Origin of the sequence: Caulobacter sp. BE254, from assembly GCF_031457295.1 — a bacterium.
Lineage (GTDB): Bacteria > Pseudomonadota > Alphaproteobacteria > Caulobacterales > Caulobacteraceae > Caulobacter.
Map to the genome: position 1 here is coordinate 1 of NZ_JAVDWJ010000020.1, position 57671 is coordinate 57671.

At 69.3% G+C, this 57671-nt stretch carries 43 protein-coding genes and 2 tRNA genes (1 of these 45 running past the window's edge); 21 read left to right on the forward strand and 24 right to left on the reverse strand.

From position 1 onward, the window contains the following. From J2X41_RS23475 to J2X41_RS23485, 3 genes are all read right to left on the reverse strand, one after another. The coding region (locus J2X41_RS23475) for a GTP-binding protein (RefSeq protein ID WP_209282537.1) at window positions 1–95 on the reverse strand (95 nt) is incomplete at its 3' end. Window positions 96–150: 55 nt separating this feature from the next. Further along, window positions 151–224: transfer RNA gene (locus tag J2X41_RS23480), tRNA-Gly, on the reverse strand. Window positions 225–297: 73 nt separating this feature from the next. Next, window positions 298–383: transfer RNA gene (locus J2X41_RS23485), tRNA-Tyr, on the reverse strand. A 171-nt stretch (window positions 384–554) separates the two neighbouring features. Here J2X41_RS23485 and rlmB point away from each other — a divergent pair. From rlmB to J2X41_RS23505, 4 genes are all read left to right on the forward strand, one after another. Beyond that, on the forward strand, window positions 555–1391 hold the full coding sequence (rlmB, locus tag J2X41_RS23490) for a 23S rRNA (guanosine(2251)-2'-O)-methyltransferase RlmB (RefSeq protein ID WP_310086637.1): 837 nt from the start codon (window positions 555–557) through the stop codon (window positions 1389–1391). A 103-nt stretch (window positions 1392–1494) separates the two neighbouring features. After that, the gene (locus J2X41_RS23495; protein WP_310086639.1) at window positions 1495–2964 is read left to right on the forward strand and encodes a hypothetical protein; all 1470 of its coding nucleotides are present in this window, start codon (window positions 1495–1497) and stop codon (window positions 2962–2964) included. A gap of 42 nt (window positions 2965–3006) precedes the next feature. Continuing rightward, window positions 3007–3750: a TerC family protein gene (locus J2X41_RS23500; RefSeq protein ID WP_310086642.1), complete on the forward strand. Its 744-nt coding sequence runs from the start codon at window positions 3007–3009 to the stop codon at window positions 3748–3750. Then, window positions 3750–4127, forward strand: coding sequence for a DUF423 domain-containing protein (locus J2X41_RS23505; protein WP_310086645.1), 378 nt, complete (start codon window positions 3750–3752; stop codon window positions 4125–4127). Before J2X41_RS23500 ends, J2X41_RS23505 begins: the two co-directional genes overlap by 1 nt. A gap of 195 nt (window positions 4128–4322) precedes the next feature. Here the strand turns inward: J2X41_RS23505 and J2X41_RS23510 are convergent, their stop codons facing one another. Beyond that, entirely contained in the window at window positions 4323–5549 is a 1227-nt protein-coding gene (locus J2X41_RS23510) for a multidrug effflux MFS transporter (protein ID WP_310086649.1), read from the reverse strand. A 118-nt stretch (window positions 5550–5667) separates the two neighbouring features. Between J2X41_RS23510 and J2X41_RS23515 the strand changes: the two genes are divergently transcribed. Then, entirely contained in the window at window positions 5668–6651 is a 984-nt protein-coding gene (locus J2X41_RS23515) for an alpha/beta hydrolase (protein ID WP_310086652.1), read from the forward strand. Window positions 6652–6661: 10 nt separating this feature from the next. Here the strand turns inward: J2X41_RS23515 and J2X41_RS23520 are convergent, their stop codons facing one another. Next, window positions 6662–6916, reverse strand: a complete 255-nt coding sequence (locus J2X41_RS23520) for a low temperature requirement protein A (protein WP_310086654.1) — start codon at window positions 6914–6916, stop codon at window positions 6662–6664. A gap of 147 nt (window positions 6917–7063) precedes the next feature. Here J2X41_RS23520 and pip point away from each other — a divergent pair, with 147 nt between their 5' ends. Then, window positions 7064–8053, forward strand: a complete 990-nt coding sequence (gene pip / locus J2X41_RS23525; protein WP_310086657.1) for a prolyl aminopeptidase — start codon at window positions 7064–7066, stop codon at window positions 8051–8053. Here the strand turns inward: pip and J2X41_RS23530 are convergent. After that, on the reverse strand, window positions 8050–9216 hold the full coding sequence (locus tag J2X41_RS23530; protein WP_310086660.1) for a low temperature requirement protein A: 1167 nt from the start codon (window positions 9214–9216) through the stop codon (window positions 8050–8052). The genes pip and J2X41_RS23530 overlap by 4 nt on opposite strands. Window positions 9217–9352: 136 nt before the next feature. Here J2X41_RS23530 and J2X41_RS23535 point away from each other — a divergent pair, with 136 nt between their 5' ends. From J2X41_RS23535 to J2X41_RS23555, 5 genes are all read left to right on the forward strand, one after another. Beyond that, window positions 9353–9850: a hypothetical protein gene (locus J2X41_RS23535; protein ID WP_310086663.1), complete on the forward strand. Its 498-nt coding sequence runs from the start codon at window positions 9353–9355 to the stop codon at window positions 9848–9850. Window positions 9851–9961: 111 nt separating this feature from the next. After that, window positions 9962–11371 carry an O-antigen ligase gene (locus tag J2X41_RS23540; RefSeq protein ID WP_310086667.1) on the forward strand — a complete coding sequence of 470 codons (1410 nt, stop codon included), beginning with the start codon at window positions 9962–9964 and terminating at the stop codon, window positions 11369–11371. A 17-nt stretch (window positions 11372–11388) separates the two neighbouring features. Then, window positions 11389–12255, forward strand: coding sequence for a 50S ribosomal protein L11 methyltransferase (locus J2X41_RS23545; protein ID WP_310086672.1), 867 nt, complete (start codon window positions 11389–11391; stop codon window positions 12253–12255). A gap of 102 nt (window positions 12256–12357) precedes the next feature. Further along, entirely contained in the window at window positions 12358–12810 is a 453-nt protein-coding gene (locus J2X41_RS23550; protein ID WP_310086677.1) for a hypothetical protein, read from the forward strand. Between the two features lie 52 nt (window positions 12811–12862). Beyond that, window positions 12863–14674: an aminopeptidase P family protein gene (locus tag J2X41_RS23555; RefSeq protein WP_310086680.1), complete on the forward strand. Its 1812-nt coding sequence runs from the start codon at window positions 12863–12865 to the stop codon at window positions 14672–14674. 737 nt (window positions 14675–15411) lie between these two features. Here J2X41_RS23555 and hrpB read toward each other — a convergent pair. Beyond that, complete coding sequence (gene hrpB / locus J2X41_RS23560) at window positions 15412–17880, reverse strand: ATP-dependent helicase HrpB (protein ID WP_310086683.1); 2469 nt, start codon at window positions 17878–17880, stop codon at window positions 15412–15414. A gap of 273 nt (window positions 17881–18153) precedes the next feature. Here hrpB and J2X41_RS23565 point away from each other — a divergent pair, with 273 nt between their 5' ends. Together J2X41_RS23565 and J2X41_RS23570 are read left to right on the forward strand one after the other, a co-directional pair. Then, window positions 18154–19737, forward strand: a complete 1584-nt coding sequence (locus J2X41_RS23565) for an amino acid permease (RefSeq protein WP_310086688.1) — start codon at window positions 18154–18156, stop codon at window positions 19735–19737. Window positions 19738–19839: 102 nt separating this feature from the next. Beyond that, a complete protein-coding gene (locus tag J2X41_RS23570; RefSeq protein WP_310086691.1) occupies window positions 19840–20553 on the forward strand; it encodes an MBL fold metallo-hydrolase in 714 nt (237 codons plus the stop codon). Window positions 20554–20557: 4 nt separating this feature from the next. Here the strand turns inward: J2X41_RS23570 and J2X41_RS23575 are convergent, their stop codons facing one another. Then, a complete protein-coding gene (locus J2X41_RS23575) occupies window positions 20558–20980 on the reverse strand; it encodes a dockerin type I domain-containing protein (RefSeq protein WP_310086693.1) in 423 nt (140 codons plus the stop codon). Between the two features lie 106 nt (window positions 20981–21086). Between J2X41_RS23575 and J2X41_RS23580 the strand changes: the two genes are divergently transcribed. The 3 genes from J2X41_RS23580 (at window position 21087) to J2X41_RS23590 (ending at window position 24231) form a co-directional block, all read left to right on the forward strand. Beyond that, window positions 21087–21884: a response regulator gene (locus tag J2X41_RS23580; RefSeq protein WP_310086697.1), complete on the forward strand. Its 798-nt coding sequence runs from the start codon at window positions 21087–21089 to the stop codon at window positions 21882–21884. Further along, the gene (locus tag J2X41_RS23585) at window positions 21881–23356 is read left to right on the forward strand and encodes an ATP-binding protein (RefSeq protein WP_310086700.1); all 1476 of its coding nucleotides are present in this window, start codon (window positions 21881–21883) and stop codon (window positions 23354–23356) included. Before J2X41_RS23580 ends, J2X41_RS23585 begins: the two co-directional genes overlap by 4 nt. A gap of 107 nt (window positions 23357–23463) precedes the next feature. Then, window positions 23464–24231 (forward strand): hypothetical protein, encoded by a 768-nt coding sequence (locus tag J2X41_RS23590; RefSeq protein ID WP_310086704.1) that lies wholly within the window; start codon window positions 23464–23466, stop codon window positions 24229–24231. Here the strand turns inward: J2X41_RS23590 and J2X41_RS23595 are convergent. Beyond that, window positions 24228–24842, reverse strand: a complete 615-nt coding sequence (locus J2X41_RS23595; protein WP_310086707.1) for a DUF1345 domain-containing protein — start codon at window positions 24840–24842, stop codon at window positions 24228–24230. The two genes, J2X41_RS23590 and J2X41_RS23595, sit on opposite strands and share 4 nt — an antisense overlap. Window positions 24843–25016: 174 nt before the next feature. On the opposite strand from J2X41_RS23595, the gene J2X41_RS23600 reads away from it, so the two are divergent. Together J2X41_RS23600 and J2X41_RS23605 are read left to right on the forward strand one after the other, a co-directional pair. Then, window positions 25017–25184, forward strand: coding sequence for a hypothetical protein (locus J2X41_RS23600; protein WP_018062558.1), 168 nt, complete (start codon window positions 25017–25019; stop codon window positions 25182–25184). A gap of 9 nt (window positions 25185–25193) precedes the next feature. Further along, the gene (locus J2X41_RS23605; RefSeq protein WP_018062559.1) at window positions 25194–25403 is read left to right on the forward strand and encodes a KGG domain-containing protein; all 210 of its coding nucleotides are present in this window, start codon (window positions 25194–25196) and stop codon (window positions 25401–25403) included. Window positions 25404–25468: 65 nt separating this feature from the next. On the opposite strand, the gene egtB is transcribed toward J2X41_RS23605, so the two are convergent. The 15 genes from egtB to J2X41_RS23680 all read right to left on the reverse strand — a co-directional run bounded on the left by egtB (window position 25469) and on the right by J2X41_RS23680 (window position 51025). Next, entirely contained in the window at window positions 25469–27640 is a 2172-nt protein-coding gene (egtB, locus tag J2X41_RS23610; protein WP_310086715.1) for an ergothioneine biosynthesis protein EgtB, read from the reverse strand. A 147-nt stretch (window positions 27641–27787) separates the two neighbouring features. After that, window positions 27788–28246, reverse strand: a complete 459-nt coding sequence (locus tag J2X41_RS23615; RefSeq protein WP_310086718.1) for a response regulator — start codon at window positions 28244–28246, stop codon at window positions 27788–27790. A gap of 1 nt (window position 28247) precedes the next feature. Beyond that, window positions 28248–32597: a PAS domain S-box protein gene (locus J2X41_RS23620; RefSeq protein WP_310086721.1), complete on the reverse strand. Its 4350-nt coding sequence runs from the start codon at window positions 32595–32597 to the stop codon at window positions 28248–28250. A gap of 141 nt (window positions 32598–32738) precedes the next feature. Continuing rightward, complete coding sequence (locus J2X41_RS23625) at window positions 32739–33443, reverse strand: glutathione S-transferase N-terminal domain-containing protein (RefSeq protein WP_310086724.1); 705 nt, start codon at window positions 33441–33443, stop codon at window positions 32739–32741. A 108-nt stretch (window positions 33444–33551) separates the two neighbouring features. Then, window positions 33552–35591, reverse strand: coding sequence for a response regulator (locus J2X41_RS23630; protein ID WP_310086727.1), 2040 nt, complete (start codon window positions 35589–35591; stop codon window positions 33552–33554). Then, complete coding sequence (locus tag J2X41_RS23635; protein ID WP_310086731.1) at window positions 35588–41422, reverse strand: HAMP domain-containing protein; 5835 nt, start codon at window positions 41420–41422, stop codon at window positions 35588–35590. The genes J2X41_RS23630 and J2X41_RS23635 overlap by 4 nt, the downstream gene beginning before the upstream one ends. A 199-nt stretch (window positions 41423–41621) precedes the next feature. Further along, a complete protein-coding gene (locus J2X41_RS23640) occupies window positions 41622–42080 on the reverse strand; it encodes a hypothetical protein (RefSeq protein ID WP_310086734.1) in 459 nt (152 codons plus the stop codon). A gap of 3 nt (window positions 42081–42083) precedes the next feature. Then, entirely contained in the window at window positions 42084–42860 is a 777-nt protein-coding gene (locus J2X41_RS23645) for an ATP-binding cassette domain-containing protein (RefSeq protein ID WP_310086737.1), read from the reverse strand. Beyond that, on the reverse strand, window positions 42857–43663 hold the full coding sequence (locus tag J2X41_RS23650) for an ABC transporter permease (RefSeq protein ID WP_310086740.1): 807 nt from the start codon (window positions 43661–43663) through the stop codon (window positions 42857–42859). Before J2X41_RS23650 ends, J2X41_RS23645 begins: the two co-directional genes overlap by 4 nt. Before the next feature lies 1 nt (window position 43664). After that, entirely contained in the window at window positions 43665–44189 is a 525-nt protein-coding gene (mlaD, locus tag J2X41_RS23655; protein ID WP_310086743.1) for an outer membrane lipid asymmetry maintenance protein MlaD, read from the reverse strand. A 63-nt stretch (window positions 44190–44252) separates the two neighbouring features. Beyond that, entirely contained in the window at window positions 44253–44921 is a 669-nt protein-coding gene (locus tag J2X41_RS23660) for a phospholipid-binding protein MlaC (RefSeq protein ID WP_404979981.1), read from the reverse strand. After that, a complete protein-coding gene (locus J2X41_RS23665) occupies window positions 44918–45775 on the reverse strand; it encodes a VacJ family lipoprotein (protein WP_310086749.1) in 858 nt (285 codons plus the stop codon). Before J2X41_RS23665 ends, J2X41_RS23660 begins: the two co-directional genes overlap by 4 nt. 416 nt (window positions 45776–46191) lie before the next feature. Next, window positions 46192–46899 (reverse strand): LamG domain-containing protein, encoded by a 708-nt coding sequence (locus tag J2X41_RS23670; protein ID WP_310086753.1) that lies wholly within the window; start codon window positions 46897–46899, stop codon window positions 46192–46194. 2 nt (window positions 46900–46901) lie between these two features. After that, entirely contained in the window at window positions 46902–48014 is a 1113-nt protein-coding gene (locus J2X41_RS23675) for a pectinesterase family protein (protein WP_310086756.1), read from the reverse strand. A gap of 53 nt (window positions 48015–48067) precedes the next feature. Further along, the gene (locus J2X41_RS23680) at window positions 48068–51025 is read right to left on the reverse strand and encodes a TonB-dependent receptor (RefSeq protein ID WP_310086759.1); all 2958 of its coding nucleotides are present in this window, start codon (window positions 51023–51025) and stop codon (window positions 48068–48070) included. 249 nt (window positions 51026–51274) lie between these two features. Here J2X41_RS23680 and J2X41_RS23685 point away from each other — a divergent pair, with 249 nt between their 5' ends. The 3 genes in view from J2X41_RS23685 to J2X41_RS23695 are tightly spaced (at most 17 nt apart) and all read left to right on the forward strand, a layout consistent with a single transcriptional unit that may run on beyond the window. Then, complete coding sequence (locus J2X41_RS23685) at window positions 51275–53539, forward strand: glycoside hydrolase family 88 protein (protein WP_310086763.1); 2265 nt, start codon at window positions 51275–51277, stop codon at window positions 53537–53539. A gap of 3 nt (window positions 53540–53542) precedes the next feature. After that, on the forward strand, window positions 53543–56752 hold the full coding sequence (locus J2X41_RS23690; RefSeq protein ID WP_310086766.1) for a family 78 glycoside hydrolase catalytic domain: 3210 nt from the start codon (window positions 53543–53545) through the stop codon (window positions 56750–56752). Window positions 56753–56769: 17 nt separating this feature from the next. Then, a protein-coding gene (locus J2X41_RS23695; protein WP_310086769.1) for a glycosyl hydrolase family 28 protein crosses the window boundary here: on the forward strand, window positions 56770–57671 show its 5' portion. 478 nt of this gene lie beyond the right edge of the window; the window shows 902 of its 1380 coding nt (coding positions 1–902); the start codon lies at window positions 56770–56772; its stop codon lies off the right edge, out of view.

Consider the following 57671-nt stretch of genomic DNA (forward strand, 5'->3'; position numbering starts at 1 on the left):
ATCGCGGCCGTCAACGTCGTCTTGCCATGGTCGACGTGACCGATGGTGCCGATGTTGCAGTGCGGCTTGTTACGTTCGAACTTTTCCTTGGCCATCGTCTCTACCTTCGCGCCGGCGGGCTTGTTTCAGGGTCATTAGTCTAGGGGGAGCTGGAGCGGGTAGCGGGAATCGAACCCGCATCCTCAGCTTGGAAGGCTGCTGCACTACCACTGTGCTATACCCGCCTAGCTAGCGGGGTCGCGTCGGCTCCCGGTCTCTGGCTTTGGGACCAAGCCTCGTCGGAGCTCTCGTCGCGCGTGGTGGGGGAAGTAGGACTCGAACCTACGAAGGCGTACGCCAGGGGATTTACAGTCCCCCCCCTTTGCCACTCGGGACATTCCCCCAGCGCGCGACAGAGTTCCTTCAAAGCGGCCTTCCCTTCCTCGAAACCGGCGGCGGACCGCCCGTCACGAAAAAGGAACAAAAGCTTCCTCGAGACCTGTGAGACGATGCTAAAGCAGCGCCGCCCTGGCTCTCGGAAACCCTCAGGGCCCCAAATCGGAGCGCGTCTTATAGTGTCCTCTCATTCCGAACGCAACGACCGGAAAAAGCCTTCTTCGCCCGGCCGTGATTTTCGTTCCAAGCCTCGGGAAAACAACAAGTTTTCCAAAGGCCAGGGCGACGCCAAGGACTGGATCTGGGGGACTCACGCCGTCGAGGCCGCGCTTTCCAACCCCGCCAGACCCGTTCCGAAACGTCTTCTGGCCACCCCGGATCGCGCCAAGCGACTCGCGCCGAATCTGAGCCGCGCCCCCTTCCTGCAGATCATGGAGGGGGCCGACATCGCCCGCCAGCTGCCGGCCGGCGCCGTGCACCAGGGCATCGCCCTAAAGATCGACGAGCCCGAGATGCTCGGCGTCCACGACCTGGGAACGCCGGCCCAGGGCCTGCTGGTGATGCTGGACCAGATCACCGACCCGCAGAACATCGGCGCGATCTTCCGCTCGGCCGCCGCGTTCGGCGCCAGGGGGGTGATCCTGCAGGACCGCCACGCCCCGGCCCTGACCGGCGTGCTGGCCAAGACCGCCGTCGGGGCGGTGGACAAGATCCCCCATGCGCGCGTGGTCAATCTGTCCCGCGCCCTGGAGGAACTGGCCGACCTGGGCTGGCGGGCCGTGGGCTTGGCCGGCGAGGCCGAGGACACGCTGGACGAGGTGCTGGACGCCCGTCCGACGGTGCTGGTGCTGGGGTCGGAGGGCGAAGGCGTGCGCCGGCTGGTGGCCGAGCACTGCGACGCGATGGGCAGGATCGCCATGCCCGGCGGCTTCGAAAGCCTGAACGTGTCCGCCGCGGCGGCGGTGGCGCTCTATGAAGCGTCGAAAGTTCGCGCCAGGGAAGAAACCGGTTCGTGAATCTCCGTTAACCGTTTTGATTTCGCCACGACGACGTGATTTTCTCGGGTTTGAAACGCGAGGCCTTGCTTGGCGGAGAGCTCATATGGGATCGGGGGACCCGGTGTTGCATAGCAAAGTCCGCTCGGCGGCCCTGGCCGGCTGCGCGGTCGGAGTCCTGCTGATCGCCGGCTGCGGCGCGCGCGAGCCTGTCGAGACGCCGCCCGCCGCCGAGGAGCCGGGCTATGGCGCCGCCCAGGCGCCGGACCTGATGGGCGCGCCGCCCTCCGCCCAGGCCGCGCCGGACGACGGCCTGCTGGGCGGACCGCCCGGCGCCGCGGAACCGCCGATCCCTGTCGCCACGACCGAGTCGTCCCTGAAGACCTGGCGCCGTCCCGACGGGACCCTGGTGACCGCCATGGCGCCGATCGCCAATCCGGAGGTCGAGCCTCGCCGGGATGTCGAGCCTCGTCCGGTCCGTCATGCCTCGTCCACACGGGTGGCTCCGGCCCGCCGGGTGCACGTCGCGGCCGCACCGGTCGCTGCCCCGGTCATCCACGCCGCCGCTCGCCCCGCGACGCGGCCCACGGCTCGTCCCGCGGGCCAACCCGCGGCGAAGCCGACGCTCGTCGCCAAGCCGCCGTCCCGGCCGGTCACGGTGACGCCCGCCCCGGCTCCGCTGAAGCCGATCACCGCCGCGCCGGCGGTGGCCCCGACCCGGGCGCCTGTCGTCGCGCCGATCGCTCCGGCCACCGCGCCCACGCCCGCCGCCAGCGCGGCTCCGGCCAAGCCGCAGACCAAGCTGCAGGCCCTGCAGGCCGCCGTCGCACCGGAAGCGACCAGGGGCGCGACCCTGGCCACCGCGCCGAGCCTGGCCCAGGGCCAGGCGGGCCAAGTCACCCTGTCCCTGCCCGCCACGCTGGGCGAGGCGATCAAGACGGAGGCCGCCAAGCTGGGGCTGACCAAGGCGGCCGGCAAGACCAGCGCCTACGCCGACCTGCAGGGTCAGGGCTACGAGATCACGCCGAGCGGCCGCCAGACCGCCGAGGTCAAGGCTGGCCAGCCGGCGACCTTCGCCTGGCAGGTCAAGCCGACGGACGCCGCCAAGGGACCGCTGAAGACCGAGTTCGGCGTCGCCCTGAACGGCGCCAAGCCGGCCCAGGCCTTCACCCTGGGCTCGATCTCCCGGCAGGTCGCCCCGCTCCAGGAGGCGGCTGCGGAAAAGGCCCAGGGCCTCAAGGCCGCCCTGCCCGACCTGGGCCGCTACGAGACGATCGACGTGCCGGGCGTGGGCCGGATGCCGACCAAGTCGCTGCTGGGCGGCGCCCTGGTGCTGCTGGCCCTGCTGATCCTGGTGGCGATCTCGCGCAACGCCTCGGCCGCCAAGGCGAGGGCCGAACGACGCCGCAAGGTCCGCACCCAGGCCGACTACGGCCGCAACCCGCTGCTGTACGACACGCCGCCGTCCGCCGAGCCCAATCCCACGGTCGCCGCCGCGGCGCCCCATGGCCGACCGGAACACAATCCCTTCGAAACTCCGACGCATGACGGCGCCGCTCAGGCCCCGCGCAAGGAACTCGATCGGGTCGATTAAGGGAGACTTGCCAGACCCGCCCGCCTGACGCATTGAGGCCGCATGTTTGACGCGCTCCTCGCCCAGGTGGGCGGACTGAACGGTCCGTTCGCGGCCTTCCTTTCCGTCCTGATGATCGACCTCGTCCTGGCCGGCGACAACGCCGTGGCCGTGGGCCTGGCGGCCGGCGGCCTGCCGGCCAAGGACCGCAAGAAGGTCATTCTCTACGGTTTGGGCGCGGCCGTGGTGCTGCGCATCAGCTTCGCCCTGATCACCACCTGGCTGCTGGGCGTGATCGGCCTGCTGCTGGCCGGCGGCGTGCTGCTGCTGTGGGTGTGCTGGAAGATGTGGCGCGAGCTGCGCGAGCAGATGACCCACGACCAGGAGGACGCCATCGCCTCCATCGACGGCAATCCGGCCACCGAGCCGCGCGTCAAGCCGGCCAAGACCTTCAAGCAGGCCTTCCTGCAGGTGCTGATCGCCGACGTCTCGATGTCGCTGGATAACGTGCTGGCCGTGGCCGGCGCGGCCCGCGAGCACCCGGCCATCCTGGTCTTCGGCCTGCTGCTGTCGATCATCCTGATGGGCGTGGCCGCCACCGCCATCGCCAACTTGCTGCACAAGCACCGCTGGATCGGCTTCATCGGCCTGGCCATCGTGCTGTACGTCGCCGTGCACATGATCTGGGAAGGCCACCGCAGCGTGGTCATCGACCTGCACAAGACCGACGCCTACAACGCCGCCGCCCCCTCGTTCCTCGACATCAAGCCGGACGAGCTGGCCGCGCATAACAAGCACAAGAAGTGATGCGCGGCCCGGCGCTCGTCGCCCGCCTGGCCGCCCTCAGCGGCTTCCTGGCCGTGGCGTTCGGCGCCTTCGCCGCCCATGGCGCGCGGGACGCCCGGGCGGCCGAGCTGCTGCACACCGGATCGCTGTACCAGATGACCCACGCCCTGGCGGTGTTCGGCTGGCTGGCGGTGCGCAAGGTCGGCGGCAAGGTCGATGTGACAACGCCGACCCTGTTCCTGGCCGGAACCGTACTGTTCTCCGGTTCGCTCTACGCCCTGGCCTTCGGCGCGCCGCGCGTGCTGGGCATGGTCACGCCGTTCGGCGGCCTGTGCTTCCTGGCCGGTTGGCTAGTGCTGGCCTGGCGAGCGGGAACGATCGCGGATCGGGAGGCTTAGGGTCTTCGCTCAATGGAGCGACGGCTTTCCGAAAGTATCGGAGACCCAAGATTGGTTGTCCTCCCGGAAGCCTCGCAGAGGCTGTCCGGGATCCAGGTGACTGGGCAGGGGCGTTGCGGTTCACCTGGATCCCGGCCCTCCGCTTCGCTACGGCCGGGATGACGACGTCAGGCGTTCTTCGATCGAGTCCGAATCTTAAGCCGCCATCTTGCCGCGCCGGTCCTTCGGGACCGCCAGGCCGAAGATCGCCAGGCTGGAGCCGACCAGGCAGGCGAACATCACCGCCGCCACGGGCTTGGGCGTGCCGTCGTGCAGCAGGCCGCCCACCCACGAGGCCAGGGCCCCCGCCCCGAACGAGATGCCGCCCATCAGGGCCGAGGTCGAGCCCGCCCGGCTGGGATCGACGCTCAACGCCCCGGCCATGGTGTTGCCGCTCATCAGGCCGTAGGTCGACAGGGCCGCGAACAGCAGCGGCAGGACCGTGAACTGCCCGCCCACCCCGCTCCAGGCGGCGGCGGCCAGCAGCAGGGCGGCGACGATCGAGGCGATGCTGGCCCGCACCAGCACCCGGTCCGGCGTCGAGCGGCGCAGCAGCAGGCGGTTGACCTGGCTGGCCCCGATGATGCCCACGGCGTTGAAGGCGAAGACGATGTTGAACACCAGCGGCGAGTGGCCGTAGGTCCCCATCACCAGGTCCGGCGCGGTCGAGATGTAGGTGAACAGGGTCGCGCCGTTCAGGGCCCCGGCCACGCCGTAGCCGACCAGGCGCTTCTGGCGCAGCAGGGCCAGATAGGCGCGGAACGGATTCTCTGAGCGCGCCTGGACCGCCGTGGCCTCCGACCGCGACTCCGCCAGGCTCAGCGCGGCCCACAGGCCGATCAGCAGGCCGAAGACCACCAGGGTCCAGAACACGCCGCGCCAGCCGGCGAAGAACTGCACGACGCCGCCGAACTGCGGAGCCAGCACCGGCGCCAGGCCCATGATCAGGGTCATCAGCGACAGCACCCGCGCCGTGTCGGCGTGATTGAACTTGTCGCGCACCACCGCCCGGGCGATCACAGCCCCCGCGCAGCCGCCCAGGGCCTGGACGAAGCGGGCGGCGATCAGCACGTGGATCGACGCCGCGGTGGCGCAGACCACCGAGGCGACAACATAGATGCCGATGCCCAGCAGCAGCGGAAGGCGGCGTCCGAACCGGTCCGAGGCCGGGCCGTACAGGAACTGGCCGATCGCCATGCCGGCGAAGAACGCCGCCAGGGTGGCCTGAACGTCGTCGGCCCCGGCGTGGAGGCTCCGGCCGATGTCCGGCATGCTGGACAGATACATGTCGATCGACATCGGCGCGAAGGCCGTCAGCGCGCCCAGCATCAGGACGAGCCGCCAGGGCGTGGCGGCGGGCTTGGGCTGTACGGCGTCGGTCATGGACGCGCTTTTACGCTTGTTTTCCGCAGGGGTAAGTCCTTGACCGTACGAATCGCGGCCTTGCCCGGCGCGGCGTGGGCCGGCAAGGTGATCACCAATAACATAAGCAGGAAACGCCATGACCCAGCTTGCGCCGCCGATGCCCGAGCCTTCGTTCGCGCGGATCAACGGGATCCGCATGGCCTATTACGAGGCGGGGCCCCGCGTCGGCGTCCCCATCGTGCTGTGCCACGGCTTTCCCGAGTTCTCCTATTCCTGGCGCTGGCAGATCGCGGCCCTGGCGGCGGCGGGGCGCTGGGTGATTGTCCCCGACCAGCGCGGCTACGGCCTGACCGATCGTCCCGAGGCGGTCGAGGACTATGACATGGCGCACCTGACCGGCGACCTGGTCGGGCTGCTGGACCACCTGGGCGTCGAGAAGGCGGTGTTCTGCGGCCACGACTGGGGCGGCCTGGTCGTCTGGCAGCTGCCGCTGATGCATCCCGGCCGGGTGGCGGGAGTCGTGGGCCTCAACACCCCGTTCCTGCCCCGCCTGCCCGTCGACCCGATCACCATGTTCCGCCACGCGTTCGGCGAGGACATGTACATCGTCCACTTCCAGAAACCCGGCGTGGCCGACGCCCAGCTGGCCGCCGACGTCGACAGGACCATGCGCTATTTCATGCGCAAGCCGACCGGCGTGCAGGCCGCCTTCACCAGCGGCGAGACCAGCGGCCGCTCGCTGGCCCTGCAGGACGGCCTGGCCCGCTACGACGTCGCCGACGACTCCAGCCAGTTGCTGACCCCCGAGGAACTGAAGGTCTTCGTCGAGACGTTCCAGCGCACCGGCTTCACCGGCGGGATCAACTGGTACCGCAACTTCGTGCGCAACTGGGAGCGGGCCGAACACCTGCCGACCCGGATCGACGAGATCCCATGCCTGATGATCATGGCCGAGCACGACGTGGTGCTGCCGCCTTCCCTCGCCGACCGCATGGGCGACCAGATCTCGGACCTGGAGAAGGTGCTGGTCGAGGGCAGCGGCCACTGGACCCAGCAGGAGAAGCCCGACCAGGTGAACGCGATTCTAATCGACTGGCTGGGGCGGCGGTTTCCGAACTGACCTCTCGGCCCTAACCTTTTTCCGCCGCCAGGATCTCCGCCCGCCGTCGCATCGCCGCCGCCATCTGCAGCATGGCCAGGGCCGAGGTCTCGTCGCGCTCGGCGGCGCGGACCGTGTAGAGCTGGGCCATCACCTGCAGCGAGATGACCTTGTCCAGGCCCTCGGGGCCCATCATCTCGGCGATCGCGCGGTCCAACTCGGCCAGCTGGCGCGGCGTCAGCATCTCCAGCAGTTCGTCGTCGCTGAGGTCTTCGGGGTTGTTCATGACTCGGGAGAATACGGAAAAGCGGGGCGGGTTGCGACGGTCCTGGCCAGGGTTCGCCGGGCGGCGACGCCAGACGCGCGACCGGCGCGGGCAAATGAACCCCTCGCGGCGTTCCCTCCCGGCCCGAAACCGGTTTAGGGTTGCGCCATGGATCGTAACGCTTCCGCCCAGCCCATGTCCGCCAACGGCCGCCGCGGCCTGTTTCGCGACATCGAGCCCTTTTCCTTCGGCTGGCTGAGCACCGACGGTCCGCACGAGATCTATTACGAGGAGTGCGGCGCGCCGCGCGGCAAGCCGGCGGTGATCCTGCACGGCGGCCCCGGCGGGGCGGTCAACCCCACCATGCGGCGGTTCTTCGATCCCAGCCGATGGCGCATGGCCCTGTTCGACCAGCGCGGCTGCGGCCGCTCGCGTCCCAACGCCAGCCTCGAGGACAACACCACCTGGAGCCTGATCGCCGACATCGAGCGACTGCGCGTGCATCTGGGCGTCGAGAAGTGGACCGTGTTCGGCGGCTCGTGGGGATCGACCCTGGCCCTGGCCTACGCCATCGCACATCCCGACCGGGTCGAGGGTCTGGTGCTGCGCGGCATCTTCCTGCTCACCCAGAGGGAGCTGCGCTGGTTCTACCAGGACGGTGCCTCGATGCTGTTCCCCGACGCCTGGGAGCGGTTCCTGGCCCCGATTCCGCCCGAGGAGCGCGGCGACCTGATGGCCGCCTACCACAAGCGCCTGACCCACCCCGACCGCCGCGTCCAGGCCGAGGCGGCCGGGGCCTGGAGCCAATGGGAGGGCGACACCATTTCGCTGAGAGGCCCTGAGGCCCGCCCGCCGAAATTCAACGAGGAAGACTTCGCCGTCGCCTTCGCGCGGATCGAATGCCACTTCTTCGCCAATGGCGGCTTCTTCGAGGAGGACGGCTGGATCCTGAAGAACATCGACCGGATCCGGCACATCCCGGCCTGGATCGTCCAGGGCCGCTTCGACGTGGTCACGCCGCTGGACAGCGCCTGGTCGCTGCACCGCGCCTGGCCCGAGGCCCGGTTCGAGATCGTCTGGGACGCCGGCCACGCCTCGACCGAGCCCGGCGTCATCGACGGCCTGGTGCGCGCGACGGATGCGGCGTTGGGCGTCTAGGCGGAGGTCTTCGCCCGGCGCACAAGGCCCTCGCGAACCGACACGCCCAGCAGGACGGCTGTCGTGGCGATCGACAGCGCCAGCGGACTGACCGCCAGGCTGATCGGGGCCAGGGCGACCAGCGCCAGCAGGCCGACGACCTGGGCCCGCGCCCAGGCCCGGAACACCGCCCGCTTGAACAGCACCCCGCCCAGCAGGAACAGGAACGGCCCGCCGATCAGGGCCAGCGCCGTCTTCAGGTCGGTGTGGCCCAGCGGATGGTGGATCGTCCATTCGTCGGCCACGGCGGTGACGATGATGCCGGCGATCGGCAGCAGGTGGATGTAGGTATAGGCCTCGCGCGCTACTCGGCCGGGCTCCTTGGCGTGGCTGATCGCTTCGCTGGCGGCCTCGGCCGTGAACGCGAAATAGATCCACCACATGGCCAGACTGCCGGCGAACGAGGCCAGGAAGGCGGCGATGATCATCGGCGTCCAGGCCAGGGTCGCGGTGGTCGCGCCCATGACCAGGATCGACTCGCCCAGGGCGATGATCGTGAACAGCGCGCAGCGTTCGGCCAGGTGACCGCCCTCGACGTCCCACTCCTCGGCGCGGGCCCGGCCCAGGCCGGGAACCCAGAAGCCCAAGGCCGGCGAGACATATTCCAAGGCCAGCGCCCCGCCCCAAAGCGCCAGTCGCGCGCCGCCCTCGGCCAGGCCGCCGGCGATCCACAGCACGCCCGAGGTCGCGAACCAGATGGAAATCCGGATGAAGTTGCGGCTCTGGAACGGATGGTCCCGCATCGCCCAGGCGGTGAACAGGCTGCGGCCCAGCTGAATCGCCACGAAGGCCAGGGCGAAGACCAGGCCGCGGTCGCCGAACGCCTCGGGGATCGACATGGTCATGACCATGCCCACCACCATGGCCACGAACAGCATGATCCGTACGGGCGCCCGTTCGGGATCCAGCCAATTGGTGACCCAGGCCATGAAGATCCAGGCCCACCAGACCGCCATCAGCAGCAAACCGGTCTCGACCAGGCCCAGAAGACTTGGATGGGCCAGCAGGCCGTGCGACAGCTGGGTGACCGCGAACACGAACACTAGGTCGAAGAACAGCTCGACATAGGTGACCCGCGCATGGCCGCCCGAGGCGCGGTCGCGGAGCATGTGGCGGCGTGACATGACGGATTTTCCCCTGGCTGAGTCGGGAGGTTAAAGCGTGACAGCCGAAAATCGAGGCCGACGCCGGTCGCGCCGCCGAAGAAGGGGTCGCACGACCTGGATCGAACGTTTCGCCGTCGGGCGCGCTCTTGTCCGCATGGACTCTTCGGATTTCCTTGCCCATCGCGCCGCGCTGATCGGCGCCGCCGTCGCCCTGGCGATCGGGACGACGGGCGGGCTGATCCTCAGGATCGGCTCCCAGACCGAAGCCCCCATCATGACCGCGTTCGCGTCTGAGCCCACCTATACCGAGGTCCAGCCTGTCGCATCGCCCAGCGGCAAGGTTCCCGACTACGTGGTCGGCACCGACTATGTCGTCCCCAAGACGCCGCCACAGCCGCCGGTCGCCGCGTCATACGAGGTCCCGGAATACGTCCCGACCGCCTGGACCTGGCCGAAACCCAAGACCGAACCCGTCGGGGTAGTCGAGCCGACGGAACGGACCTGGCCGTCGACGGCCGGCGACATCCCGAACACCCGCCTGCCCGGCGATCCTCCCGAAGCGCCCGTGGCCCCCGCCGCGCCGCAAGCGCCACCGGCGATCGACGCGCCTGCGGCGCCCAGCGCCTCCACGACCGTCGCCACGGCGCGCTAGTCGCGACGCATCCCGGCCGAGCACGCCCTAGGCCAAGCTTGGCCTCGCCCTTGCTGCCAACCGCTCCAACCCAAAGCGCGTGTTCCATTTCGCGCCAGGACCTGGATCGGAATGGTGGACGCGGAACAGCGGCGCGACGATGGGCCCGACCTCTGGCGCAAGCTGGAAGTGCTGGCCTGCGGCTTCCTGCTGTTCATGCTGTCCAACGCCCTGATCGGTCCGCTGCTGGACCCCCTGCAGGCGGGCGGCGAGAACATCCCGATCCTGCGGCTGATGTGGCTGCCGGTCTACGCCCTGACCCTGGGCCTGGCTGTCTGGCGGGCCCCGCGCCTGATGCGGTTCTGGCTGCCCGCCGTGCTGCTGAGCCTGCTGGTCTTCTGGGTCTACGCCTCGGCCTCGTGGTCGCTGAATCCCGAGACGACCAACCGCCGGGCCATGGCGGCGGCCTTCACCACCCTGTTCGGGCTCTATTTCGCCGCCAGCTTCGACGGCAAGCGGATGGCCGAGATCATCGCCGTCACCTTCCTGGCCCTGGCCGCCGGCGGCCTGCTGGCCGTGGTCGCCTATCCCAAGATGGGCGTGCAGCACGACATCAACGCCGGCGACTGGCGCGGCCTCTGGTATGAGAAGAACCAGATGGGGGCGATGATGGTCTACGGCGCCCTGGCGGCCATGGCCGCGCTGCTGGCCGGCTCGACCAAGCGCAAGCAGATGGTCCTCACCATCGTGCTGTGCGCGGCGATGCTGGTGATGAGCAAGTCCAAGACCTCGCTGCTGGCCCTGCTGATCGGCCTGTGCGGCTCGATGCTGCTGGCGGCCATGCGGCGCGGCCCCGCCACGGCGGTGCTCGTCGTCTGGCTGGGCGTCACCGTCGCGGTGACCGCCGCCATGGTCATGTGGCTGGCCCCCGAGCTGCTGTTCAAGGCCCTGGGCAAAGATCCCTCTCTGACCGGCCGCACCGACATCTGGGCCGGGCTGCTGCGCCAGTCGGCCAAGCGCCCGCTGACCGGCTACGGCTACGGCGTGTTCTGGACCCTGGACTCCGTGCCCGCCAACTGGATCCGCAAGGAGACCGGCTGGCTGGTGCCCAGCGCCCACAACGGCTGGCTGGACATCCTGGCCCAGCTGGGCTGGATCGGGGTGGGCCTGTGCGCCCTGGTGCTGGGCGGCGCGCTGCTGGTCTCCCTGTTCCGGTTCCGCCAGGTCCAGGACGGCTATTGGGCCACCCTGTTCCTGGCCATCTTCCTGATGACCACCTTCTCCGAAAGCTTCATCCTGGAGCGCAACGGCATCGTCTGGGCCCTGGCCTGCGCGGCGGTGACGCGCCTGCTGGGGCCGGTCTGGGCGCCGGAAGTCGAACGCGAGACCTCCCCCCGCCGCCCGCTGTTCGCCGCCCCACCCCTGGCCTGGAGCCTGGCCTCGCCGGAGCCCGCGCCCGAGATCTGGACGCCCGCGCCGGCCGGCGCCGCGGCCCTCAAGCCGATATTTGGCAAGCGCGCGGTCTCGCCTTTCGGCGCTTAGCCCGCTACTGGAGCGCCATGACCGACTACACGCCCCAGCAGATCGTCGCCCGCGGCGCGCGCGCCGACGCCGAAGCCGCCGCCGACGCCATCGACAACCATCCCGGCCTCGAGGGCGCGACCTACTCGATCCTGGAAGAGGACGAGGACAAGGGGATCTGGCGCATCGACGCCTTCCCGACCACCGACGAGGAAGACGCGGGCCTGCTGGAGGTGCTGGCCGGCTATCCGCTGAAGGTGCTGCGCGAGCAGCTGGCCGACGCCGACTGGCTGGCCATGGCGCTGTCGGGCCTGCCGCCGGTGCGCGCCGGCCGGTTCTTCGTCTACGGCATGCACGACCGCGGCCGCCTGCCGGCCAGCACCGTCAACCTGCGCATCGAGGCCGGCGCGGCCTTCGGCACCGGCCACCACGGCACCACCGTCGGCTGCCTGCTGGCCTATGACCGGCTGATCAAGGCCCGGAAGTTCAACAAGGTGCTCGACGTCGGGGCCGGCACCGGGCTCCTCGCCATCGCCGCCGCGCGGACGGGATCGCGGATCGCCGTCGGCACCGACATCGACAAGCCCAGCGTGCGGATCTCCAAGGAGAACGCCAAGGTCAACCGCGCCAACGCCCGCTTCGTCCACGCCTCGGGCCTGTCCAACCGCCTGGTGACCGACAACGCCCCCTACGACCTGGTGTTCGCCAACATCCTGGCCCGGCCGCTGGTCAGCCTGGCCCAGGACATCAAGAACGCCCTGGTCCCCGGCGGCACGGTGATCCTGTCGGGCCTGCTGCGCACCCAGGAGCGCATGGTCAAGGCCGCCTACGTCTCGCGCGGCTTCAAGGTCGTCAACCGCATCCACCGCGACGCCTGGGCGGCGCTGGTGCTGCAGCGGCCGTAAAGTAAAATGCCCTCTCCCTTGGGAGAGGTTCTGGAATGCGGAACACCTCCGCCTCCACTCACGTTTCTCCAGGCGGGACACTCTCGCTCCAGGAGCAACGTCATGACCTATGTCGATCCCCAAGCCCCCCCGCCCGAACGCGTCGTGCATGTCCGCCGCGAGGGCGGCGCCACCGGCTGGTTCGTGGCCGGGGCGGTGGCCATCGTCGCCGTGGTCGCCATCGCCTTCATGCTGACGGTCGGGGCGCGCACGCCCAGCGACGACCAGATCGCCCAGGCCCAGGAACAGGGCCGCGCCGCCAGCGCGATCGAAAGCGCCCAGACCGGGGCCGCCCAGGCCACGATCGTCGCCCAGCAGGCCGCCCGCGACGCCAGCGCCGCCGCCGACAGCGCCCGCCGCTCGACCGAGAACACGGCCGCCAACGCCGCCCAGGCCGCCCACGACGCCGCCACCAACGCCGCCCTGTCGCGCGACGACACCATCGCCCCGTCGGCCGATCCCAACCTGACCCCGCCGCCGGTCCCGCAGCAGCAGCCGCAACAGCCGGCGAACTAGGCCCCGCCTTCCGCCCCTTCCCTGCGCGGCGGGGGCGGATTACATCGGTGGGATGCGCCAGACCTTCGATGAATCCACCGATCCGGGCTTCGGCCCCCGCCACGTTCCCCTGATCCGCGCCGCCATGGCGCGCCAGGGCCTGGACGGCTTCCTCGTGCCGCACGAGGACGAGCACCAGAACGAATATCTGCCCGCCGCCAACGACCGCCTGGCCTGGGCCAGCGGCTTCACTGGCTCGGCCGGAGCCGGGGTGATCCTCCAGGACCGGGCCGCCGTGTTCGTCGACGGCCGCTACACCCTGCAGGTGCGCGACCAGGTCGACCTGAACCTGTTCGAGGTCCGCGACCTGGTCGAGGGCGGGGTGCCGGCCTATCTGGAGACCGCCTCCAGGGGCGCGGTGATCGGCTACGACGCCCGTCTGCACAGTCCCCAGGCGTTGGACGGCCTGAAGGCCGCGGCCGCCAAGGCCGGCGCGGCGCTGAAGCCCGTGGCCGTCAATCCGATCGACGAGGCCTGGGGCGCGGCGCGTCCCGCCCAGCCGGCCGCGCCCGTCGTGCCGCATCCGGTCCAGTACGCCGGCGAGGAGTCTGCCTCCAAGCGCGCCCGGGTCGGATCGGCCGTCGCGGCCCTGGGCGCCGACGCCGCGGTGATCACCGCCCCGGCCTCGATCGCCTGGCTGTTCAACATCCGCGGCGGCGACGTCATCCGCTCGCCCCTGCCGTTGTCCCAGGCCGTGCTGCGCGCCGACGGCACGGCGCGGCTGTTCCTCGACCCCGCCAAGGTCACCGGCGACCTGCCGGCCTGGCTGGGCAACCAGGTGTCGCTGGAAGCGCCGGAAGCGCTTGAGGCCGCCCTGGCCGAACTGGCGGGCCGGAGGGTGCTCGTCGACCCGGCCCAGTCGTCGGCCTGGTACTTCGACACCCTGGCCGCCGCCGGCGCCGCGGTGGTCCGCGCCATGGACCCCTGCACCCTGCCCCGGGCCTGCAAGAACGCGGTCGAGATCGCCGGCACGATCGAGGCCCACAAGCGCGACGGCGCGGCCCTGACCCGGTTCCTGCACTGGCTGGCCACCGAGGGCCAGGTCAATCCGCCGGACGAGAAGGAGGCCGTGGCCAAGCTGGAGGCCTTCCGCGAGGCGACGGGCCTGCTCAAGGATCTCAGCTTCGACACCATCGGCGCGGCCAACGGCCACGGCGCCCTGCCCCACTACCGCCCGACCGAGCGCAGCAACGAACGCGCCGCCCCGGGCTCGCTGCTGCTGGTCGACAGTGGCGGCCAGTACCTGGACGGCACCACCGACGTCACCCGCACGGTCGCCATCGGCGAGCCGACCGCCGAGATGGTCACCCGCAACACCCTGGTCCTCAAGGGCCACCTGGCCATCGCCCGCCTGCGCTTCCCGGCGGGCACCACGGGCTCGGCCATCGACGCCTTCGCCCGCGCCGCGCTGTGGAGCCACGGCCTGGACTACGACCACGGCACCGGCCATGGCGTCGGCGTCTATCTGGGCGTCCACGAAGGTCCGCAGCGGATCAGCAAGGCCCCCAACACCATCGCCCTGCAGCCGGGGATGATTGTCTCCAACGAGCCCGGCTACTACAAGGACGGCGAATACGGCATCCGCATCGAGAACCTCGAGGTGGTCATGCCCGCCGAAACCGTGGGCGACGGCGACCGGCCGATGCACCGCTTCCACGCCCTGACCCTGGCCCCGATCGACCGGCGGCTGGTGGATAAGAGCCTGCTGTCGCCCGAAGAGATCGCCCAGTTCGACGCCTACCACGCGCGGGTGGTCGCCGAGATCGGGCCGCTGGTCGAGCCGGAGATCCGGGCCTGGCTGGAAACGGTCTGCGCGCCGCTTTGAGCGGCCGCGGACGCACGCATGCGTGCGTGCGTCCGCGTCGGGCGTCGGGCGTCGGGCGTCGGGCGTCGGGCGTCGGGCGTCGGGCGTCGGGCGTCGGGCGTCGATGCTCGGCGGATAGCGAACAGAGTCTAGAGATTTCAACGCTCTAATTTACTTCGACCGAACTTATCCCCCTCCTCCCGACGTGCCGTATCCTGCTTGCACCTGAAAGCACGGGAAGGGCGTCCGGCCGGCGACCGAGCGGCTTTCAGGGGTGGTCGAGCGGGAAGCGCTCGCCGGTGGTCTTGAGTGACAGCCTTCGCGACGGTCCTGGGCAGGTTCCCGTTAGTCGGGACGAAACCCAGGCGGCGAGGGATCGGCGGACGCGGCAGGCATGGGCTGAAACCGCCCATGCGGTCCAGGATGCGCCAACGTCCTGCCCGTCGGGGGCCTCCATCGGAGCGGGTTAAAAATCCGCGATCCGAAGGCTTCTGGAAAACGGTCCACGCGAAGCGCTCGTCTTCGTCGAAACGGTACAAAACATAAAAGCTACTCCGGGCGAGGCCCGGGCGCTTCGCACCCTTCCCATCAAGCTCAGCGGGGGTCCGCGTGAGAACGAGAGGTCGTGCCCGCTAAATACTTGCCCCCACCTGACCGCTTCGCGGTCTGTCCGCCCCCATAGGGGGCGGAGCCTTCGCGTTTAGGCTCTTCCCCCTCTGGGGGAAGACGATCGCGAAGCGATCCGTAGGGGGCAAGGGCTAGGTTCCCCGAGGCTTGGCCCTCGTCGTCGGCGCCGCGCCAGCCGGGTCCTCCGGCCAGACGTGCCGCGGATAGCGCCCCTTCATCTCCGTGCGCACCTCGCGCCAGGACCCCTTCCAGAACCCTGGCAGGTCCCGGGTGATCTGGATCGGCTTGTGCCCCGGCGACAGCAGGGCCAGCACCAGCGGCGCGCCGCCCACCGTCGGGTGCGTCGTCAGGCCGAACAGCTCCTGCACCCGCACGTCGATGCGCGGCCCGCCGTCGGCGGCGTAGTCGATGGCGAAGCTGGAGCCGGTCGGGGCCGTGAACCGGGCCGGGGCCTCGGCGTCGAGGCGGCGGTGCTGGTCCCAGGGCACGAGTGTGCGGATCGCGTCGGTCAGCGCCCCGTCGCCCAGCTGGCTCAGGGCCGAGCGGCCGGCCAGCAGCGGCTCCAGCCATTCCGGCAGACGTTCCAGCAGGGCCGCGTCCGACAGGTCTGGCCAGGTCTCGGTGTCGCGGTTCCGCAGGAAGGCCACCCGGCGGCGCAGAGCCTGGGCGCCCTCCCCCAGCGGCACGGCCGACAGGCCCTCGCGCGCCACCTGGTCCAGCAGCGCCTGGGCCACCAGGCCTGGATCGACCTTGTCGAGCAGCCGCTCCTCCACGACCAGCTTGCCCAGGCGCAGCAGGCGGCGGGCGCGGACCTTGCCCCTGGCGTCGGGCTCCAGCCGGTCCTCGGCGACCAGCCGGTCGGCGAAGGCTGAGCGCAAGCCGGCCTCGTCCAGCGGCGCGGCCAGCAGGATCCGGTCGCGGGCCTCGCCGCCGCCTAGTTCGCCCACCGCCAGCCAGGTCTCGCGGGCCAGGGCGTCGGTCGGCTCCAGATAGACCCCGCGCCCGCCGGCCAGCTGGTATTCGCCCGGCTTGCCCCGGGCCCGGGCCACCCGCTCCGGATAGGCCTCGGCCAGCATCAGGGCGTCGTCCAGCGGCGCGGCGCCCGAGGCCCTGCCGGCGGCCCCCTGCGCTTGGCGAGCCCAGCGCTCGGACAGGGTCCGGGCGTCGCGAGCCCTCGGCGAGCGGTCGCGGTCGAAGCTTTCCAGCCGGTGGCGCAGGTCGACGTCACGACCGCCCAGGCCCTGCTCGCTGAGCACGGCGGCGATCTTCGCCCCCCGTTCGGCCTGGCCGGAGGCGGCGGCGCGCACCACCATATGGGCCAGGCGCGGGGCCAGCGGCATGTCGGCCAGGGCGCGGCCGTGGGCGGTCAGGCCGCCCTGGCCGTCCAGGGCTTGCAGGCGGTTGAGCAGAACCCGCGCCTCGTTGAACGCAGCGGTCGGCGGCTTGTCGAGGAAGGCCAGGTCGCCCACGTCCCGCGCCCCCCAGCGAGCCAGGTTCAGGGCCAGGTTCGACAGGTCGGCCTCGAGGATTTCCGGACGGGCGAAGGCCGGCAGGGCCCGGGTCTCCGGTTCGTCCCACAGGCGGTAGCAGACGCCCGGCTCGGTGCGCCCGGCCCGGCCACGGCGCTGGTCGGCGGCGGCGCGGCTGACGCGCACGGTCTCCAGCCGGGTCAGGCCGCTGGACGGGTCGAAGCGCGGCACGCGGGCCAGGCCGCAGTCGATCACCACCCGCACGCCCTCGATGGTCAGGCTGGTCTCGGCGATCGAGGTGGCCAGCACCACCTTGCGTCGGCCCGGCGCGGCGGGGGCGACGGCGCGGTCCTGTTCGGCCGGGTCCAGCGCGCCGTACAGCGGCGCGACATCGACCTCCGGCCGCCGCAACCGCTCGCGCAGCAGGGTCTCGGTCCGGCGGATTTCGCCCTGGCCGGGCAGGAAGACCAGCAGGCTGCCGCCCTCCTCCGCCAAGGCGCGCTCGACGGCGCGGGCCGCCCGCTCCTCAAGTCGCATTCCTGTTGCTTGGGGGCGCTCGTCGCGGCCCAGATAGCGGGTGTCGACCGGGAACATCCGCCCCTGGCTCTCGACGATCGGCGCCTCGCCCAGCAGGGCCGAGATCCGCGCCCCATCCAAGGTGGCCGACATCACCAGGATCTTCAGGTCCTCCCGCACCAGGCCTTGCGCGTCGCGGGCCAGGGCCAGGCCCAGGTCGGCGTCGAGGCTGCGCTCATGGAACTCGTCGAAGATCACCGCCGCCACGCCGTCCAGGCCCGGATCGTCGAGAATCATCCGGGTGAAGACGCCCTCGGTCACCACTTCGACCCGGGTCCTGGCCGAGACCTTGGACTGCAGCCTCACTCGGAAGCCCACCGTCTCGCCGACGCCCTCGCCCAGGCTCTGGGCCATCCGCGACGCGGCGGCCCGCGCGGCCAGGCGGCGCGGCTCGAGCATGACAATCTTGCCGCCGTCGACCCAAACCTCGTCCAGCAGGGCCAGCGGCACGATCGTGGTCTTGCCCGCCCCGGGCGGCGCGACCAGCACGGCGGCCTCGCGCCCGGCGAGCGCGGATTTCAAGGCCGGCAAGGCTTCGTGGATGGGAAGGGTCACGCGGCGTGGTTTAAGGGCGCGGGCCGAAATCACCAAACGCCGGCCGCCGCTCCCTGGTCTTTCTCCAAACGCCCAACGCGAAGGCAATCAAGGCCAAGAAGCGCGCTGCAACGCAACATCGTCCCGGTAGGGCATGGCTCATATTGCGCACAGCGGGGCGAACAATTACGCACGCCCTCCGCTTTACCTTGACCGCGTCCCGCTAACCGGGCCACGGTCCGCAAAATTTGTCTACGCGGCCCCCGGGGGGAGCCGCGGGTCTCTGGAGGAAATATGTGGCGCGTTAAGTCACTGGATGCGATTCTAGCAACGGCCAAGAAGAAGTCGCTGCATCGCTCTCTCGGCCCCATTCAGCTGACCCTGCTGGGCGTGGGCGCGATCATCGGCACGGGGATCTTCGTGCTGACCGCCGCCGCCGCCCAGAAGGCCGGCCCGGGCATGATGTGGAGCTTCGTGATCGCCGGCGCCGTCTGCGCCATCGCCGCGCTCTGCTACTCGGAACTGGCGTCGATGCTGCCCGTCTCGGGCTCGGCCTACACCTACACCTACGCCGTGATGGGCGAACTGCTGGCCTGGATGGTCGGCTGGGCCCTGATCCTGGAATACGCCGTCGCCGCCAGCGCCGTCTCGGTCGGATGGTCGGGCTACTTCCTGGGATTGATCGAGAACGCCCTCCACTTCCATTGGCCCGACGCCTTGCGATCCGGCCCCGCCTGGTCGATGAACGGCTTCATGCCGGTCGCCGACTTCAGCGCCGGCGTCGTCAACATCCCGGCCATCCTGGTGGCCCTGACCGTGACCGCCCTGCTGGTTCGCGGCACCACCGAAAGCGCCCGCGTCAACGCCATCCTGGTGGTGATCAAGGTCACGGCCCTGACCGCCTTCGTCATCCTGACCCTGCCGGTGATCAAGACCGGTAACTTCTCGCCCTTCACCCCCAACGGCTGGTTCGGCCCGCACGGGACGACGGGCATGGGCGTGGTCGGCGCGGCCGCCTCGATCTTCTTCGCCTATGTCGGCTTCGACGCGGTTTCCACCGCCGCCGAAGAAACCAAGAACCCGCAGCGCAACGTGCCGATCGGCCTGATCGGCAGCCTGGGGATCTGCACCATCTTCTACCTGCTGGTCGCCGCCGGCGCGGTCGGCGCGATCGGCGCCCAACCCGTGCTGGCCCTTGACGGCTCCGTCGTCCAGCCCGGCTCGGCCGCCTTCCAGGCCGCCTGCGCCACCGCCGCCAACGCTGACCGCCTGGTCTGCTCCAACGAGGCCCTCGCCCACGTGCTGCGCGAGATCAACTGGCCCGTCGTCGGCAACCTGCTGGGCCTGGCGGCCAACCTGGCCCTGCCCTCGGTCATCCTGATGATGATCTACGGCCAGACCCGGATCTTCTTCGTCATGGCCCGCGACGGCCTGCTGCCGCAAAGCCTGGCCAACATCCACCCGAAGTGGAAGACGCCGTACATCGTGACGATCTTCACGGGGGTCTGCGTTGCGATCGCCGCGGCCTTCTTCCCAGTGGGCCAACTGGCCGACATCTCCAACTCCGGCACCCTGTTCGCCTTCTTCATGGTGGCGATCGCGGTGATGGTGCTGCGGGTGAAGGATCCGACCCGTCCGCGTCCGTTCAAGACGCCGGCCGTCTGGATCGTGGCCCCGGTGGCCATGGTCGGTTGCGCGGGCCTCTACTTCAACCTGCCGCTGGAATCGATGCTGGTGCTGCCGATCTGGGGCGCCCTGGGCCTGGTGGTCTATTTCGCCTACGGCTTCCGCAAGAGCCACGTCGGCCGCGGCCTCACCGACGAGGTCCACGAACTGGATCCCGACGCCCCGCCCACCGGCGTGCCCGGCCTGGACTGAGATTAGGACTTGAACGGGCGTTCGTAACGCTTAGTTCGGGCGGGCGGGGATCTCCGGGTCCCCGCCCGTTTTCGTTGGGACCCGCCTGAAAGGGACTTGAGCATGGCCGAGATGCCGATCCGCGCCGTCATCGCGCCGGTCACGCCGCTGCAGCAGAACTGCACGATCGTCTGGTGCGCCAAGACCCTGAAGGCCGCGGTGATCGATCCCGGCGGCGAGGTCCCGCGCCTGATGAAGGCCATCGAGGATCAGGGCCTGACGCTGGAGAAGATCTGGATCACCCACGGCCACATGGACCACGCCGGCGGCGCGGCCGAGCTCAAGCGCCTGACCGGCGTCCCGATCGAGGGGCCGCACAAGGACGACCAGTTCTGGATCGACCGCATCCAGGAAAGCGGCGAGATGTACGGGATCCCCGAGGCGCGGATCTTCGTCACCGACCGCTGGCTGGACGACGGCGACGTGGTCACCCTGGGGGAGACGCAGTTCGAAGTTCTGCATTGTCCCGGCCACACGCCCGGCCACGTGATCTTCTTCCACCGCCAGGCGCGCTTCGCCCAGGTCGGGGACGTGCTGTTCAAGGGCTCGATCGGCCGCACCGACTTCCCGCGCGGCAACCACCAGGACCTGCTGGACGCCATCACCGGCAAACTGTGGCCGCTGGGCGACGACGTGCAGTTCGTGCCGGGCCACGGCCCGATGTCGACCTTCGGAGCCGAGCGCCGGTCCAACCCGTTCGTCGGCGACCGGGCGATCGAGGCGATGAACGCCCAGGGCAAGGCCTACGAGGCGCCGGTCAACCGCTCGCCGGGCTAGTCGCCTAGTTCGGCGGCCCGCGCCGGGCGGGCTGCTCGGCAGGGCTCAGCACGCCGTCCTTGTCGGCATCCAAGGCGGCGAAGCGCGTCTTGGCGGCGGCCAGGGCCTCGGCCTCGGTGATCTTGCCGTCATGGTCGGCGTCCATCGCCGCCCAGCCGCCGCCGTCCCCCTTGCCTGCGTCGGGACGTTCGGCGCGGCGCGCCTCCATGCGCTGCTGGATCGCGGCCAGTTCGGCGGCGTCGATCACGCCGTCATGATTGGCGTCCATGCGCGAAAAGCGAGCCTTCGCGGCGTCTTCGAATTCCTGGGCGCTGACCGCGCCGTCGCCGTTGGCGTCCTGGTTTCCGCGAGGTCCCTGGGCATGGGCGAGGCCGCAGACGGCGGCGAGGGAAAGGGCGGTGAGAGCCGCCGGCAAGAGGCGCGACATGGGACTGTCTCCAAGCAACAATTGCGGGGATTGGTCGCATGGCCGGGTTGCGTCCCTGTTGCAGGCGTGAAATCTGCTGGAGACGGGGGCGTGGAAAGAGCAAGTCATGGAAAGTTCGCAAGATCCCGCGACGGCTTCCGCCGCCGCCTCCACGCCCGGCCAGAACACCCATGGCCAGAACACCGACCCGGCGCGCGGCGCCCGCATCCTGATCGTCGACGACGACCCTGGCATCCGCGACGTCGTGGCCGACTTCCTCGGACGCCACGGCTACACCATCGACACCGCCTCCGACTCCCGGACCATGGAGCAGGCCTTGGCCCGCGGCCCGGTCGACCTGGTGGTGCTGGACATCATGCTGCCGGGCGAGGACGGCCTGGCCATCTGCCGCCGCCTGTCGGCCACCGACGGTCCGGCGATCATCATGCTGTCGGCCATGGGCGAGGAAACCGACCGCATCGTCGGCCTGGAGCTCGGCGCCGACGACTACCTGCCCAAGCCGTGCAATCCGCGCGAGCTGCTGGCCCGCATCCGCGCCGTGCTGCGTCGCCGTCAGGAGCCGCGCGCGGTCGACGACGGCATGGGCGCGGCCTGCGAATTCGCCGGCTGGCGCCTGGACCTGGTGCGCCGCGAATTGCGCTCGCCGCAGTCGGTGGTCGTCAACCTGTCCAGCGGCGAGTTCTCGCTGCTGCGCGCCTTCGTCGAGCGTCCGCAACGGGTGCTGACCCGCGACCAACTGCTGGACCTGGCCCGGGGCCGTGAGAGCGACGCCTATGATCGCGCCATCGACGTCCAGATCAGCCGCCTGCGCCGCAAGCTCGACGACGGCGGCGGCGGCGAACTGATCCGCACCATCCGCAGCGAAGGCTACATGTTCACCTCGAAGGTGACCCGCACCCCATGACCGAACGCGTGCCGGTGAAGGGGCCCGGCAGCGCGCCGCTGTTCGTCCAGGCCCTGGGCCTGGTCATCGTGACCCTGGTGGCGGCTCAGTTGATCGCCATCGCCGTGGTCTTCAACCTGCCGCCGCCGCCGCCCGAGATCTATCGACTGAGCGAGATCGCCCGCGCCGTGAAGAGCGGCGCCACGGTCCAGCCCCGCGACGGACGCGCCCTGCTGATCCGGCGCCATGCCGGCGCGATCCGGGGGCTGGTCGACAACCGTCGCCGCGCCGAGTTCAAGACAGCCCTGGCCCACGACATCGGGGTCGATCCGGCGCGGATCGAGATGGACGTCGACACTGGCCCGCGCTTCTTCGTCCGGGCGCAGAAACGCACTTTCGTCCAGGATCTGCCGCGCGAGCGCCGACCGCAGGACGGGTTTGGCGGCCCAGGCGGCCCGCGCGGCGACCACGATCCTGCACACCCAGGCGGTCCGCCCGAGGGCTTTGGCGGCCCGCCGCCTCGTGGGCCACGCCTCGATGGCCCACGCGACGAGCCGTTCATCGTCGGCGACTTCAAGCTGGCCATTCATCAGGACAATGGTCGCTGGACGGTCATCGAGCCGAAGCCGGCCATTCGTTTCGACAGCTGGCAGCAGCGGATCCTGCTGATTCTGGGCCTGTCGGTGCTGTGCGTCTCGCCCCTGGCCTGGCTGTTCGCCCGCCGGCTGTCGGGTCCGATCAGCGCCTTCGCCGGCGCCGCCGAGCGACTGGGCCGCGATCCGCGGGCGGCGCCGCTGGACCTGAAGGGCTCGGCCGAGGTGATCGCCGCCGCCAACGCCTTCAACATGATGCAGGAGCGCCTGCGCCGCTATGTCGAGGACCGCACCGCGATGATCGGCGCGGTGGCCCATGACCTGCGCACGCCGCTGACCCGCCTGCGCTTCCGCATCGAGGCGGTGCCGGACGACGTCCGCGCCAAGCTGGCGTCCGACATCGATCAGATGGAGGCGATGATCGCCGCCACCATGGCCTTCGTGCGCGACACCACCCGCCCGGCCGAACGCACCCGGCTGGAACTGGCCTCGCTGCTGGAGAGCATCATAGACGAGGCCGCCGAGACCGGCGGCCAGGCATCGGTGGAGCTGGGCGAGAAGATCATCATTGACGGCGATCCGGTCGCGCTTCGCCGCCTGCTGACCAACCTGGTCGAGAACGGCCTCAAGTACGGCGGCGCCGTCCAAGGCCGGGTGCGGGCCGAAGGCCGGCTGGCGGTGATCGAGATCGACGACAACGGCCCGGGAATCGTCCCGGCCGAACTGGACCGCGTGTTCGAGCCGTTCTTCCGCAGCGAGCCGTCGCGCAACCGCGAGACAGGCGGGATCGGGCTGGGCCTGGCGGTCGTCCGCTCGGTGGCCCGCGCCCACGGCGGCGACGCCACCCTGCACAATCGCCCCGAGGGCGGCTTGCGCGCCCGGGTCGAGCTGCCGTTCTAAGGCGAGCCGCGCGAGCGGATACGCCACCGACAAGCAGGCCGTCGGTTTGTTGCGGGCCGGCAAAAGCTGCGCCATACGCGCGACATGTAGGCGGGGTTGATCAGGGGATGCACACGTTCAGCCGCCTCCGCGCCACCTGCATCCTGATGTTCGCCGCCCTGTGCCTGGGCGCCTGCGCCTCCGGTCCGCCGCAGGACGGTCCGCGCGGCGACTGGGGGCGAGCGCCGCGTCCTCGCCCGCCCGGCGAGGGCGAGGCGGGCGGCCCGCCGCGCCAGCCGCGCCGCAGCCTGTTCATCAGCCCGGCGGGCGAGCCGTTCCGCGCCGAGCCCGGCGCGCCCTACCCCGTCGCCGTCTGGTTCGCCGGCGCCGACGCCGACCACGACGGAGTTCTGACACGCGAGGAGTTCGTCGCCGACTCCTTGCGGTTCTTCGACAAGATCGACGGCGACCACAACGGCGTTGTCGACGGCTTCGAGGTCTCGGTCTATGAGACCCAGGTCGCGCCCGAGATCCTGCAGGGCTTCCAGGGCGGCGGCGAAGGGCCGGGCGCCCTCGGCCAAGGCGGCCCGCGCGGCCAGGGCGGCGGCCACCGTGGCGGCGGCCCTCGTGGCGGTGGCGGCGGCAAGCGCGGCGGCCGCCTGATGGGCGGCATGCTGCAAGGCGCCACGCCCTACAGCCTGCTGGCCGAGCCCGAACCGGTCATGGCGTCCGACGGCGACTTCGACCGTCGCATCACCCGGGCCGAGGCGGCCAAGGCGGCCAAGGCCCGCTTCGCCCTGCTCGACAAGGACGGCGACGGCAAGTTGCACCTGGCCGAGCTGCCCCAGACCCCGCTCCAGGCTCGGCTGGAAGGCCCGCGCGGCGACCGCCGCTAGTTGCCCACCAGACTGGCGATGATGTTGATGCCCAGGGCCAGCACCGCGGTGTTGTAGAAATAGGCGCAGACGGCCTGGGCTGTGACGAGGTTGCGCAGCTTGGCCGTCAGCACGTTGTTGTCCGACACCTGGAACGTCGCCCCGATGCTGAAGGCCAGATAGACGAAGTCGAGATAGGTGCTGGCCGGCTCGCCCGGGAACAGAAAGCCGGGCTTGTCCGTTCCGTCGCCGAAGTGGCGATGGGCGTAGTGCAACGTGAACACCGAATGCAGAACCACCCAGGACAGCACCAGGGTGACCCCCGCGCAGGCGGCCGTGATCGTCTTGATGTCCGGCCCAGCCGACCGCGCGTTCAACATGGCGACGACGACCGCGACCAGGCTGGACAGGATCGCGGCCAGGACCAGCAGCAGGATTCCGGGCGGTTTCTCGTCCTCCGCCGCCGCCCGGCGACGCACCTCGGCCTCGTCCGCCGTCAGGAACAGACGCCAGGTGGTGACGACATAGACCAAGGCGCCGGCGTCCCAGCCGATCAGGATATGGCTGCTGACCGGCGCATTTAGATGACGGGCCGCCAGCCACCCCAAAACCCCGCCCGCGCCAGCGGCCATCAGCCGCCAATGGCGTGATATTGCTGAGCTTTCAGGTTTTCTCACGCGGGTCTTGGTCATGCCGTCCACCTTGCCCGCAGAGGCTTAGCACCAAACTCTGCAATTTTGTGTCGCCTGTTGGGTGAACCGATCGCGACTTCACCGGTTACTTCACTGGAACACGTGAAAGACGCCATGACCGACCCCGACGCCCCGCCGCCGATCGAGCCGACGCAACCCGACTACGACCCGGGCTCCACGCCCGACGAAGAGCCGATGCGCCAGCCGCCGGTGCAACCGGGCGACGATCGGCCCTATGACCGCTCCGCCACGCCGTTCCCCCCCGTGACCAGTCCCGATTAGGAGCAACCTATGGACCTCGACACCGAACGGCCCCGCGGCCGCCGAGGCTTCGCCGCCATGGACCCCGAACGCCGCCGCGAGATCGCGCGCAAAGGGGGGGCCAGTGTTCCCAGCGAAAAGCGCAGCTTCGCGAAGGACCGCGACCTCGCGGCCAATGCGGGCCGCAAGGGCGGCTCCTCGTCGCGCGGCGGTGGGCGGATGCCCGGCCGCGACGCCTGATACCAAGCGCGCCGCGGCCTACCGGCGGCGGCGCGCTTTCTTCTCCGCGATGAGAACCGCCCGCCTCAGCCGGCCAGGGCGAAGACGCCGAAGCTTGGGCTATCGCTGATCCAGCGCGCCGCGACCTTCCAGCCCGCCCGGCGGGCCAGCTCCACGAACATCTCCGGCGCGTACTTGTACGAATTCTCGGTGTGGATCGTCTCGCCGGCCTCGAAGCGGATTTCCCGGCCCGCCAGATGCGCCGTCTGGTCGATGCGGCTGACCAGGTGCATCTCCATGCGGCTTTCCTCCGCGTTCCAGACCGCGCGATGGTCGAAGGCGTCCAGCTCGAAGTCGCCGCCCAGTTCGCTATTGATCCGCGCCAGGACGTTCTTGTTGAACGCCGCCGTCACGCCCTGGGCGTCGTCATAGGCCGGCACCAGCACGTCCGGGCTCTTGGCGATGTCGACCCCGACCACGAACATCGCGCCGTCGCCCAGCAGACCATGGGCGCCGCGCAGGAACGCCTCGGCGTCGGCCGGCGCGAAATTGCCGATCGTCGAGCCCGGAAAGAAGCCGGTCACCGGCCGTCCCCGCGCCGCGGCCGGCAGCCGGACCGCGCGCGTGAAATCATCGACCAGCGGGGCGACGATCAGGCCGGGATAGTCGCGGCGCAGCGCCTGGCTGGCCTCGTCGAGGGCAGACCGGCTGATGTCGATCGGGACATAGACCGCCAGCTGCGGCATGGCGTCGAGCAGGATCCGGGTCTTGGTGCTGGCCCCGCTGCCGAACTCCACCAGGGCCGCGCCCTCCATCACCCGGGCGGCGATCTCCGGCGCGATCCGGCGCAGCAGCGCCGTCTCGGTGCGGGTGGGATAGTATTCCGGCAGTTCGCAGATCGCCTCGAACAGGCGCGAGCCCTCGGCGTCGTAGAAGTACTTGGCCGGCAGCGTCTTGCGCTCGGCCGTCAGGCCCGCCAGGGCGTCGTCGAGGAAGGTCGAGGTCGGCGTCGCCGCCTCGCGATCCAGCGCGCTCATGTCGTCGGCCAAGCGGACCCCCGTGAAAGCCCAGCGCTGGGCCGGATGGAAGAAGTTGCGATAGGACGGTCGCGTATGGCCGGGCGGCGTCTCGACCGCCCCGCCCCGCAGGACCATCTGGTTGATCATGAACTTGCCGTTGTACTCGCCCAGGGCGCCGGCCCCCGGCTTGAAACCCGGATAGGCGACATAGGGGCTGGCGGTCCATTGCCAGGCCTCGTCGGACGTCTGACGCAGTTCCTGCCCTTCCGGAGCCCTGGCGGCGGCTTCCCATTCGGCCTCGGTCGGCAGGCGGCGTCCGGACCAGGCGGCGAAGGCGGCGGCCTCGTAATAGCTGACATGGCCCACTGGCGCGTGGGGATCGAGGGGACGCCGGCCCGACAGGGTCATGACGGTCCAGGCGCTGTTCTCTTCCCGTCGCCAGTAGAGCGGCGCGTCCCAACCCTGTTCGTTGACCACGGCCCAGCCGTCGGAAAGCCAGAGGTCCGGTCGGCGGTAGCCGCCGTCCTCGATGAAGGCCAGCCACTCGGCGTTGGTGACCAGGCGATCGGCCAGGCGATAGGGCTCGAGATAGACCTTGTGGCGCGGCCGCTCGTTGTCGAAGGCGAAGCCCGGGCCGTCGTCGCCGATCTCGACCAGACCGCCCGCGAAGGCGAGGTAGCGGGCGTCGGTGGCGGCCGGGCGCTCCAACGGCGCGGCGGCGCGATAGGCCGGCTGCAGCGGCGATTGGGCGAACAGGTGGAGCAGGTCCATCAGGATCAGTTCCTGGTGTTGCTCCTCGTGGGCCAGGCCGAGGTCCAGGCGCTCGATCACCTCGGCGGTCGGCGAGGTGGTCAGCAGACGGACCATGGCCGCGTCGACATGGGTCCGATAGGCCCCGACCTCGTCGGCCGACGGACGGGTGATCAGCCCGCGCAGGGGGCGCGGCTGGCGAGGCCCGACGGCCTCATAGTAGGAATTGAACAGATAGGCGAAGGCGGGATCGAACACCCGGTAGCCCGGCAGGAACGGCGTCAGCAGGAAGGTTTCGAAGAACCAGGCGGTGTGGGCGCGATGCCACTTGACCGGACTGGCGTCCGGCATCGACTGCGCGCCCTGGTCCTCGGGCGAAAGCGGCTTGGCCAGCGCCTCGGTGCGACGCCGGACCGCCAGATAGCGATCGACGAGGGCGATGGCGCGGGCCTCTGAGGCCTCCCGTGCGGGGGTGTCGTCGGGACTCATGCGCTCTCCTGGCGGCCCTGCGTCGGGGAGCCTGCCGCCCCGATGAGCTCAACGAATAAGCAACTTGAGTGTTCCCCCCGACCGGTTCAAGCGGCGCCTAGAATAAAAAGTGAACGCGGCGCGAAGAACGTCGAGGCTCATTTTCGTTCAGAGCAGGAAGGGCTGAGGGTCATCGTCGATTGGCGGTCGGACGGCAGGCGGGCTTTCCACCGGGAGCGAGGCCTTGGTCGGTCGGACGGGCGCCCGGCGCAGCAGCCTCCCGACCCTCTGCAACAGCTGTTCGTCCTTGAACGGCTTGGCCAGGAAGTCGCGGGCGCCCAGGGTTATGGCCTGCTGGACGTCGTCGGGCTGGTTGCGGGCGGTCAGCACCATGGTCGGGACGTTCAGTCCCTCCTGGCGCATCTTGCGCAGCAGGCCGAAGCCGTCGAGGCGTGGCATGTTGAGGTCCAGCACCAGGGCCGACGGTCGCAACTCGTGCAGGCGCTTGAGGCCTTCGAAGCCGTCGCGGGCGAAATAGGTGTCATAGCCCGCGATGTCGAGGCGGGTGGTGATCAGGTCCAGGATGATCTGGTCGTCCTCGACGACCAGGACGCGCGTACGCCCCACCTTAAGCCTCCGCGCGGTCGAGGGGGTCACCGTCGCCGACGGCGCCGTCCCAGCGCGTGCAGCGGTCCACGGCGTCGATGAGGTCCGCGGCCATGATCGGTTTGGACACCATTCCATCGAACCGGTGATCGCCGTCCAGAAGCCCGAGGTCCGAATCCGCCGTGAAGGCCAGGATCGGCACATCCTGGTTGGGGCCCGGCGTGTCCCGGATCTCGCCCAGCGCGTCCAGTCCCGAAACCTTAGGCATACGCAGGTCCATCAGGATGCAGTCGAAAGGCTCGACGGCGGCGGCTTCGACCGCCGCCCGACCGCCGCTGGCCTCGGCCACCTCCGCGCCCACGTGCTCCAGCACTGTGCGCGCCAGTTCGCGGTTGACGGCGTTGTCGTCGACCACCAGCACTCGAAGCCCGTCCAGGCTACGGCCGCCGGGTTCAGCCGCGAGCGCGGACAACTCGCCCGTCGGACCGACAGCGATCGGAGCCGCGATATCGAAACTGAACACCGTCCCCACGCCCGGGAGGCTGCTGACCGCGATCCCGCCGCCCATCGCCTCAGTCAGGCCCTTGCTGATCGCCAGGCCCAGGCCCGTGCCGCCGTGCTTGCGCGTCGACGAGGCGTCGACCTGGGAGAAGCGCTGGAAAAGCTTGGCCTGTTGCTCGACGCTGATGCCCGCGCCGGTATCCTCCACCCGCATGCGCAACCTGGCGGCCGCGGGATCGTAGCTGACGAACAACCGCACCGCGCCCTGCTCGGTGAATTTGATGGCGTTGCCCACCAGGTTGAGCAGGATCTGCCGGACGCGGTCCGGATCGATCATGACCCGCTCGGGCAGGTCGCCTTCGGCCTGGCATTCTAGCCACAGCCCCTTGGCGTCGGCCTGAGGAGCGAACAGGGCCAGCGCGTCCTCGGCGACGGCCAGGGGCGAGACGGCGCGCGGTGTGATCTCGACCTGGCCCGCCTCGAGCTTGGAAAAGTCGAGCACGTCATTGACGATCGCCAGCAACGCCTGGCCGGCGCTCGACACCCGCTGGACGTACCGGTGCGAGATCTCGTCGAGTTCCGGGCGCTGGGCCAGCAGTCCGGAGAAGCCGATCACCGCCGTAAGGGGCGTGCGGATCTCGTGGCTCATATTGGCCATGAACTCGCCCTTCACCGCCGCGGCCGCCTCGGCCTCGGCGCGAGCGGCGGCGAGGGCCTCCTCCTGGCCGACCTGGGCGGTCACATCGCGGATCACGTCCAGGAAACCCGTGGGGGCCTCGGTCGCCGGGTCGCGCAGCAGGGAGGGGTTGGATTCCAGCCAGACATCGCGCTTGCCCGACCTGTGCGGCACCCGCCAGCGCACCCGCTCGGGCCGCTTGCCCTTGGTCAGGTTGCGATAGACCCGCCTGACCCTCAGGCGATCCTCGGGATAGGCCAGCTCCAGCGCGCTGCGGCCCATGATCTCGTCCGGCGTATAGCCCAGCAAGGCGCGGGACGACGCGGCGCAGAACGTGACCTTTCCGCCCAGGTCGGCGGTCAGGATCATGTCGGTGGTGTTTTCGGCCATCAGCCGATAGCGGGCCTCGCTGTCCTTCAGCGCGGTCTCGGCCGCCCGCCGGGCGGTCAGGTCCTCGATCTGCGAGATGAAATAGCGCGGCGAGCCGTCGGGATTGTCGACCCGCGAGACCGCCAGTTGGCTCCAGACGATCGAGCCGTCCTTGCGGATGTATCGCTTGTCCATCCGGTAGGTCGAGATGCGACCATTGTAGAGATCGGCCAGTAGGCCAAGATCGGCGTCCAGATCGTCGGGATGGGTGATCGCCTGGAAGTTCAGGGCCAGCAGTTCCTCGTGGCTATAGCCGACCATCCTGCAGAGCGTGGGATTGACCTTCAGGAACGCCCCGTCGAGGCCGACCAGGCACTTGCCGATCGGCGCATGCTCGAAAGCGGTTTCGAACAGCTCCTGCTGCTCCTTGCGCACGCTGATGTCCTGCATCAGCGCGGTCAGCTCCCAGCCGGCCGCGTCGCGCACCGCGCTGACCGCCAGTTCGATCGGTATCTCGACGCCATCCTTGCGCCGCGCGGTCGTCTCGATACCCTGGTCAATGTCGTCGCCGAGGCCGCCGCCCAGGAACGCCGTCATGCCGGCCTGGCCCGCGGGCAGGATCATCGCCAGGTCGGCGCCGATCGCCTCCGCCGTCGTCCAGCCGAAGGTCAGTTCGGCATGGCGGTTCCAGCCGGTGATCCGGCCGGCCTCGTCGGCCGTGACGATGGCCTGGTGGGCGTTGGCGATCATGTTGCGCGCCCGATCCTCGCTGGCGCGCAGGGAGCGTTCGAGATTGCGCACGTCGGTGACGTCCCAGTTGACGCCCACCAGCCGCATCGGCGCGCCGTCGGCGTCGCGCACGACCGTAGCCTGGGCGCGAACATGCCGCACCGCCCCATCAGGTCGCACGATCCTGAATTCGGTGTCGTACGGCTTGCCCCCGAACAATGTGGTCCGCGCCTGAGCCTGTTCCTCCGCGCGATCGTCGGGGTGCACGCAGGCATAGAACCGGTCGGCGGTCAGGGGCTCGCCGTGGACCAGGCCGTAGAGGGCGTACATCCGGTCGTCCCAGGCCAGCGCGCCGGTCTGAACATTCCATTCCCAGATCCCGATCTGGCCAGCCTGGGTGGCCAGCAGCACGCGCTCGGACATCGCCCGATAGCGCGCCGCGTCCTCGGCGCGCGAAGCCTCGGCCGTGACCCGGGCGGTGACGTCCATCACTGTGCCGAAGAGCGCGACCACCTGACCGGCTTCGTCGCGCTCGCAATTGCCGTGGCCTTCCAGATAGCGCAGTCCGCCGTCGGGCAGGACGATGCGGGTGATCGCCAGCTTCCAGCCGACCCCGTCCTCGCGGGCCGCCGCGAGCCGCGCCTGCAGCATCGGTCGGTCCTCGGGGTGAACGGCCTGAACGAACTGCTCCAGCTTCAGGTCGACACTGGGATCCAGGCCATACAGCCTGGCGACGTGCGGCGACCAGGTCGTCTCGCTGGTCTTCAGGTCGACGCGCCAATAGCCGATGCCGGCGACCTGCTCGGCCAGGGCGGTCATGCGCGCCATGCGCTCGGCGCGTTCCTGCAGCTCCCGCCGCTCGGTGACGTCCCGGAAGACGTTGACGATCTCGGTCGCCTTGCCCTCTGCGTTCCGGACAAGCTGGGGATTGCCCTCGAACCAGACCCAGCGTCCGTCGCCAGTGAGATAGCGGTGCTGTCGATTGGCGGAGAGGTCGGGCGGCTCGCCGGCATAGAGCTTGGCGCAGTTGACCAGGAAACGTTCGCGGTCTTCCGGGTGGACCAGGCGGTCGGCCGGCGTGCCGATCAGCTCCTCGGGCTCATAGCCCATCGCCCGGCAGGCGGGCGACACGTAGAGCAGCGTGCCCTCCAGCGAACAGCGGACGATGACGTCGGAGGTGTTCTCGGCCAGCAGCCGATAGCGGGCCTCGCTGGCGGTCTGGTTCTCGAGATTGCGGACCTGATCGGTCACGTCCTGGAACAGGCCGATCAGCGCGATGACCTGGCCTTGCTCGTCCAGCTCGCACCCCGCCTTGGACTGGACCAGCCGAACCTCGCCGTCAGGGCGGATCATCCGCGCCTGGAAGCTGATCGACGTCTTGGTCGTGATCGCCGTGTTCAACAGGCCCGAGATCCTGTCGCGATCGTCGGGATGAAAGGACTCCAGGCCGGTTCGATAGGTCGGGACGTGGGTTCCACGATCCGTGCCCCGGATCTCGTACAGTAGGTCCGACCAGTAGACCTCGCCGGTGACGACATCGTAGCGCCAGTGCGCGACCCCCGACATGGCCTCGGCCAATTTCAGCAGGCGGGCCTGTTCCCAGCGCACCCGGTCCAGGCGGGTCCGCTCCAGTTCGTCGCGGACGATGCGCGTCAGGGCGCGCAGACGGTTCAGCTCGCGATCGGTCGGGCATGGACGCGGCTTGGTGTCGATGACGCAGAGCGTGCCCAGGTTGTAGCCGTCCGACGAGGTCAGCACGGCGCCGGCATAGAAGCGGATCCCCGGCTCGCCGATCACAAGCGGGTTGGCGACGAACCGAGGGTCGAGGGTCGCATCCTCGACGACCATCACGGCGTCGGACTCCAGCTCGATCGCATGGCTGCAGAACGCGTATTCCCGCGCTGTCGAACAGAGCTCCAGACCCTGTCGCGACTTGAACCACTGCCGCGTCTCGTCGACCAGCGAAACCAGGGCGATCGGCGTATCGAACAGATCACAGGCCAGCTGGGTCACGCGATCGAACGCGGCGTCAGGCGAGGTGCCGAGGACGCCGTAGCCTTGCAGCGCTCGGATCCGCCTCGCTTCGTCGTGGTTCATCAGGACCTCCCGTCTGGAGGATGGCCGATAAGGTCCGCAAAACGGGTTAAGGCGGGCTGCGACAAATCGCGCGCGAGACGCGCCCCCACCGCCAGGGCCGGGCTTGAGCAGGTCGAAACCGGCCCTGGCGGTGGACGGCCCTCAGGGACGCCTGGGAATCTCCAGTCCACGCTGGACGGCCGGACGGGCCAGGCCTCGCTCCAGCCAGGCCGGCACGTGCTTGAGGCTGGCGTAGTCGACCAGATCGCCCGCGTCGTAGAAGCCGACCAGGTTGCGCACCCAGCCCAGAGTGGCGATGTCGGCGATGGTGTAGGCCTCGCCCATGATCCAGTCGCGATCCGCCAGCCGGTTTTCCAGCACGCCCAGCAGGCGCTTGGATTCGGCGACATAGCGATCACGGGGGCGCTTGTCCTCGTACTCCCGGCCCGCGAACTTGTGGAAGAAGCCGACCTGGCCGAACATCGGCCCGATCGCGGCCATCTGGAAGAATACCCAGGCCAGGGTCTCATAGCGTTGGGCCGGATCCTTGGGCAGGAACTTGCCGGTCTTCTCCGCCAGGTAGACCAGGATCGCGCCGGACTCGAACAGGCCGATCGGCTTTCCGTCCGGACCGTCCGGATCGATGATCGCCGGGATCTTGCCGTTGGGATTCAGCGACAGGAACTCGGGCGTCCAGGTCTCGTTCTGGCCGATGTCGATCATATGCGGCTCGTAGGGCAGGCCGATCTCCTCCAGCATGATCGACACCTTCACCCCGTTGGGCGTGGGCAGGCTGTAAAGCTGCAGCCGGTCGGGATGCTGGGCCGGCCAGCGCCGGGTGATCGGGAAGGCTGAAAGATCGGTCATGGTCGGCTCCGAAAGCAAAAAGGCCGCTCCTGCCGGCGCGGCCGAGCTTGTCAGATGGTCCCGGCGAGCGCGGCGACAAGACGGGCCGAGGCGGAAATTCGCCCCGCTCTAGCCTTGCCGGGCTCTGGGCTGCTGCGCCGCCGGAGCTTCGGCCTCCAGCACCGCGCGGATCTTGGCCGCCAGGGCCGGGCCCAGATAGGGCTTGTCGATCATCGGGAACTCGTTGGCCCAGGACGCAGCCTCGTCGCCCACATACCCCGAGGTCAGCAACACCTTGAGCCCTGGCCGCTCCTGCAGCGCCAGGTGCGCCAGCTGGACGCCGTTGACGCCGCCCGGCATGACCACGTCCGAGAACAGCAGGTCGAACGCCTTGCGGCCCTTGAGGCGTTTCAGCGCGGTCGCGGCCGAGTCGGCGGTGGTGACTTGGTACCCCAGTCCCTCCAGCGTCTCGACGGCCATGGCCAGCACCGCCGGATCGTCCTCCACCACCAGCACCCGCTCGGAGCCGCGCACGACCTCGCCCGTCCCGCCACCCGCGCCGCGAGCGCTCAGCGCCGCCTGGCTTCGGGGCAGATAGATCTCGAAGGCCGCGCCCTGGCCCGGCACGCTGCTCACCGAAATCTCGCCGCCCGACTGCCGCACGAAACCGTAGACCTGCGACAGGCCCAGGCCCGATCCCTTGCCGATCTCCTTGGTCGTGAAGAACGGTTCGAAGATGCGCGAGGCGACGTCGGTGTCCATGCCCTGGCCGGTGTCGCGCACGGTCACCAGGATCCTGGGATCATCCTCGCCGACCGTCCTGGCGGCGATCGACAGGACGCCGCCGCCCTCCATCGCGTCGCGGGCGTTGACCGCCAGGTTCAGCAGGGCGCTTTCGAACTGAGCCGGGTCGAGGTGGGCCGGCAGCGCCTCGGCCGCCAGATCCAACTCGATGCTCACCGCCTCGCCGACGGCCTGACGCAGCAGCGGCGCGAAGTCGGCGATCAGGCCGGTGAGATCGACGGTCAGCGGGTTCAGGCGCTGGCGGCGCGAGAAGGCCAGCAACTGGCGGGTCAGGGCCCCGCCCTTCTCGGCCGCCAGCCGCACCGCCTCGATCTGGCGGGCCAGTTCGTGCTGGTCGCCGGTCCGCCGCTTGATCAGCTCGATATTGCCCAGCACCACGGTCAGCAGGTTGTTGAAGTCGTGGGCGACGCCGCCGGTCAGCTGGCCCACGGCTTCCATCTTGCGAGCGTGGCTAAGCTGCTCTTCCAGGCCCCGGCGCTCGGTGTTGTCCAGCAAGGTGCCGAACACCACCGGGCGACCGCTCTCCTCATCCTGGGCCAGCACGCCCTGGTCGATCAGCGAGCGATAGGAGCCGTCGGCGCGCCGCCATCGGTATTCGCAGGCATAGGCCCCGGACTTGCGGGCCTCGGCCTGGGCGCGCGCGACGATGTCGACGTCGTCGGGATGGACCCGGCTGATGCCGAAGTCGGCCGTGGCCAGGAAGTCGTCGGCCGAGAATCCGGTCAGCTCCATGACGTTGCCGCCGACGAACAGCGGCTCGTAGGGCGGGTCGGCGGTGCGCGAGTGGAACACCACCGGCAGGGCCCGCAGGATCGCCTCCTGGCGCTCCTGGGTTCGGCGAAGCGCCCGTTCGGCGGCCAGCTTCTCGGCGTGGATCCGGGCGTTCTCCTCGATCAACAGGCGCCGGCTCTCCGACTGTTGCTCGAATTCAAGCGTCTTGATGTGCAGGTCGACCAGCACCTGCACCTTGGAGCGCAGGATGAACGGGTCCACGGGCTTGAACACCACGTCGACGGCCCCGGCCGAATAGGCCTTGAAGATATGGGCCTCGTCCCGGAACACGGCCGTCAGGAAGACGATGGGCACGTCGCGGTTGCGGCGACGCTGGCGGATCAGCTCGGCGGTCTCGTAGCCGTCCATGCCCGGCATGTGCAGGTCCAGCAGGATCACCGCGAAGTCGTCGGTCAGCAGGTGGCGCAAGGCCTCCTCGCCCGAACGGGCCACCACCAGCTCCTGGCCCAGGGTTTCCAGGGCCTGGATCGCGGCGAAGGCGTTGCGCTCGTCGTCGTCGACGATGAGGATCCTCGTCCTGGGCCGGTCCTCGGGCGGCGGGACCGCCTGATGCTTGACGGCGGGTACGCTCATTGGGCTGCGGCGCTATGGATGGTGACGACGTTGTCGCCAGCCAGGCGCTGGGCGTCGGTACGCTGGACCGAGACCCGCAGGACCGAGATCAACTGGTCGATATCCACCGGCTTGGACACATAGTCCGATGCGCCGGCCTGGATGCACTTCTGCCGGTCGCCCTTCATCGCCTTGGCCGTGACGGCGATCACCGGCAGGTCGGAGAACTGCGGTCTGGCCCGGATCTCGCGCATGGTTTCATAGCCGTCCATGTCGGGCATCATGATGTCGACCAGCACCATATCCACCGAGGGCAGGCTGTCGAGCAGCTCCAGGCCCGCTCGGCCGCTTTCCGCATACCGCAGCTCTATTCCGTACTCCTCCAGAGCACTGGCCAACGAGAAGATGTTGCGGATGTCATCGTCGATCACCACCGCGGTCAGGCCGGTCAGCACGGCGTCGGCGTGGCGGCTGTGGGCGATCATCGCCTTGGCCGGCGTGGACAGGCGGTCCAGCGGCGCGTGCAGCGACATGGTGACGTGGTCGATCAACTGCTCGGGCGTACGGGCAAGGCGGGCCAGGCCAGAGAACACCGCCAAACGCAGCCGCCGGTCCTCTTCGGCGTCCAGGTCGTCGGGCGCATAGAGCACCGCCACGCCCGACGCCGTGCCGCGTTGCTTGAGCGTGTCGATGATCGGTCCGACCGGTTCCTCCCCGACATCGATCACCAAGCAGCCGCCCTCGCCGGTGAAGGCCTCGTCCGGCAGGTCGGTCAATGCGGCCACCACCTTCACCGCGCCGATGGTGTCGCGCAGCGTATCGGCGGCGGAGCCCTCGCCGCCGACCAGGATCGGCGCGCGGCCGGTCTCGGCCACCAGCTTCTTGACCTTTTCCAGGGTCGAGGCGACCGCCTCGCGTTCCACCGGCTTGCTGGTGAAGCCGAAGGCGCCCATCGACAGGCCCAGCCCCCCATGGTCGTCGGCCGAGATCACCTGGACCGGGATGTGGCGGGTGTCCGGCGTGCGCTTGAGCAGGTCCAGCAGGGCCAGGCCGTCCATGTCGGGCAGGCCGATGTCCAGCATGATCGCATCGGGCGTGAAGCGCCGGGCCAGGGACGGCACGGCCGAGCCCTCGCCGGTGACCACGCCCTTGAAGCCGCCGTCGCGCACCAGCGACAACAGGATCGAGGCGAAGCGGGTGTCGTCCTCGACGATCAGCACCACCGCGTCGCCGGGCTCGATCTGCTCGCGGTCGTCGACCACGGTTTCGGCCGGCTCGACCGTTCCAGCTTCCGTTGTCGACAGGCGGAAGGTCTGGACCGGTGAGGTGGCCGGCCGAAGCGGCTGGGCCGGCTGGGGCTGGGCCGCCGGGCTGAAGTTCAGCGGCAGATAGAGGGTGAAGGTGCTGCCCTGCCCCGGCGTCGAGACGACCCGCAGTTCGCCGCCCAGCAGGCGGGTGATCTCGCGGCTGATCGACAGGCCCAGGCCCGTGCCGCCGTACTTGCGGCTGGTGGTGCCGTCGGCCTGCTGGAAGGCCTCGAAGATGATCCGCTGCTTGTCCTCGGGAATACCGATGCCGGTGTCCTCGACCGAGAAGGCCAACACCTGGCCGGCCTTGTTCAGGTGATCGTTGCCCAGCGCCCAGCCGTCCTCGGCCCGGGCGATCGACAGGCGCACCGAACCGGTCTGGGTGAACTTGAAGGCGTTGGACAGCAGGTTCTTGATCACCTGCTGCAGGCGCTTGTCGTCGGTGTACATCGAGCGCGGCAGGGCCGGGTCGATGTTGACGAAGAAGTCCAGCTTCTTGTCCTGGGCCAGCTGCGAGAAGGTGCGGTCGGTCTGGTCGCGCAGGGACGCGAACGACATCTCGCCGATGTCGAGGGTGACCGTGCCGCTCTCGATCTTCGACAGGTCCAGGATGTCGTTGATCAGGCCCAGCAGGTCGGCGCCCGCGCTGTGAATGTTGCGGGCGAACTCCACCTGCTTGGCGCTCAGATTGCCCTGCGCGTTCTCGCTGAGCATCTTGGACAGGATCAGCAGGCTGTTGAGCGGCGTGCGCAGCTCGTGGCTCATATTGGCCAGGAACTCGGATTTGTACTTCGAGGTCAGGGCCAGCTGCTCGGCCTTTTCCTCCAGCGCCGCCTTGGCCTGCTCGACCTCGGTGTTCTTGGCTTCCACCTGCTTGTTCTGGGCCGACAGCAGGACCGCCTTGTCCTCCAGCTCGGCGTTGGTCTGCTGCAGCTCGTCCTGCTTGGAGCGGAGCAGCTCCTCCGACTGCCGCAGGGACGCGGCCTGCTGCTCCAGGCGGTCGTTGGTCTTCTTCAGCTCTTCCTGCTGGGCCTGGAGTTCGGCGGTCAGCAGTTGCGACTGTTCGAGCAGCCCCTCGGTGCGCATGTTGGCGGCGATGGTCGACAGCACGATGCCGATGGATTCCATCAGCTGGTCGAGGAAGGCCTGCTGAGTCTCGTTGAAGGTCCCGAAGGTGGCCAGCTCGATCACCGCCTTCAGCTCGCCTTCGAACAGGGCGGGCAGGACGATGATGTTCTGCGGCGCGGCCTCGCCCAGGCCCGAGCTGATCTTGATGTATTCCGACGGAACGTTGGTCAGCAGGATCCGCTGGCGCTCGGCGGCGCACTGGCCGATCAGGCCTTCGCGCTGGCGCAGGCGGGCCGGCGGCCGGTCGCCGGGATTGGCGGCGTAGCTGGCGGCCAGGTTCAGCACCGGCTCGCCGTTGACGTCATGGTCGGAGACATAGAACACCCCGTGCTGGGCGTTGATCAGCGGGGCCAGTTCCGACAGCACCAGGTTCGACACGGTCGACAGGTCGCGCTCGCCCTGCAGCATGCGGCTGAACCGGGCCAGGTTGGTCTTCAGCCAGTCCTGCTCGGTGTTCTTCAACGTCTGATCCTTCAGGTTGCGGATCATTTCGTTGATGTTGTCCTTCAGGGCGGCGACTTCCCCCGACGCTTCCACGGTGATCGACCGCGTCAGGTCGCCCTTGGTCACGGCGGTGGACACCTCGGCGATGGCGCGGACCTGGGTGGTCAGGTTGGCGGCCAGTTCGTTGACGTTGTCGGTCAGGTCGCGCCACAGGCCGGCGGCGCCCGGCACCCGGGCCTGGCCGCCCAGCTTGCCTTCCGAGCCCACTTCGCGAGCGACGTTGGTCACCTGGTCGGCGAAGGTGGCCAGGGTCTCGATCATGCCGTTGATGGTGTCGGCCAGCGAGGCGATCTCGCCCTTGGCGTCCAGGGTCAGCTTGCGCTTCAGGTTGCCCTGGGCGACGGCGGTGACGACGTCGGCGATGTTCCGCACCTGGCCGGTCAGGTTGGCGGCCATCATGTTGACGTTGTCGGTCAGGTCCTTCCAGGTCCCGGCCACGCCGGGCACCTGGGCCTGGCCGCCCAGCTTGCCTTCGGTGCCGACTTCCCGCGCCACCCGCGTCACTTCCGAGGCGAAGCCGTTCAGCTGGTCCACCATGACGTTGATGGTCGACTTCAGCTCCAGGATCTCGCCCTTCACGTCGACGGTGATCTTCTTGGAGAGGTCGCCCTTGGCGACGGCGGTGGTGACGTCGGCGATGTTGCGGACCTGACCGGTCAGGTTGGCGGCCATGAAGTTGACGTTGTCGGTCAGGTCCTTCCAGGTGCCGGCAACGCCCTTGACCTGAGCTTGACCGCCCAGCTTGCCCTCGGTGCCCACTTCCCGCGCCACGCGCGTGACTTCCGAGCTGAACGAGTTCAGCTGGTCGACCATGACGTTGATGGTGTTCTTCAGCTCCAGGATCTCGCCGCGCACGTCGACCGTGATCTTCTTGGACAAATCGCCCATGGCGACGGCGGTCGTGACCTCGGCGATATTGCGGACCTGGCCCGTGAGGTTGGCGGCCATCAGGTTGACGTTGTCGGTCAGGTCCTTCCAGGTGCCGGCCACGCCCTTGACCTGGGCCTGGCCGCCCAGCTTGCCCTCTGTACCCACTTCGCGGGCCACGCGCGTCACTTCCGAGGCGAAGCCGTTCAGCTGGTCCACCATGACGTTGATGGTGTTCTTCAGCTCCAGGATCTCGCCGCGCACGTCGACGGTGATCTTCTTGGAAAGGTCGCCGTTGGCGACGGCGGTGGTCACCTCGGCGATGTTGCGCACCTGGCCAGTCAGGTTGCCGGCCATGAAGTTGACGTTGTCGGTGAGGTCTTTCCAGGTGCCGGCCACGCCCTTCACCTGGGCCTGGCCGCCCAGCTTGCCTTCCGTACCCACTTCGCGGGCCACCCGCGTCACTTCCGACGAGAAGGAATTGAGCTGATCCACCATGGTGTTGATGGTGTTCTTGAGCTCCAGGATCTCGCCGCGCACGTCGACTGTGATCTTCTTGGAGAGGTCGCCCATCGCCACCGCCGTGGTCACCTCGGCGATGTTGCGGACCTGGCCCGTCAGGTTGCCGGCCATCAGGTTGACGTTGTCGGTCAGCTCCTTCCAGGTGCCGCCGACCCCGGTGACATTGGCCTGGCCGCCCAGCTTGCCTTCCGTACCCACTTCCCGCGCCACCCGGGTCACTTCCGAGGCGAAGGCGTTGAGCTGGTCCACCATGACGTTGATGGTGTTCTTCAGCTCCAGCACCTCGCCCTTCACGTCGACGGTGATCTTCTTGGAGAGGTCGCCCATGGCGACGGCGGTGGTCACCTCGGCGATGTTGCGGACCTGGCCGGTCAGGTTGCCGGCCATCAGGTTGACGTTGTCGGTCAGCTCCTTCCAGGTGCCGGCCACGCCTTCCACCCGAGCCTGGCCGCCCAGCTTGCCCTCGGTGCCCACTTCGCGGGCCACCCGCGTCACTTCCGAGGCGAAGCTGTTGAGCTGGTCCACCATGGTGTTGATGGTGTTCTTCAGCTCCAGCACCTCGCCCTTCACATCGACGGTGATCTTGCGCGAGAGATCGCCGCGGGCCACGGCGGTGGTCACCTCGGCGATGTTACGGACCTGGCCGGTCAGGTTGCCGGCCATCAGGTTGACGTTGTCGGTCAGGTCCTTCCAGGTCCCGGCCACGCCGCGGACGTTGGCTTGGCCGCCGAGCTTGCCTTCCGTACCCACTTCCCGTGCTACCCGGGTCACTTCCGAAGCGAAGCTGTTGAGCTGGTCCACCATGGTGTTGATGGTGTTCTTCAGCTCCAGCACCTCGCCCTTCACGTCGACGGTGATCTTGCGGCTCAGGTCGCCGTTGGCGACGGCGGTGGTCACCTCGGCGATGTTACGGACCTGGCCGGTCAGGTTGGCCGCCATCAGGTTGACGTTGTCGGTCAGGTCCTTCCAGGTCCCAGCCACGCCCTTGACCTGGGCCTGGCCGCCGAGCTTGCCCTCGGTGCCAACCTCGCGCGCCACCCGGGTCACTTCCGAGGCGAAGGAGCCCAGCTGGCCCACCATGGTGTTGACCACCTTGCCGATGCGCAGGAACTCGCCGCGCAGCGGGCGCTCCTCGTTCTCCAGGTCCATGGTCTGGCTAAGGTCGCCCTTGGCGGTGGCGCCGATCACCCGGGCCATTTCGGCGGTCGGGTGGACCATGTCGGTGATCAGGTTGTTGACCGCGTCGACGCTGGCGGCCCACGAGCCGGTGGCTCCCGGCAGGCGGGCGCGATGGTTGATCTTGCCCTGCTTGCCGACCACGTCGCCGAGACGTTCGAACTCTTTCGACATTTGATCGTTCAGATTGACGGCGTCGTTGAACGCTTCGGCCAATTCACCGTCCAGGCCAGACAGGTCGGTCGGCAGCCTTACGGAGAAGTCGCCGCGTCGAAAGGCGCGCAAGGCGGCCAGGAGCTGGTGGTTGTCGAGCCCGCGCTGCTGCGCCTTGGACTGTGCCGCCGGCATAGAAATACTCCACGTCGAAACCGTTCGATCTACGTGGGCGGCGCTAGTGGGAAAGCCGATACCGGCGTTCAAAGCGCTCTATCGCGCTCGACGTCCTGACCCGAATTCCCTTGCCCCTCCCCGAATGGGTCCAACGCAGTTCAAATTCTTTGGTTCCGCTTTTACAGTGAAGCTCTTTCACCGGCGGCGGCTGTGGTCGTTATCGCGCCATTTTCGCGCGGGCCGAGGCCTCGACGCGTTCGACTCCGCGCAGGGCGTCGCCGGACGCCTCCAGTTGGCCCTTGAAGGCGCGCAGGTCGCCCGTGTCGATCCGGCGGATCTTCTTGTCGCGCGCCCATTCCAGCCCGATCATCTGGCCCAGCCGGCAGGCCTTGGGCAGCAGGGCCGCCCGCTCGGCCGCGCCGCCGCGGACCAGCAGCTTGGCGACGATGTCGTTCCAGTTGGGCGAGCCGGCGAAACAGAGCGGCAGGTGATCGCAATCACCGGTCCAGAACCGCCTGTACCAGCGCTGGTGCAGCGCCGTGTCGAACCGCAGCGCGGCGGGATCGAGCTGGGTCCGGCAGTCGGCGCGGACATAGTCCTGCGCCTGAGCCGTGCTGGCCAGGCCGCAGCCCAGCACGAGCGCCAGCAGCGCCGTTCTCGTCCCCCTCGCCGTCATGGCTCAGACCGCGCTGGCCATCGGCCCGTCAGCTCGCCCATCGACGAACTGACGCACATAGGGATTGTCCGTGCGGTCCAGTTCGGCCGGGGCGCCGCGCCAGACGATCTTGCCGCCGTGCAGCATGGCGATCTCGTCGCCGATCGTCCGCGCCGAGGCGAGATCATGAGTGATCGACACCGCGGTGCAGCCCAGCCCCTTCACCTGGTCGACGATCAGCTCGTTGATCGCCGCCGAGGTGATGGGGTCCAGTCCGGTGGTCGGCTCGTCGAAGAAGATGATCTCCGGATTGGCCACCACCGCGCGGGCCAGGCCGACGCGCTTCTGCATGCCGCCCGACAGCTCGGACGGATAGGAGTCTGCGACATGGGCGCCCAGATGGACGCGACCGAGGGCCTCGACCGCCCGCGCCTTGGCCTCCTTGCGGGGCACGCCATCGGCGTTGATCAGGCGGAAGGCGACGTTCTCCCAGACGCTGAGGCTGTCGAACAGCGCCGCGCCCTGGAACAAGACGCCGATGCGCTCGAACAGTTTGCGACGCGCCGCGCCGCCGCCCTTCTGGTTTGAGCCGATCAGGTCCTCGCCGTCGACCAGCACCTGGCCCGCGTCCGGACGCACCAGGCCCATGGCGACCTTGATGGTCACCGACTTGCCCTGGCCCGAGCCGCCGATGATCACCAGCGACCGTCCGGCCGCGACGCTGAGGTCCAGCCCGTCCAGGACCGGCCCGTCGAAGCGCTTGCTGACGCGCCTCCATTCAAGCTTAGGGATGTCGGTCATGCGTGGGTGAACAGCGTTGTGAGGAAGTAGTCGGACGCGAAGATCAGGATCGCCGAGGAGACCACGGCATGGGTGGTCGCCCGGCCCACGCCGCGCGCGCCGCCCTTGGCGTTGTAGCCGTGGTAGCAGCCCATCAGGGCGACGATGAAGCCGAAGACGGCCGCCTTGATCAGACCCGATCCGACGTCCCAGCCCTGGATGAAGTTCATGGTGTTGCGGACGTAGATCGTCGAATTGAAGTCCAGGATCCGCACCGCCACCAGCCAGCCGCCGGCCACGCCGATGATGTCGGCCACCAAGGTCAGCAGCGGCAGCACCAGGGTCGCGGCCAGCAGGCGCGGCGCGACCAGATAGCGGAACGGGTCGGTCGACAGCGTGCGCATGGCGTCGATCTGCTCGGTGGCGCGCATGGCCCCGATCTCGGCGGCGATGGCGGCCGACACCCGGCCCGCCAGCATCAGGGCCGCCAGCACGGGTCCCAGTTCGCGGGTGATGCCCAAGGCGACGATCTGCGGCATCACCTGCTCGGCGTTGAACCGCCCGCCGCCGGTATAGATGTTCAGCCCCAGGGCCGCGCCGGTGAAGATCGCCGTCAGGCCCACCACCGGCAGCGAGAAGAAGCCGATGGCGACCAGCTGGCGCAGCAGCTGGCCCGGGAACCACGGCGGCGTGAACACCGAGGTCACGCCGCGCAGGGCGAACACCCCGACCCCGCCCACCATGCGCAGGGCGCCCAGCGTCGAACGGCCGATGGTGCGCAACGGCTTGAAGACCGCGGGGATCGCCGCGTCGACCGCGGCCATCTCAGTAGCTGTCCGGAGCCGTGGCGGCTGGGTTCGCCGCAGGCGCGGCGCCGGCCGTCGGCGCGGCGTCTCCGGCACCACTTCCGCCCTGCGGCCGCATCACCGAGCCGATCAGGCCGAACAGGTCGACCGCGCCCTGGGTGTTGTCGATCTCGCCGCCTGGCTTGATATCGTCGGCCGCGCCGCCGGGCGCGATGGCCACGTGGACGCCGCCCAGTAGGCTGTCGCTGGTGATCTTGGCTGTGGAATCGGAGGGCAGCTTGACGTCGGGATCCAGGCTGAGCTTGGTCACCGCCAGGAAGGTCTTCGGGTCCAGGCTGATCTGCGAGACCGTGCCGACCTTGACGCCCGCGACGCTGACCGCCGCGCCCGGCGCCAGAGAGCCGACCTGGCCGAACTTGGCCGTGACGTCGTAGCCGCCCGGCTTGCTGCCGACGCCGCCGACGGTCAGCGAGTAGACCAGGAAACCCGCCGCCAGGACGAGAACGAGGAAACCCATCAGGGTCTCGGCCCATTGTTCGCGCAACCCGTTATCCTTTCGAAGCCCTGCGAGGCTGGCCGCCCGAACGGTCGCCTCGCCCCTTGTTTGTTATCGCGAGGCGGTACGCTGGGCGTCCCGCTGCAATTGGCTGATCAACACGTCGATATTGCCGCCGGCGTTATCGATGGTCGAAACGAAGTCCTGCTGCTGGGTGATCGCCAGCCACACGCCCTTGAACTGGACGTCGACCACCTTCCACGAGGTCCCGCCGCCCATCACCCGCCACGCCACCGGCAGCGGCTGGCCGACCTGGCCGCCCGATATGGTGGTGTTGACGATCACGTCGCCCGGCTTGCGAACGGTCGAGCCCGTCACCTTCAGCACTTCGCCGTGATAGTCGCTGATCCGATTCTGGTACACGCTTTCGGCATAGACGCGAAACGCCGCCGCGAACCGTTGGCGCTGGTCCGGCGTGACGGTGCGGGCGTACTTGCCGAGCACGAAATTGGTGATCTTCGGCACGTCGGCCAGTTGATCGATCGCCTGGTGGAAGGTCGCCTTCTTCTGGGTAAGGCTCTCATTCTTGTCGGCCAGCACAGTGATCACCCGCTGGGCGCGGCTCTGCACGAACTGCTCGGCCTGGGGATCGCGCGCCGCCTGGGCGAAGGCGGGCGCGGCCTGGCTCACCGCGCCGAGGCCGACCAGGGCGACCAGGGCCAGTTGCGCGAAGCGACGGGTGGGACGAGCGTCAATCATGATCGTTTCCGGTGAAGTCATTGCGTTGTGCTCGGGGCGGGCGCCGTCGCGGGCGGCGCGGACGCGGGCTCGGCGGCGGGGTCGGCCGGGTAGTCGTTGTCGAAGTCCGGCAAGGCTTGCACCTCGCCGGTGGCTTCCCGAATGAAGGCCTCGCGGTACTGACCATAGGCCGAACGCGCCGTCACGTACGGATCGGTGGCGTCGTCCAGCGCGCGGAAGGCGGTGTCCGCTCGCGCCCGGGTGTCGACCGTCTGCACGCCCAGGCGCGTGGCGCCGAACGTGGTCGTATAGCCGCCGCCGACAATGCCGACCGGATCGGTGAAGAAGTCCAGCACCCGCCCGACGCCGTCACGGAAGTTCGACGGGCCGATCACTGGCACGTAGAGATAGGGTCCAGGCCGGACGCCATAGCGGCCGAAGGTCTGGCCGAAATCGGCGTCGTGCGCCTTCAGCCCCATGCCGGTGGCCACGTCCCAGATGCCCAGGACGCCGATCGTGGAATTGATCAGGAAGCGCGCCGACGAGCGCCCCGCCCGCTTGGGCTTGCCCTGCAGGATGTCGTTCACCGTCGTGCTGGGCTCGCCCAGATTGTAGACCACCGCGCTGACGCGACGGCGCAGCGGGCTGGGCGTCACCGCCATGTAGCCGTGGGCGACGGGACGGAGCACGGCGCGGTCCAGCCCCATGCTGAAGCCGAAGCTGCCCCGGTTGAAGCCTTGCAGCGGGTCGTATCCCGTATCGACGGACTCGGCGCTGGCGGCCGGCGCGGCCACCAGAGGCGGCGACGGCTCCACGGCGGCGTTCTGGGCGTGAGCGCTCGCCGCGCTCACCGCCAGACCGCCGGCGGCGATCAGGGCCAGGGTTCGCGCGCGCAAGCGCGGCGTGTTCGTCGAAGTTCTGCTTGGCGCGCCGTTCATTCCAGCCTCCTGCCGGGTCCCGGCGTCAGGCATGTAGGCGCCTGCGAAAGCTAAGCAAGGTCTGCAACGCCTATTGGATGTCATCCGGGTACGGAAGCGTCGCATCGGTTCAAACGGGATGCTCTCGGTCAAACCCCACGGCGTGGGCCTTCGGACGTCGAACAGCCATGGGACGAACGCCTCGCCGCCGGTTGAAAAATAACAACCCAGGGATCGAAAATCGTCTCTCCAGCACAACCGCTCGGCACTTTTGTCATCCACTGAGAGGAAGCGCATCGGCGAAAGGCGCACCCCAGGAACCCTCCAGCGAAAACGCTTCCCTCGACGAAACGGGCGGTTGCGAGCCGCCGCTACGGGGTCCGATCTCTCACCTCCTAAGCCCCGGCCGGAAGCTTCAGGAACGCCTCCGAACTCAGCGCGTGCGGCGTGAAGCGCGCCTGGCGGATCGCGCCCTTGAAGTAGTTCATCCGGTTCATCCGCACGCCCACCGAAGCCCGGCCGGGCCCTTGCGGCGTGAAGGCGATCTTCGCCTCGCCCTGCAGCTGGCCATTGACGTATGCGCGATAGGTCTGGCCGTCATAGGTCTGGGCCACGTGATGCCAGCGGCCGATCGCATACAGCTTGTCGGGAAAGACCAGGGTCTGCTTGTAGCCCGGTCCGTTGACGAAGGCGTCGAGATACCACTGGTCCCCAACCACCCGCAGCTCGAACAGGAACCGAGTGTTGGCCGGCGTGGCGGGCGCGGGGACCGGCTCGTCTGAGGCCAGGTGGAACCAGCGCTGGGCGAAGTCGCCGCCGTCGGGCCGGATCAGGGCCTCGAAGGTGAAGGTCGCGGCGCCGGCCAGGGGATGGCGATCGATGAACAGGGCGTCGTCGACCCCGTCGAACAGCACCGCCTTGCCCAGCGGCGTGTCGATCACGCTCGGGGCGCCCTCGACGTGGGTGACCTCGCCGCCGATGTTGTCGAGCCGGTCGAACGTCCAGACGATGGCCGACGGCTTGGCGGTCGCCACGGCCGGACCGGCGACCAGGCCGGCGGCGGCGCCTAGCAAGAGGTCGCGGCGACGGAGCGTGCTGGCCATGATCACGCCCCCGTCCAGCCGTCGAGCAGGGTCGGGATCGTATAGGCTCGCGCCTGCGCAGCCGTCAGCTGCCGACGACGCCTGGACGCCCTGCCCGCGCCTGGTCCACGGCTGGCGTATTCGAACAGTCGGGCGTCCTCGGGCTCCAGCATCGTCCGGCGTCCGTCCTTGAGATTGTAGTGCATTGGGTACCAGCCCTCAGGCACGATGTGGTTGTCCATCCAGCAGCGGACGAAGGCCGCGTGTCCCACCGCGTCGGGATTGCCGTAGCGTCCGTCGGGGAAGGTCATGGTGTGCCGCCAGGGTCGGCCCAGGGCCATGGTGTGGTTCGGCATGTCGGCGTCACGGGTCAGGCGGCAGTCCAGGAACACCAGGCCGAACGGTTGGTGGCGGTCGGTGTCGGGCGCGGCGATGAAGCCGTGGAAATCCTTGCCCGGCCGGGTGCGCGCGCGGATCTCGCAACGGTCAAACACCGCCCGGCCGGCGCCGTAGATGAAATCGACGCAGCCGCTGACATAGCAGCGCCGGAACAGGCTGCGCCCAGCGTCAGTAAACAGGGTGTCCTGCCAGCCGGTCAGGGCCACGTCCTCGAAATAGGCCTTGTCCGAACCCCTGCCCAGTTTCAGGGCCGAGGCCTGGGCGCCGCTGGCGCCGGTGCGGTCGTAGTCGACCTCGGCCGGCATGTGGCCTGGATAGTCGAAGTCGTTGGCGATCGTCAGCCGCTCAGCCCGGAAGCCGGGCGCGGTGACCGTGACCGTGGCGATCTCAGCCGGACCGCCCGGACGGTTCCGGCCGGCGGCGTACTCGTTGAAGACGATAACGCTGCCCCCCCGCCCCTCGCCCACCAGATGGATGTTCGACTTGGTCACGGCGACCTGCTCGCGCCAGATTCCAGCGGGGACCAGGATACGGAACGGGCGGACGCCAGCGGCCGGCGCGGCGTCGAGCGCGGCCGCCAAGGTGCGAAACCCCTTGGCGCCATCGCGGCCGCTGCCGTCTCGGTCGAGCACCGCGTCGAAGACTGGGCGCGGCGCGGCGCGAACCGGCCCGGCCGCCAGGGCGGCGAGCGCTCCGCCGGCCGACAGCACGGTCCTGCGATCATGAAGCATCGGCATGGGCGATCCCCGGGAACGCCGAGGCGCGGGCGAAGCCGCGCCCCGGATCGTCGTCAGAACGTGTAGCGGAAGCCGACGAAGAACTCGCGGCCGGTCTCGTGGTAGAACGACACCAGCTGGCTGGAGTCGTAGTACTGATCCTGGATCTCGTTGGTCAGGTTCACCGCCTCGAAGGTGAAGGCCAGGTTCTTGGTCCAGTTGTAGGTGGCCGAGGCGTCGATGTTCATCGTCGCCTTGGTGCCTTCGACGTCGGAGCCGTTCCGGCCGGGGATCTGCGTCAGGTACTTGCTGCGATAGGCCGCCGAGACCCGGCTGCTGAACTTGGAATCCTCGTAATAGAGCGTGGCGTTGTACGAGGTCTTCGACAGGTTGGTCAGCTGCCCCTTGGCCGCCACCGCCCCGGTCGAGGTCAGGTAGGTGACCTCGGACGTCACCCGCGTGATGTTGCCCAGGAACCCGAACTTGTCGAACGGCGCCGGCAGGAAGGTGAAGGGCTGCTGGTAGTTCAGCTCGATCCCCTTCAGCGGACCGCCGGGGGTGTTGATCGAGGTGCTGAACTGCCAGACCGGCAGGTCGGGCGAGCAGCCTGGCATGGTGCCGCAGGCGGCGACCGCGGCGCTGTCGGGCAGGCCGAACGGGTTCTTGTCGAAGGTCGACAGGGCCGAGGTGTAGTTCTGCACGAAGGTCGAGATGTCCTTGTAGAAGAACGCCGCCGACAGCAGGGCCTGGGGCTGGAAGTACCATTCGAACGCCAGGTCGTAGGTCTTGGCGCGATACGGATCCAGGAAGGGGTTTCCCGAGCTGACGGTCTTGGTGCTGCCCGTGCTGATGTTGACCCCCGGGGTTAGCGAGCCGAGGTTCGGCCGCGACATGACTTTGGCCGCGCCGAAGCGGATCAGGAAGTCCTCGGTCGGCTCGATCACCAGGTTCAGGGCCGGCAGGAAGTCGTTGTAGCTGCGTGTGGCGGTCGAGGCCGAGATGGTCTGGTAGTTCACGCCGCTGACCGTGGACGGCACGACGCCGTAGCCCAGCGACTTCTGGCGGGTCTGCACGTAGCGGAAACCCAGGTCGCCGCGCACCGGCACGCCCCAGGCGCTGAAGTTGAAATCGCCCTGCAGGTAGCCCGTCGTATCCCATTCGTTGACGGTGTAGTTGCTGCCCAGGCTGGGCTCGACGCCCAGATTGTACATGCCACAGCCGGTGGTGAAGCAGGTGGTGGCGAACGGGCTGCGCCACACCGTGCCCGGGGTCGTGGTGACGGCGCTGTTGTAGCTGGGATCGTTCATGTGCAGCGCGGTAATCGCCGCGTTCAGGTCGGGCGTGATCCATGAACTGACATTGCCGGCCGGCAGGCTCAGGCTTGAGAAGTCGATGGTCTGGGCGTAGGACGAGCGCGGGATGTTGCGCAGCGCCGCCAGGGTGACCGGATTGACGTTGGCCGTGGTGCCGTTCGAGCGGGCCAGGGCGACGCTGTCGGTCTCGTAGGCCTTGTAGGCCAGACCGCCCTTGATCTTCAGGTTGTCGTTCCAGTCATAGGCGCCGTCCAGCTGGGCGGTCTTGTAGCTGTTGTCGACGAAGCCCTGGACCATGCGGATCTCCGCCAGGGTCCAGGCGTCGGCATTGGCGGTGTCGCCCGTGCCGTAGGTGATGGTCGGATAGTCGTCGCCGCGGCTGTAGTCGTAGCTGTAGCCCTGGACGTTGTACTGGTCCCACTGGACGGTGTTCTGGACCGGGTTCTTGAACTCCGACTTGGAATAGCCCAGCACGCCGTGGATCTTGAACCGGTCGGTCAGCTGGTGTTCCCCGTCGAGGGTGAACTGCTTGAACTCCGTCTCCAGCTCGTCGTGGCGTTGCTCGGTCTTCAGGTCGATGTTGTTGAACGTGCCCTTGGTCATCACCGGGAAGCCGGCGCGCGGCGTGGCGATGGTGTAGTCCACCACGTCGACCTGGTTGATGCCGCACGAGGCCGGCGAACTGGCCGTGCAGGCGCCGGCGGTCTGAGGCGTGAAGGTCTCCAGGAAGTCCTCGTTCCGCTGGCCCTTGAAGTCGGCGTACAGCATGTCGAACGTGAACAGCGTCTTGTCGCTGGGGGCCCATTGCAGCGAGCCGGTCGCGCCCAGGCGCTCCTGCTTGTTCTTGTACCAGTCGAAACGCGGGATGCGGGGGTGGACGGCGGCGTTGGCCTCGGCGCAGGCGGCGGCGTTGGTCGCGCAGGTCACCCCCTTCACGCTGCGAAAGCCGGGCGCGGCGGCCGTGCCGGTTTGCCAGCGCACTGTGCTCGTGCCCTCGTCCAGCAGCTCGCGCTTGGAATAGGCGATCGAGAACAGCGCCCCGAGGGTGTCGTCGCGCCAGGTGTTGGAGATCAGGCCGGCGACGCGAGGGTTATACTTGTCCGCCAGGTCGTTGTAGCCCTCCTTGCCCGACAGCGCGAAGTTGAAGCCGCGCTTGTCGAACGGATGGGCGGTGCGCAGGTCGACCGTCGCGCCCAGCGAGCCTTCCTCGGTCTCGGCCGAGGCGGTCTTCTGCACCGTAATGCGGTTGAACAGGTCCGAGGCGAAGACGTTGAAGTCGAATGAGCGGCCGCGGTTGGTGCCGCCCGAGGCGTCGGTGCCGCCGGAGGTGCTCAGCGCCTCCATGCCGTTGATCCGCACGCGGGTGAACTGAGCCCCCAGGCCACGCACCGAGATCTGCCGCCCCTCGCCGGCGTCGCGCGTGATGGCGACGCCCGGGATCCGCTGGATGGATTCGGACAGGTTCAGGTCCGGGAACTTGGCCATGTCCTCGGCGTAGATGGCGTCGACCGCCGCCGCCGAGGTGCGCTTGACGTTCAGCGCCTGGGCCAGGCTGTTGCGAAAGCCGGTGACGACCACGGCCTCGACCGTGCTGTCGTCCGCGGGAGGCGGCGGGGTCTGGGCCTGGGCGTGGGCCGCCCCGCCGATCGCCAGCACTAGGCCAAGGCTGGCGCCGCCGCAGAACAGGCGCGCGCGCAAGGAGCCGGATGATGTCCGCATGGTCGTCCCTCCCAAGGTTTGGCGTTCTTTATGACACCGGTATCATTGTTCCCGCATGTTGCGACCGGATTCCATTTTTCTCAAGACTGAAAGAGCGGGCGGATAGGATTGTCGGCAGGCTCTGCCTCGCCAGATAGCCCGGCGCCCGGACGCAGCTTGATTGCCTTTGCAAATACCATTTTATGGCATAGAAACCCATATAATGAAAATGACACCGGTTGCAGTGGCGTTTCGCGGAGGAAAACCCTGATGCTCCAGCTCCCTTCGCTGTCAGCCCGCCTGGCGGCCGCGACCTTGGCCGGCGCCATGTTGGGGTCGGGATTCGCCGCTCACGCCGCCGCTGTCACGCCCAGGCCAGCGAGGACCGCCACGGCCGCCGCTGTTCCCTCACCCGACGCGGTGCTGGCGGTCCTCAACCGCGCCAACGCCGCCCAGATCCAGGCCATGCGCGCCGAGCCGATCCCCGTCTCGACGGGCGGCGCGGTGCGCGAGATGTCATCCAACTGGGTGTCGGCCACCTACTATGTCGGCGCCGCCCGCCTGGCCCGCGTCACCAACGACCGCGACACCCTGATCTTTCTCAGCGAGGCGGCCGAGCACTTCAACTACGGCCTGCGCGGCGCGCGATCGCCCAAGCTGATGCTGAACGCCGACGAATGGGCGATCGGCGACCTGTATGAAGAGCTTTACGCCCGCCGCCAGCAGCCCGGCGTGATCATGCCGCTGCGCCAGCGGCTGGACTGGTCGGTCCCGCACCTGACCCGCACGCCGATCCCGCAGCACCTGGTCTGGTGGTGGGGCGACGCCCTGTTCATGGCCCCGCCCGTGCTGGCGCGGATGAGCGCCCTGACCGGCGACAGGACTTATCTGGACGCCATGGACAAGCAGTGGTGGCGCACCTTCGCGCGCCTCTACGATCCGGACGAGAGCCTGTATTTCCGCGACGAGCGCTTCATCGAGCGGCGCGACGACAAGGGCCGCAAGCTGTTCTGGTCGCGCGGCAACGGCTGGGTCATGGCGGGCATGGCCCGGGTGCTGGAGTCCATGCCCGCCGACTACGGCTCGCGTCCGCGCTATGTGACGACGTTCCAGGCTATGGCCAAGCGCGTGGCCGGCCTGCAACGGGCCGACGGCCTGTGGGCCTCCAGCCTGATGCAGCCGGACCTGTTCCCGGAAGCGGAGACCTCGGGCTCGGCCTTCTTCGTCTACGCCCTGGCCTGGGGGATCAATCACGGCGTGCTCGACCGGGCGACCTACCTGCCCCATGTCGCCAAGGGCTGGGCGGCGCTGGAGGCCCAGGCGCTGCCGAGCGGCATGATCGGGGCGGTCCAGAAGACCGGCGATCAGCCCGTCACCACCGCCCCCGGCGACATCGGCCCCTACGGCACGGGCGCCTTCCTCCTTGCGGGTCTTGAGGTCATGAACCTCAGCAAGCCGACCACGGCCCTGCCCCTGGCCGAGCCCGCCCCGGACGCCCCGGACTTCATCGTCGCCACCACGCCGACCCCCGCCCTGCCGCGGACCGTGCAAGGCTCGCCCGAGGAGACCGCCCGCCATGCCGCCGAGATGAAGGCCGTGGCCGCCCTGGCCTACGACCCGGCCATTGAGGGTCCCGGCCTGGCGCCGGCCACTGTGCCGCCCGCCGCCCCGGGCCAGCCAACGCCGCCGAAGATGATCTATCGGGTGGCGCCGCCGCCGGCCGGCCAGGACAGGCCGCGCGCCACCGTCCGCTATGCGCCCGAGCGGCTGGACGACATCCTGTGGGAGAATGACCGTACGGCCCACCGCATCTACGGCCCGGCCCTGGAACTGGCCGAGCCGCCCTCGACCTCCGGGATCGACGCCTGGGGCAAGAGCGTCCGCTATCCGTTCATGACCCGCCAGCTGCGCACCGGCGACCAGCACGCCTATCACGGCGAGGGCATCGACTATTACAATGTCGGGACCTTCCGCGGCGCCGGCGGACTGGGCGTCTGGGACGGCGGCAAGCTGTGGGTGTCGCGCAACTGGAAGTCCTACAAGATCCTCAAGGACGGGCCCGACGTCGCGTCGTTCAAGGTCGACTACGCCCCCTGGCAGGCGGGGGCCGATCGCAAGGTCTGGGAAAGCCGCACCTTCACCCTGCCGATGGGAACCAACTTCACCCGGCTGGTCTCGACCTTCCAGTCCGACAGGAAGGGCCCGCTGACCGTGGCCGTGGGGATCACCAAGAAGCCCACCGCCAAGACCCCGGGCGCGTTCTCGCTCGACAAGGCCAAGGGCGTCGTGACCTCCTGGGACGTCACCGACCCGGACAAGGGAACCATGGGCCTGGCCCTGCTGCTGGATCCCCGGCAGATCGTCGACGTGGTCGAGACCGACAGCGACTGGCTGGTGCTGCTGAAGGTCAATCCCGGCAAGCCGTTCGTCTACTACATGGGCGCGGCCTGGGACAAAGGCCTGGACTTCCATTCGCGCGCCGAGTGGGAGGCCTACGTCCAGGCCCAGAAGCCGTCGTTCGACCCGGCGAAATAGCCGATGGCCGCCGCTCGCTCCCGGTCTGGCCTGGACCGTCGCCAGCTGCTGACGGCCGCCGGCTTGGGCGCGGGCGTGTCGGCGACCTCGGCCCAGGCCGCGACGCCGCAGGTCCGGGTTGCGGCGCCGCGTGTCGATTACCTGGAAAACCCGTTGGGCCTGGACAATCGAAAGCCCCGGTTCTCCTGGACTCTCGAAGCCGGCGGGGCGCGCGACCTCCGTCAGACCGCCTATCGCCTGACCGTGGCGACCGGTCTCGAAGCCCTGCGCGCCGGCGATCCGTTGCTATGGGACAGCGGCAAGATCGCGTCGGATCGCTCGCTCGACATCCCCTACGAAGGTCTGCCCCTGGCGTCCGGCCAGCGTTGCTGGTGGCGGGTCGAGGCCTGGGTCCAGGGCGATCGGCCGGCGCGGCCCAGCGCTCCGGCCTGGTGGGAGATGGGCCTGCTGGACCCCGCCGACTGGACCGCGGGCTGGCTGGAGGCCGAGCCCGAGACCATGCGCCAGGAACGGCTGGAGGGCGTCCACTGGGTCTGGGGCGAGACCGACGACGCGGGGCCCCGCCGGTTCCGCTGGCGTTTCGACCTGCCCGAAGGGGTGAAGGCGGCGCGAGTCACGGTGTCGGCCAAGGACAGCCTGGCGGGCCTATGGCTGGACGGCGACTCGCTGATCAGGCCAGGCGACCGCACCGCCTGGGGCCAGGGCCCCAGCTTCGCCTTGCCCGACCTGTCGCCGGGTCCGCACGTGCTGGTCGCGGAGGTCGGCCTGCGCCTGGACGAGGCGCGTCCGGTGATCGGCGGCGCCCTGGCGGCCATGCTGCGCCTGACCCTGGCCGACGGCCGCGAGGTCCGCGTCCACGCCAAGGACGGCTGGCGCACGACGCTCGATGCGCCCCAGGCCTGGCAGGCAAGGGCCCATGACGACTCCGCCTGGCCCAAGGCCGTCCCGGCACGGATCGTTCCGCCCTGCCATCCTTGGGTGACCGGACCGGCGGTGCAGTTGCGCCGCGCCTTTCGCCTGGACAAGCCCGTAACCCGCGCCCGGCTCTACGCCACGGCCCTGGGCGGCTACGAGGCCCGGCTGAACGGCCGCAAGGTCGGCGACGGCGTCCTGGCGCCGGAATCAACGGACTTCCGCACCCGTGCGCTCTACCGGACCCATGACGTCACGGGCCTGCTGCGGGCGGGCGACAACGTGCTGGGCGCGATCGTCGGCGACGGCTGGTTCGCCAGCCCGTTCGGCTTCCTGGACATGCGCTACGCCTTCGGCCCGCCGCCGCGCCGGTTCTCGGCCCTGCTCGATGTCGAGCACACGGACGGGACGCGCTCCCGAGTCCAGACCGACGGCGAGGGCTGGCGACTGGCGCCCTCGCCCGTCGTGCTGTCCGAGATCTATGACGGCGAGACCTATGACGCGCGCCTCGAACAGGCCGGCTGGGACGCGCCGGGCTTCGACGACGAAGGTTGGTCCGCCGCGCGGTTGGGCGAGACGCCGCCGTGCCGCCTGGCCGCCCACGTCGCCCCGCCGATCCGGCCGATCCAGACCCTCAAGGTTCGGAAGGTCAGCGAGCCCGCGCCCGGCGTGCGCATCCTCGACTTCGGCCAGAACTTCGCCGGCTGGTGCCGGATCAGGGTTAAGGGTCCCGCCGGCGCCACCGTCCGATTGCGCTTCGCCGAGGCCCTGCGGCCGGACGGGACGCTGAACACCACCTCGAACCGCCGGGCCCTGCAGACCGACACCTACATCCTGCGCGGCGATCCGGCCGGCGAGACGTTCGAGCCGCGCTTCACCTTCCACGGCTTTCGCTATGTGGAGGTCACCGGCTGGCCCGGCGCCTTCTCGGCCGACGCCGTCGAGGGGGTGGTGCTGCACAGCGACGCGGCCCTGACCGGCGCGGCGCGGATCGACCATCCGCTGATCCAGGCGATCTGGCGCAACACGCTTTGGAGCCAGCGCGGCAATTTCCTGGGCGTGCCCACGGACTGCCCGCAGCGCGACGAGCGCATGGGCTGGACCGGCGACGCCCAGATCTTCTGGGACGCGGCGGCCTTCAACATGGACGTCGGCGCCTTCACCCGGCGGTTCATGGGCGACATCCGGGCCGGCCAGTCGGCGAGCGGCGAGATGCCCGACACCGCGCCGTTCTGGACCCTGGGCCAGAACACCCCCGGCTGGGCCGACGCGGCCGTCATCCTGCCCTGGACGGCCTGGCGGCGGTACGGCGACACCGCCGTGATCGACGAGAACTGGGCGGCCATGGACCGCTGGAGCCGCCGGCTGCTGGAGACCAATCCCGACCATGTCTGGCGCAACGGCCGGGGCATGGACTACGGCGACTGGCTGTCGGTGGACGCCAGGAGCCGCGCCGAAATCACCACGCCCAAGGAACTGGTCTCGACCGCCTACTGGGCCTGGTCGACCGACCTGCTGGCCCAGATGGCCGAGGCCACCGGCCGGACCGCCGACGCCGCTCGTCTCCAGGCCCTGCGCGCCGCCATCGGCGCGGCCTTCGTCCGGGAGTTCGTGCGGCCCGACGGCGGCGTGGGCAACGACAGCCAGACCAGCCACGTCCTGGCCCTGCGCTTCGGCTTGGTCCCGCCGGCCCTGCGCGCCGCCTCGGCCGGGCGGCTGGCGGCCGACATCCAGCGGCGGGGCGTGAAGCTGTCGACCGGCTTCATCGGCACGCCCTACATCCTCGACGCCCTGGCCGACCACGGCCATGCCGACCTCGCCTACGGCCTGCTGCTGCAGACCGGCCTGCCGTCCTGGGGCTATCAGGTCGGCCAGGGGGCGACGACGGTGTTCGAGCGCTGGGACGGGATCAAGGACGGCGTCGTCACGGGCTCTTTGAATCACTATGCGTTCGGGGCGGTGTGCGGCTTCCTCTGGCGGCGGGTGATCGGCATCGACGCCCTGGAGCCCGGCTTCAAGGCCATCGCCTTCCGGCCGCTGGTCGATCCGCGCCTGCCCGGCGCGGCGGGAACCTACGAGTCGGCGATGGGCCGCATCGCCTGCGCCTGGCGCCGCACCGGCGACGGCCTGGCCGTCGAGGTCACCGTGCCCGCCAACGCCACCGGACGGGTCCACCTGCCGGCCCTGCCCGGCGCGACCGTTCGCGAAGGTCGTCGGACCGTCGCCCCGCTCGAGCGCACCGAAACCGAGGCGGTCGTCCAGGTCGGCTCGGGCTCCTACGCCTTCACCGTCACCGCCTAGTTCGCGGAGTTCCAAAGATGCACCGACGCGCCCTCCTCCAGCTTGGCCTGGTCTCCACCGCCGCCCCGACCCTGGCCTTGGCCGCCTCACGCGCGGTCGACGCCAACGCCCATGGCGCGGTCGGCGACGGCAGGACGCTGAACACCCGGGCCATCCAGGCGGCCATCGACGCGGCGGCCAAGACGGGCGGAACCGTCGCCTTCAAGCCCGGCGTCTATCGGACCGGTTCGCTGTTCCTGAAGTCCGGCGTCACCCTGCGGCTGGACAAGGGCGTGACGCTGCTGGGCTCGCAGGCCCTGGCCGACTATCCCGAGCTGCCGACCCGCGTGGCCGGGATCGAGCTGACCTGGCCGGCGGCCCTGATCAATGTCTACAAGCAGAAGAACGTCCGCATCGTCGGCGACGGGACCATCGACGGCGACGGCAAGGTGTTCTGGGACAGCTACTGGGCCCTGCGCCGCCGGTACGACCCCAAGGGCCTGCGCTGGGCCGCCGACTACGACTGCAAGCGGCCGCGCCTGATCCAGATCTTCGACTCCGAAACGGTCGAGCTGGCCGGTCCCCGCCTGCGCCGCGCCGGCTTCTGGACCGTCCACGTCTGCTATTCGCACGACGTCCACGTCGCCGACCTGAACATCCGTAACAACGAAGGCGGGCGCGGCCCCTCGACCGACGGCGTCGACATCGACTCCTCGCACGACGTGCTGGTCGAGCGGATCGACGTGGCCTGCAACGACGACGCCCTGTGCCTCAAGGCCGGCCGCGACGCCGACGGCCTGCGGGTGGCGCGGCCGACCTACAATGTCACGATCCGCGACTGCGTGATCCGCGACGCCTCGGCCGGGATCACCTTCGGCAGCGAGACGTCGGGCGGCTTCCACGACATCAAGGTCTCGGGCCTGACCGTGCTGCATCCCAC

Coding starts and splice junctions, on each gene's coding strand:
- J2X41_RS23575 (WP_310086693.1), bottom strand. CDS start 20,980: ATGTCGCGCCTCTTGCCGGCGGCTCTCACCGCCCTTTCCCTCGCCGCC.
- J2X41_RS23670 (WP_310086753.1), bottom strand. CDS start 46,899: ATGGCCAGCACGCTCCGTCGCCGCGACCTCTTGCTAGGCGCCGCCGCC.
- J2X41_RS23540 (WP_310086667.1), top strand. CDS start 9,962: ATGGTGGACGCGGAACAGCGGCGCGACGATGGGCCCGACCTCTGGCGC.
- J2X41_RS23585 (WP_310086700.1), top strand. CDS start 21,881: ATGACCGAACGCGTGCCGGTGAAGGGGCCCGGCAGCGCGCCGCTGTTC.
- J2X41_RS23620 (WP_310086721.1), bottom strand. CDS start 32,597: ATGAACCACGACGAAGCGAGGCGGATCCGAGCGCTGCAAGGCTACGGC.
- J2X41_RS23520 (WP_310086654.1), bottom strand. CDS start 6,916: ATGAACAACCCCGAAGACCTCAGCGACGACGAACTGCTGGAGATGCTG.
- pip (WP_310086657.1), top strand. CDS start 7,064: ATGGATCGTAACGCTTCCGCCCAGCCCATGTCCGCCAACGGCCGCCGC.
- J2X41_RS23535 (WP_310086663.1), top strand. CDS start 9,353: ATGGACTCTTCGGATTTCCTTGCCCATCGCGCCGCGCTGATCGGCGCC.
- J2X41_RS23545 (WP_310086672.1), top strand. CDS start 11,389: ATGACCGACTACACGCCCCAGCAGATCGTCGCCCGCGGCGCGCGCGCC.
- J2X41_RS23510 (WP_310086649.1), bottom strand. CDS start 5,549: ATGACCGACGCCGTACAGCCCAAGCCCGCCGCCACGCCCTGGCGGCTC.
- J2X41_RS23555 (WP_310086680.1), top strand. CDS start 12,863: ATGCGCCAGACCTTCGATGAATCCACCGATCCGGGCTTCGGCCCCCGC.
- J2X41_RS23605 (WP_018062559.1), top strand. CDS start 25,194: ATGGACCTCGACACCGAACGGCCCCGCGGCCGCCGAGGCTTCGCCGCC.
- J2X41_RS23675 (WP_310086756.1), bottom strand. CDS start 48,014: ATGCCGATGCTTCATGATCGCAGGACCGTGCTGTCGGCCGGCGGAGCG.
- J2X41_RS23505 (WP_310086645.1), top strand. CDS start 3,750: ATGCGCGGCCCGGCGCTCGTCGCCCGCCTGGCCGCCCTCAGCGGCTTC.
- J2X41_RS23685 (WP_310086763.1), top strand. CDS start 51,275: ATGCTCCAGCTCCCTTCGCTGTCAGCCCGCCTGGCGGCCGCGACCTTG.
- J2X41_RS23550 (WP_310086677.1), top strand. CDS start 12,358: ATGACCTATGTCGATCCCCAAGCCCCCCCGCCCGAACGCGTCGTGCAT.
- J2X41_RS23515 (WP_310086652.1), top strand. CDS start 5,668: ATGACCCAGCTTGCGCCGCCGATGCCCGAGCCTTCGTTCGCGCGGATC.
- J2X41_RS23570 (WP_310086691.1), top strand. CDS start 19,840: ATGGCCGAGATGCCGATCCGCGCCGTCATCGCGCCGGTCACGCCGCTG.
- J2X41_RS23650 (WP_310086740.1), bottom strand. CDS start 43,663: ATGGCCGCGGTCGACGCGGCGATCCCCGCGGTCTTCAAGCCGTTGCGC.
- J2X41_RS23600 (WP_018062558.1), top strand. CDS start 25,017: ATGACCGACCCCGACGCCCCGCCGCCGATCGAGCCGACGCAACCCGAC.
- J2X41_RS23580 (WP_310086697.1), top strand. CDS start 21,087: ATGGAAAGTTCGCAAGATCCCGCGACGGCTTCCGCCGCCGCCTCCACG.
- J2X41_RS23625 (WP_310086724.1), bottom strand. CDS start 33,443: ATGACCGATCTTTCAGCCTTCCCGATCACCCGGCGCTGGCCGGCCCAG.
- J2X41_RS23565 (WP_310086688.1), top strand. CDS start 18,154: ATGTGGCGCGTTAAGTCACTGGATGCGATTCTAGCAACGGCCAAGAAG.
- egtB (WP_310086715.1), bottom strand. CDS start 27,640: ATGAGTCCCGACGACACCCCCGCACGGGAGGCCTCAGAGGCCCGCGCC.
- J2X41_RS23630 (WP_310086727.1), bottom strand. CDS start 35,591: ATGAGCGTACCCGCCGTCAAGCATCAGGCGGTCCCGCCGCCCGAGGAC.
- J2X41_RS23680 (WP_310086759.1), bottom strand. CDS start 51,025: ATGCGGACATCATCCGGCTCCTTGCGCGCGCGCCTGTTCTGCGGCGGC.
- J2X41_RS23595 (WP_310086707.1), bottom strand. CDS start 24,842: ATGGCCGCTGGCGCGGGCGGGGTTTTGGGGTGGCTGGCGGCCCGTCAT.
- J2X41_RS23690 (WP_310086766.1), top strand. CDS start 53,543: ATGGCCGCCGCTCGCTCCCGGTCTGGCCTGGACCGTCGCCAGCTGCTG.
- J2X41_RS23500 (WP_310086642.1), top strand. CDS start 3,007: ATGTTTGACGCGCTCCTCGCCCAGGTGGGCGGACTGAACGGTCCGTTC.
- J2X41_RS23635 (WP_310086731.1), bottom strand. CDS start 41,422: ATGCCGGCGGCACAGTCCAAGGCGCAGCAGCGCGGGCTCGACAACCAC.
- J2X41_RS23530 (WP_310086660.1), bottom strand. CDS start 9,216: ATGTCACGCCGCCACATGCTCCGCGACCGCGCCTCGGGCGGCCATGCG.
- J2X41_RS23640 (WP_310086734.1), bottom strand. CDS start 42,080: ATGACGGCGAGGGGGACGAGAACGGCGCTGCTGGCGCTCGTGCTGGGC.
- J2X41_RS23645 (WP_310086737.1), bottom strand. CDS start 42,860: ATGACCGACATCCCTAAGCTTGAATGGAGGCGCGTCAGCAAGCGCTTC.
- J2X41_RS23590 (WP_310086704.1), top strand. CDS start 23,464: ATGCACACGTTCAGCCGCCTCCGCGCCACCTGCATCCTGATGTTCGCC.
- J2X41_RS23660 (WP_404979981.1), bottom strand. CDS start 44,921: ATGACTTCACCGGAAACGATCATGATTGACGCTCGTCCCACCCGTCGC.